57 protein-coding genes and 2 pseudogenes (2 of these 59 running past the window's edge) are annotated in these 54436 nt (G+C 71.5%); 28 read left to right on the top strand and 31 right to left on the bottom strand.

The window, feature by feature from the left end; translation table 11 throughout:
* Positions 1–634: the 5' portion of an alkaline phosphatase family protein gene (locus ACLHRZ_RS01040; RefSeq protein WP_490416237.1), read on the bottom strand. Its footprint begins 851 nt before the window's first position; 634 of the gene's 1485 nt are visible here — the first part of the coding sequence; its start codon is at positions 632–634; the stop codon falls past the left edge of the window.
* 86 nt (positions 635–720) lie between these two features.
* A pseudogene (locus tag ACLHRZ_RS01035) lies at positions 721–1059 on the bottom strand (alkaline phosphatase family protein); the annotation flags it as partial.
* A gap of 231 nt (positions 1060–1290) precedes the next feature.
* Here ACLHRZ_RS01035 and ACLHRZ_RS01030 point away from each other — a divergent pair.
* Positions 1291–2046 carry an alpha/beta fold hydrolase gene (locus tag ACLHRZ_RS01030; RefSeq protein WP_490416236.1) on the top strand — a complete coding sequence of 252 codons (756 nt, stop codon included), beginning with the start codon at positions 1291–1293 and terminating at the stop codon, positions 2044–2046.
* Positions 2047–2395: 349 nt separating this feature from the next.
* Entirely contained in the window at positions 2396–3364 is a 969-nt protein-coding gene (locus tag ACLHRZ_RS01025) for a DUF3443 family protein (RefSeq protein ID WP_490416235.1), read from the top strand.
* Positions 3365–3384: 20 nt separating this feature from the next.
* On the opposite strand, the gene ACLHRZ_RS01020 is transcribed toward ACLHRZ_RS01025, so the two are convergent.
* The 9 genes from ACLHRZ_RS01020 to ACLHRZ_RS00980 all read right to left on the bottom strand — a co-directional run bounded on the left by ACLHRZ_RS01020 (position 3385) and on the right by ACLHRZ_RS00980 (position 12654).
* On the bottom strand, positions 3385–3978 hold the full coding sequence (locus ACLHRZ_RS01020) for a hypothetical protein (RefSeq protein WP_490416234.1): 594 nt from the start codon (positions 3976–3978) through the stop codon (positions 3385–3387).
* A gap of 6 nt (positions 3979–3984) precedes the next feature.
* Positions 3985–5571: a GMC oxidoreductase gene (locus ACLHRZ_RS01015; protein ID WP_490416233.1), complete on the bottom strand. Its 1587-nt coding sequence runs from the start codon at positions 5569–5571 to the stop codon at positions 3985–3987.
* Between the two features lie 96 nt (positions 5572–5667).
* On the bottom strand, positions 5668–6873 hold the full coding sequence (locus ACLHRZ_RS01010) for a cytochrome P450 (protein WP_490416232.1): 1206 nt from the start codon (positions 6871–6873) through the stop codon (positions 5668–5670).
* A gap of 37 nt (positions 6874–6910) precedes the next feature.
* A complete protein-coding gene (locus ACLHRZ_RS01005) occupies positions 6911–8278 on the bottom strand; it encodes an NAD(P)/FAD-dependent oxidoreductase (RefSeq protein WP_490416231.1) in 1368 nt (455 codons plus the stop codon).
* The gene (locus ACLHRZ_RS01000) at positions 8268–8477 is read right to left on the bottom strand and encodes a ferredoxin (RefSeq protein WP_490416230.1); all 210 of its coding nucleotides are present in this window, start codon (positions 8475–8477) and stop codon (positions 8268–8270) included. The genes ACLHRZ_RS01005 and ACLHRZ_RS01000 overlap by 11 nt, the downstream gene beginning before the upstream one ends.
* A gap of 68 nt (positions 8478–8545) precedes the next feature.
* A complete protein-coding gene (locus ACLHRZ_RS00995) occupies positions 8546–9853 on the bottom strand; it encodes a sensor histidine kinase (RefSeq protein ID WP_490416229.1) in 1308 nt (435 codons plus the stop codon).
* A gap of 1 nt (position 9854) precedes the next feature.
* Positions 9855–10595, bottom strand: coding sequence for a two-component system response regulator CseB (gene cseB / locus ACLHRZ_RS00990; protein WP_490416228.1), 741 nt, complete (start codon positions 10593–10595; stop codon positions 9855–9857).
* Positions 10596–10714: 119 nt separating this feature from the next.
* Positions 10715–11698, bottom strand: coding sequence for an endonuclease/exonuclease/phosphatase family protein (locus ACLHRZ_RS00985; RefSeq protein WP_490416227.1), 984 nt, complete (start codon positions 11696–11698; stop codon positions 10715–10717).
* Complete coding sequence (locus ACLHRZ_RS00980; RefSeq protein WP_490416226.1) at positions 11695–12654, bottom strand: D-alanyl-D-alanine carboxypeptidase family protein; 960 nt, start codon at positions 12652–12654, stop codon at positions 11695–11697. Before ACLHRZ_RS00980 ends, ACLHRZ_RS00985 begins: the two co-directional genes overlap by 4 nt.
* A gap of 470 nt (positions 12655–13124) precedes the next feature.
* Here ACLHRZ_RS00980 and ACLHRZ_RS00975 point away from each other — a divergent pair, with 470 nt between their 5' ends.
* The 5 genes from ACLHRZ_RS00975 to ACLHRZ_RS00955 all read left to right on the top strand — a co-directional run bounded on the left by ACLHRZ_RS00975 (position 13125) and on the right by ACLHRZ_RS00955 (position 15207).
* A complete protein-coding gene (locus tag ACLHRZ_RS00975) occupies positions 13125–13283 on the top strand; it encodes a hypothetical protein (RefSeq protein ID WP_490416225.1) in 159 nt (52 codons plus the stop codon).
* Between the two features lie 142 nt (positions 13284–13425).
* Complete coding sequence (locus ACLHRZ_RS00970; protein ID WP_490416224.1) at positions 13426–13563, top strand: hypothetical protein; 138 nt, start codon at positions 13426–13428, stop codon at positions 13561–13563.
* Between the two features lie 209 nt (positions 13564–13772).
* The gene (locus ACLHRZ_RS00965; RefSeq protein WP_490416223.1) at positions 13773–14372 is read left to right on the top strand and encodes a DUF6230 family protein; all 600 of its coding nucleotides are present in this window, start codon (positions 13773–13775) and stop codon (positions 14370–14372) included.
* A gap of 5 nt (positions 14373–14377) precedes the next feature.
* Positions 14378–14731 carry a DUF6114 domain-containing protein gene (locus tag ACLHRZ_RS00960; RefSeq protein WP_490416222.1) on the top strand — a complete coding sequence of 118 codons (354 nt, stop codon included), beginning with the start codon at positions 14378–14380 and terminating at the stop codon, positions 14729–14731.
* Positions 14728–15207 (top strand): hypothetical protein, encoded by a 480-nt coding sequence (locus ACLHRZ_RS00955; RefSeq protein ID WP_490416221.1) that lies wholly within the window; start codon positions 14728–14730, stop codon positions 15205–15207. Before ACLHRZ_RS00960 ends, ACLHRZ_RS00955 begins: the two co-directional genes overlap by 4 nt.
* On the opposite strand, the gene uppS is transcribed toward ACLHRZ_RS00955, so the two are convergent.
* Positions 15164–16015 (bottom strand): polyprenyl diphosphate synthase, encoded by an 852-nt coding sequence (gene uppS, locus ACLHRZ_RS00950; protein WP_490416220.1) that lies wholly within the window; start codon positions 16013–16015, stop codon positions 15164–15166. The genes ACLHRZ_RS00955 and uppS overlap by 44 nt on opposite strands.
* 173 nt (positions 16016–16188) lie before the next feature.
* Here uppS and ACLHRZ_RS00945 point away from each other — a divergent pair, with 173 nt between their 5' ends.
* Positions 16189–16713 (top strand): hypothetical protein, encoded by a 525-nt coding sequence (locus ACLHRZ_RS00945; protein WP_490416219.1) that lies wholly within the window; start codon positions 16189–16191, stop codon positions 16711–16713.
* Here ACLHRZ_RS00945 and ACLHRZ_RS00940 read toward each other — a convergent pair.
* Entirely contained in the window at positions 16682–18058 is a 1377-nt protein-coding gene (locus ACLHRZ_RS00940) for a cytochrome P450 (protein WP_490416218.1), read from the bottom strand. The two genes, ACLHRZ_RS00945 and ACLHRZ_RS00940, sit on opposite strands and share 32 nt — an antisense overlap.
* Positions 18059–18120: 62 nt before the next feature.
* Between ACLHRZ_RS00940 and ACLHRZ_RS00935 the strand changes: the two genes are divergently transcribed.
* Positions 18121–19608 carry a GMC family oxidoreductase gene (locus ACLHRZ_RS00935; protein ID WP_490416217.1) on the top strand — a complete coding sequence of 496 codons (1488 nt, stop codon included), beginning with the start codon at positions 18121–18123 and terminating at the stop codon, positions 19606–19608.
* A gap of 121 nt (positions 19609–19729) precedes the next feature.
* Here ACLHRZ_RS00935 and ACLHRZ_RS00930 read toward each other — a convergent pair whose 3' ends face one another.
* The 4 genes from ACLHRZ_RS00930 to ACLHRZ_RS00915 all read right to left on the bottom strand — a co-directional run bounded on the left by ACLHRZ_RS00930 (position 19730) and on the right by ACLHRZ_RS00915 (position 22812).
* Positions 19730–20359, bottom strand: a complete 630-nt coding sequence (locus ACLHRZ_RS00930; RefSeq protein ID WP_490416216.1) for a DUF3887 domain-containing protein — start codon at positions 20357–20359, stop codon at positions 19730–19732.
* Positions 20360–20471: 112 nt separating this feature from the next.
* Positions 20472–21236, bottom strand: coding sequence for an alpha/beta hydrolase family protein (locus ACLHRZ_RS00925; RefSeq protein WP_490416215.1), 765 nt, complete (start codon positions 21234–21236; stop codon positions 20472–20474).
* A gap of 165 nt (positions 21237–21401) precedes the next feature.
* On the bottom strand, positions 21402–22409 hold the full coding sequence (locus ACLHRZ_RS00920) for a M56 family metallopeptidase (protein WP_490416214.1): 1008 nt from the start codon (positions 22407–22409) through the stop codon (positions 21402–21404).
* Between the two features lie 4 nt (positions 22410–22413).
* On the bottom strand, positions 22414–22812 hold the full coding sequence (locus ACLHRZ_RS00915; protein WP_490416213.1) for a BlaI/MecI/CopY family transcriptional regulator: 399 nt from the start codon (positions 22810–22812) through the stop codon (positions 22414–22416).
* 168 nt (positions 22813–22980) lie between these two features.
* On the opposite strand from ACLHRZ_RS00915, the gene ACLHRZ_RS00910 reads away from it, so the two are divergent.
* Both ACLHRZ_RS00910 and ACLHRZ_RS00905 read left to right on the top strand, forming a co-directional pair.
* A complete protein-coding gene (locus tag ACLHRZ_RS00910) occupies positions 22981–24354 on the top strand; it encodes an MGDG synthase family glycosyltransferase (protein WP_490416212.1) in 1374 nt (457 codons plus the stop codon).
* A complete protein-coding gene (locus tag ACLHRZ_RS00905) occupies positions 24351–25085 on the top strand; it encodes a polysaccharide deacetylase family protein (protein WP_490416211.1) in 735 nt (244 codons plus the stop codon). Before ACLHRZ_RS00910 ends, ACLHRZ_RS00905 begins: the two co-directional genes overlap by 4 nt.
* Positions 25086–25115: 30 nt before the next feature.
* Here ACLHRZ_RS00905 and ACLHRZ_RS00900 read toward each other — a convergent pair whose 3' ends face one another.
* Positions 25116–26054, bottom strand: coding sequence for an acetamidase/formamidase family protein (locus tag ACLHRZ_RS00900; protein ID WP_490416210.1), 939 nt, complete (start codon positions 26052–26054; stop codon positions 25116–25118).
* Between the two features lie 278 nt (positions 26055–26332).
* Between ACLHRZ_RS00900 and ACLHRZ_RS00895 the strand changes: the two genes are divergently transcribed.
* The 5 genes from ACLHRZ_RS00895 to ACLHRZ_RS00875 all read left to right on the top strand — a co-directional run bounded on the left by ACLHRZ_RS00895 (position 26333) and on the right by ACLHRZ_RS00875 (position 32383).
* Positions 26333–27058, top strand: a complete 726-nt coding sequence (locus tag ACLHRZ_RS00895) for a metal-dependent hydrolase (protein ID WP_490416209.1) — start codon at positions 26333–26335, stop codon at positions 27056–27058.
* Between the two features lie 132 nt (positions 27059–27190).
* The gene (locus tag ACLHRZ_RS00890) at positions 27191–28276 is read left to right on the top strand and encodes a DegT/DnrJ/EryC1/StrS family aminotransferase (RefSeq protein WP_490416208.1); all 1086 of its coding nucleotides are present in this window, start codon (positions 27191–27193) and stop codon (positions 28274–28276) included.
* A gap of 126 nt (positions 28277–28402) precedes the next feature.
* Positions 28403–29845 carry an MFS transporter gene (locus ACLHRZ_RS00885; protein ID WP_490416207.1) on the top strand — a complete coding sequence of 481 codons (1443 nt, stop codon included), beginning with the start codon at positions 28403–28405 and terminating at the stop codon, positions 29843–29845.
* Between the two features lie 25 nt (positions 29846–29870).
* Positions 29871–30089, top strand: coding sequence for a hypothetical protein (locus ACLHRZ_RS00880; RefSeq protein WP_490416206.1), 219 nt, complete (start codon positions 29871–29873; stop codon positions 30087–30089).
* Positions 30090–30256: 167 nt separating this feature from the next.
* Positions 30257–32383 (top strand): FUSC family protein, encoded by a 2127-nt coding sequence (locus ACLHRZ_RS00875; protein WP_490416205.1) that lies wholly within the window; start codon positions 30257–30259, stop codon positions 32381–32383.
* Here ACLHRZ_RS00875 and ACLHRZ_RS00870 read toward each other — a convergent pair.
* The gene (locus ACLHRZ_RS00870; RefSeq protein WP_490416204.1) at positions 32356–32856 is read right to left on the bottom strand and encodes a GNAT family N-acetyltransferase; all 501 of its coding nucleotides are present in this window, start codon (positions 32854–32856) and stop codon (positions 32356–32358) included. The genes ACLHRZ_RS00875 and ACLHRZ_RS00870 overlap by 28 nt on opposite strands.
* 123 nt (positions 32857–32979) lie before the next feature.
* Complete coding sequence (locus tag ACLHRZ_RS00865; RefSeq protein WP_490416203.1) at positions 32980–33957, bottom strand: hypothetical protein; 978 nt, start codon at positions 33955–33957, stop codon at positions 32980–32982.
* A 179-nt stretch (positions 33958–34136) separates the two neighbouring features.
* On the opposite strand from ACLHRZ_RS00865, the gene ACLHRZ_RS00860 reads away from it, so the two are divergent.
* Positions 34137–34937, top strand: coding sequence for an SDR family NAD(P)-dependent oxidoreductase (locus ACLHRZ_RS00860; RefSeq protein ID WP_490416202.1), 801 nt, complete (start codon positions 34137–34139; stop codon positions 34935–34937).
* An 18-nt stretch (positions 34938–34955) separates the two neighbouring features.
* On the opposite strand, the gene ACLHRZ_RS00855 is transcribed toward ACLHRZ_RS00860, so the two are convergent.
* The 5 genes from ACLHRZ_RS00855 to ACLHRZ_RS00835 all read right to left on the bottom strand — a co-directional run bounded on the left by ACLHRZ_RS00855 (position 34956) and on the right by ACLHRZ_RS00835 (position 41207).
* On the bottom strand, positions 34956–35561 hold the full coding sequence (locus ACLHRZ_RS00855) for a TetR/AcrR family transcriptional regulator (RefSeq protein WP_490416201.1): 606 nt from the start codon (positions 35559–35561) through the stop codon (positions 34956–34958).
* A gap of 161 nt (positions 35562–35722) precedes the next feature.
* Positions 35723–38095, bottom strand: coding sequence for an FtsX-like permease family protein (locus ACLHRZ_RS00850; protein WP_490416200.1), 2373 nt, complete (start codon positions 38093–38095; stop codon positions 35723–35725).
* Positions 38092–38778, bottom strand: a complete 687-nt coding sequence (locus ACLHRZ_RS00845; protein ID WP_490416199.1) for an ABC transporter ATP-binding protein — start codon at positions 38776–38778, stop codon at positions 38092–38094. Before ACLHRZ_RS00845 ends, ACLHRZ_RS00850 begins: the two co-directional genes overlap by 4 nt.
* Positions 38775–39299 carry a PadR family transcriptional regulator gene (locus ACLHRZ_RS00840; protein ID WP_490416198.1) on the bottom strand — a complete coding sequence of 175 codons (525 nt, stop codon included), beginning with the start codon at positions 39297–39299 and terminating at the stop codon, positions 38775–38777. The genes ACLHRZ_RS00845 and ACLHRZ_RS00840 overlap by 4 nt, the downstream gene beginning before the upstream one ends.
* A gap of 405 nt (positions 39300–39704) precedes the next feature.
* Positions 39705–41207, bottom strand: a complete 1503-nt coding sequence (locus ACLHRZ_RS00835; protein WP_490416197.1) for a M20/M25/M40 family metallo-hydrolase — start codon at positions 41205–41207, stop codon at positions 39705–39707.
* A gap of 239 nt (positions 41208–41446) precedes the next feature.
* Here ACLHRZ_RS00835 and ACLHRZ_RS00830 point away from each other — a divergent pair, with 239 nt between their 5' ends.
* Both ACLHRZ_RS00830 and ACLHRZ_RS00825 read left to right on the top strand, forming a co-directional pair.
* Positions 41447–41953 (top strand): MarR family winged helix-turn-helix transcriptional regulator, encoded by a 507-nt coding sequence (locus ACLHRZ_RS00830; protein ID WP_490416196.1) that lies wholly within the window; start codon positions 41447–41449, stop codon positions 41951–41953.
* Positions 41954–42115: 162 nt separating this feature from the next.
* On the top strand, positions 42116–43024 hold the full coding sequence (locus ACLHRZ_RS00825) for a sterol desaturase family protein (RefSeq protein ID WP_490416195.1): 909 nt from the start codon (positions 42116–42118) through the stop codon (positions 43022–43024).
* 251 nt (positions 43025–43275) lie between these two features.
* On the opposite strand, the gene ACLHRZ_RS00820 is transcribed toward ACLHRZ_RS00825, so the two are convergent.
* Both ACLHRZ_RS00820 and ACLHRZ_RS00815 read right to left on the bottom strand, forming a co-directional pair.
* Positions 43276–43926, bottom strand: a complete 651-nt coding sequence (locus tag ACLHRZ_RS00820) for a DUF1707 SHOCT-like domain-containing protein (protein WP_490416194.1) — start codon at positions 43924–43926, stop codon at positions 43276–43278.
* A 345-nt stretch (positions 43927–44271) separates the two neighbouring features.
* A complete protein-coding gene (locus tag ACLHRZ_RS00815) occupies positions 44272–45240 on the bottom strand; it encodes a helix-turn-helix transcriptional regulator (protein WP_490416193.1) in 969 nt (322 codons plus the stop codon).
* 73 nt (positions 45241–45313) lie between these two features.
* On the opposite strand from ACLHRZ_RS00815, the gene ACLHRZ_RS00810 reads away from it, so the two are divergent.
* The 4 genes from ACLHRZ_RS00810 (at position 45314) to ACLHRZ_RS00795 (ending at position 48157) form a co-directional block, all read left to right on the top strand.
* Positions 45314–45592 carry a hypothetical protein gene (locus ACLHRZ_RS00810; RefSeq protein ID WP_490416192.1) on the top strand — a complete coding sequence of 93 codons (279 nt, stop codon included), beginning with the start codon at positions 45314–45316 and terminating at the stop codon, positions 45590–45592.
* Between the two features lie 50 nt (positions 45593–45642).
* Positions 45643–46278 (top strand): MBL fold metallo-hydrolase, encoded by a 636-nt coding sequence (locus ACLHRZ_RS00805; protein ID WP_490416191.1) that lies wholly within the window; start codon positions 45643–45645, stop codon positions 46276–46278.
* Positions 46279–46636: 358 nt separating this feature from the next.
* The gene (locus ACLHRZ_RS00800; RefSeq protein ID WP_490416190.1) at positions 46637–47419 is read left to right on the top strand and encodes a GPP34 family phosphoprotein; all 783 of its coding nucleotides are present in this window, start codon (positions 46637–46639) and stop codon (positions 47417–47419) included.
* A 363-nt stretch (positions 47420–47782) separates the two neighbouring features.
* Positions 47783–48157, top strand: coding sequence for a hypothetical protein (locus ACLHRZ_RS00795; protein ID WP_490416189.1), 375 nt, complete (start codon positions 47783–47785; stop codon positions 48155–48157).
* A gap of 180 nt (positions 48158–48337) precedes the next feature.
* Here the strand turns inward: ACLHRZ_RS00795 and ACLHRZ_RS00790 are convergent, their stop codons facing one another.
* Positions 48338–48670, bottom strand: coding sequence for a hypothetical protein (locus tag ACLHRZ_RS00790; RefSeq protein WP_490416188.1), 333 nt, complete (start codon positions 48668–48670; stop codon positions 48338–48340).
* Positions 48671–48734: 64 nt separating this feature from the next.
* Here ACLHRZ_RS00790 and ACLHRZ_RS00785 point away from each other — a divergent pair, with 64 nt between their 5' ends.
* Both ACLHRZ_RS00785 and ACLHRZ_RS00780 read left to right on the top strand, forming a co-directional pair.
* Positions 48735–49940 (top strand): macrolide family glycosyltransferase, encoded by a 1206-nt coding sequence (locus tag ACLHRZ_RS00785; RefSeq protein WP_490416187.1) that lies wholly within the window; start codon positions 48735–48737, stop codon positions 49938–49940.
* Positions 49941–50210: 270 nt separating this feature from the next.
* Complete coding sequence (locus ACLHRZ_RS00780) at positions 50211–50861, top strand: hypothetical protein (protein ID WP_490416186.1); 651 nt, start codon at positions 50211–50213, stop codon at positions 50859–50861.
* Between the two features lie 23 nt (positions 50862–50884).
* Here ACLHRZ_RS00780 and ACLHRZ_RS00775 read toward each other — a convergent pair.
* Both ACLHRZ_RS00775 and ACLHRZ_RS00770 read right to left on the bottom strand, forming a co-directional pair.
* Positions 50885–51144 (bottom strand): annotated as a pseudogene (locus tag ACLHRZ_RS00775) (IS630 family transposase); the annotation flags it as partial.
* Between the two features lie 100 nt (positions 51145–51244).
* Entirely contained in the window at positions 51245–51532 is a 288-nt protein-coding gene (locus tag ACLHRZ_RS00770; RefSeq protein WP_490416185.1) for a hypothetical protein, read from the bottom strand.
* Positions 51533–51793: 261 nt separating this feature from the next.
* Between ACLHRZ_RS00770 and ACLHRZ_RS00765 the strand changes: the two genes are divergently transcribed.
* From ACLHRZ_RS00765 to ACLHRZ_RS00755, 3 genes are all read left to right on the top strand, one after another.
* Complete coding sequence (locus ACLHRZ_RS00765) at positions 51794–52249, top strand: hypothetical protein (RefSeq protein WP_490416184.1); 456 nt, start codon at positions 51794–51796, stop codon at positions 52247–52249.
* Positions 52250–52496: 247 nt separating this feature from the next.
* Positions 52497–53360: a TauD/TfdA family dioxygenase gene (locus tag ACLHRZ_RS00760; RefSeq protein WP_490416183.1), complete on the top strand. Its 864-nt coding sequence runs from the start codon at positions 52497–52499 to the stop codon at positions 53358–53360.
* 213 nt (positions 53361–53573) lie between these two features.
* Entirely contained in the window at positions 53574–53930 is a 357-nt protein-coding gene (locus ACLHRZ_RS00755) for a DUF6355 family natural product biosynthesis protein (protein WP_490416182.1), read from the top strand.
* Between the two features lie 141 nt (positions 53931–54071).
* Here the strand turns inward: ACLHRZ_RS00755 and ACLHRZ_RS00750 are convergent, their stop codons facing one another.
* On the bottom strand, positions 54072–54436 hold the 3' portion of the coding sequence (locus tag ACLHRZ_RS00750) for an RICIN domain-containing protein (RefSeq protein ID WP_490416181.1). Its footprint extends 193 nt past the window's final position; 365 of the gene's 558 nt are visible here — the last part of the coding sequence; its start codon lies off the right edge, out of view; the stop codon is at positions 54072–54074.

Below are 54436 nucleotides of genomic sequence, written 5' to 3'. Positions count from 1 at the left end.
GGCCGATCGGAGCACCGCCGATGAACTCGTCCGGGGTGCCGGACGGCGGCACCGGCGGGGCGACGTGGTCGAAGAAGCCGTCGTTCTCGTCGAAGTTCAGGAAGACCACGGTCTTCGCCCAGACCTCGGGGTGTGCGGCCAGCGACTCCAGGACGTACTTCGCGGTGTAGTCGGCGCCGTACGCGGGCGGGTAGGCCGGGTGCTCGGACTGCTGCGTGGGGGCCACGACCCAGCTCACGGCCGGGAGCGTGCCGTTCGCGACGTCCTGGTTGAAGGCGTCGGCGGAGCGCCGCTGCATGCCGTTCACAAACAGCGGGGAGTCGGGCTTGGCGTTCTTGAACCGGGTGAACCAGGCGAGCGGGTTGTCGTCGTAGTTGTCCTGCTGCTGGTACACCCGCCAGGAGATCCCGGCGGCCTGGAGCCGCTCGGGGTAGGTGGTCCAGCTGTAGCCCTTCTCGGAGTTGTCGGTGACCGGGCCGCCGTGCGTGCCGCCCGGGTCGACCGTGCCGGTCCACTGGTAGAGCCGGTTGGGGTTGGTCGGTCCCTGCACGGAGCAGAAGTACTGGTCGCAGAGGGTGAACGCCTCGGCGAGCGCGAACTGGAACGGGATGTCGGAACGCTCGTAATACCCCATGGTCCAGGCGCTCTTGGCGGAAACCCGTTGTCGTACCTGCCGCCGTTCCAGGCGCGGTGCGTGCCCGACCAGCCGTGGTCGAGATCGCGGACGCGCTGGGCGTCCGTGGCCGCCGTGTCCAGGTGCCAGGGCGTCACGACACGCCCGCCGAGCGGGCCGAGCGCGGTCTGGTGCAGGACGTCGGAGCCGTTGGGGAAGCGCACCAGAGAACGGTCCCCGAAACCGCGGACGCCTCTGAGCGTTCCGAAGTAGTGATCGAAGGATCGGTTCTCCTGCATAAAGATCACGACGTGCTCGATGTCGTCGAGCGTGCCGCTGCGCGGGCCGGCGGCCATGGCCTGCTGGATCGACGAGGGGAGCGTCGTCGCGGCGGCGCCGAGGGCCGCGGCCGCACCGAGGAAGCCGCGGCGGGACAGGGGAGTCACGGAAGTCTCCTGGGGGTCAGGGACGGGGCACGGAAACGGACCCAAGTGAAAGGGGCCGCCATGTCCGTTCACTGCACCGGAGATGTCCGGTGCCTCAACGGCGGATGTCCCCTCACGGCCGGACAGCCGATGGCCCGGCCACAGGGCCGTGCCCCGTACCGGTCAACAGCGGAGTAGCGCGGCGCCGGTGGGGAAGGTAACGGCAGTCACTCCACCCGACGGGAGCTCCGTATGGCGATCAGTCACCGCACTATCGGCACCGGCGCGCACAAGGTCGTGGTCCTGCACGACTGGTTCGGCACCAGCGCCGCCTGGGGCCCGTTCCTGGATCACCTGGACCCGGAGGCCTTCGGCTACGCCTTCCTCGACTACCGCGGCTACGGCGACCGGCAGGACGTGGACGGTGAGTTCACGCTCGCCGAGATCGCCGCGGACGCGCTCGCCCTCGCCGACCAGCTGGGCTGGGAGACGTTCTCCGTGGCCGGGCACTCGATGGGCGGCAAGGCGGCACAGCGCATCCTGGCCGAGGCGCCGCGCCGGGTGCGCAAGCTGGTGGGGATCGCGCCGGTCCCGGCGAGTGCCTACCTGCTGGAGGGCGACGCGTACGACCTCTTCCACGGCGCGGCGCAGAGCCCGGCCAATCGGCGGGCCATCCTCGACCTCGTCACCGGTCACCGGGCGTGCGACCGGTGGCTGGACGCGATGACGGCCCGCTCGGTGGCCGGCTCCCGCCCGGAGGCCTTCGCCGCCTACCTGACCGACTGGACCACCCAGGACTTCGCCGCCAAGGTGACCGGCAGCACCCTCCCGGTGAAGGTCTTCGTCGGCGAGCACGACCTCGCCCTGACCGCCGAGGCGATGCGCGGCACCTGGCTGGCCCACCACCCGCAGGCCGAGCTGGAGATCCTGGCCAACTCCGGCCACTACCCGATGTACGAAATCCCCGTGGCCTTCGCCACTGCCCTGGAAGCCTTCCTGCGGGCTTGACCGCCGTGCGCCCGGCCGCGGCGAACGCGTGGCCGGGTCCTCGCCACCGGCGGCTGCACGACGGATGCGGTGGGCGAGGCGAGGGGCCGGGCCGTCCGCTCCCTCCCGCACCCGTTCGGCCTCGGCCGGAAAGCGGTGCGGCCGGGCGGCGATGATGCTGGCGCCGAAGGACTCACCGCTGCCGAGCCCGGAGACGCCCGTGCCCCCTGCGCCTTCCTCACCGCACACACCATCGTCACACCGCCGTCTGCGCCGCGTCGCCGCCGCGGGGGCGGCGTTGCTCGCACTGGTGCTGCCCACGGGGTGCGGCGGAGGCTCCGGAGCGGGCAAGGGAACCACGGGCGGAGGCGTGGCCGTACCCCTCACGTACCTGCCCGCCGGCAGCGAGGACGGCAGGCTCGGCGAGCCGAGGCTGCAGGCCGCTGTCCGTATCGGCTCCAAGCAGCTGAACCTGCTGGTGGACACCGGCTCCACCGGCCTGAAGGTCCTCGCCTCGGCCGTCGGCGACGGCAACGCCACCCCCACCGGCGCGACCGGCAGCAGCGCCTACCTCAGCGGCCTGCAGATCAGCGGCCGCGAGGCACAGGCCACCATCACCCTGGGCAGTGCCACGGCCCAGGACCAGACCGTCATGCTCGTCGACACCCTCGGCTGCACGGACGAGGTCCCCGACTGCGAGGCGGCACACGGCAAGACGCCCGAGGAGTTCGGCGGCGTCTTCGACGGCATCCTCGGCATCGGCATGGCCGAACGTGCCCAGGGCGTCAGGGGATGCTGCGCCAACCCCATGCTGGGGCTCACCAACAACGGCTCCTTTGTCCTCCACTTCGACGAGCGCAAACCCGAACTGGTCCTCAATCCCGACCAGAAGACCCTCGGCCGGTTCACGACCGTCGACCTCAAGCAGTCGGCCACCCCCGCCGCCTGGAACCCGGCACCCATGCAGGCGTGCCTGACCGTCACCACCGTCCTCGGCACCCGCTGCGCCCCGGTGGTCTTCGACACCGGCACACCGACCCTCGCGCTGGAAGCGCCGCGCATCGCCGGGCCGGCGCCGGGCGCGCTGATCGACAAGGGCATCGTCGACACGTACGGCCAGGAGGTCACCCTCGACGTCCCCAGTGCCAAGTGGAAATGGAGCTACCGGATGCCGCAGCCGGACGCGCAGGCGCAGCAGCAGCTGAACGCCCTGACCACCCCGCTGCTGAGCTACGGAGCCCAGCAGCAGTCGGTGATCCTCGCCGGCCTGCCCGCCTTCACACAGGTCGACGTGCTCTACGACCTGCGCGGTGGCCGCATCGGCCTGGCGCCCCGGTAACCGGTCGACCGACCCGCGCCCTACGCGGACTGGGGAAGCAGCAGTTTGGGATGGATCCTGGGTCCCAGCACGGCCACGGTCGCGACGATGGCGGCGGCGATCAGCAGCTGGGCGTTGGGCACGTAGGGGTCCAGGAGCATCTCGGCCACCAGCGCGGCGCCGACGAGGCTCAGCTTCGCGCAGATCAGCCGGGGCGCCGAGAGGGCGACGCGGGCCGAGGGGACACCCCGGGCCCGTGCCCGGCGGTCGAGACGGATCTGCAGCGGGACGGTGAGCAGGACGAGCAGCAGGCGGGCGGCGAGCGACCTCGGGTCGCCCGCGTCCTGCGGGTCGATCAGGTGGCTGAAGAGGAAGCTCGCGACGAAGGCCGCCCAGACGATGAGCACGCGTGCCGCGATCAGCCGGGCGAGCGCCCGGCCGGGGTGGGCGGACTCGCAGTACGCAACGGTGAGACGGCGGTTGGCCGGCAGGAGCGCGGTCGGGAGGATCAGCAGCAGGAATGCGGTCCGCAGAGCGTGGACCCAGGCGGGCTCGTTGCTCTCGCCCACCCAGATGATCGCGAGGACCACGCCGGCCAGCGCATAGCCCCTGCGCAGGGATCGATCCGGGGCCACGGCGCGTCAGCCGCTGTCGGCGACGATGTGCGCCATGGCGCGTTCGGCGACGGCGGTGATCGTCAGGGAGGGGTTGGCTCCGCCGACGTTGCCGGGGAGCAGGGAGCCGTCGAGCACGTAGAGGCCGGGGCAGCCCCGGACGCGTCCTTCGAGGTCGGTGACGCGGCCGAGTTGGCAGCCGCCGACGGGATGGGCGGTGAACGGGCGGGAGTTGTAGGGCGAGATGATCTCGATGTCGGGATTGGCGTCGACGACGCGGGAGTTGTATTCGAGGGTGGCCTGCGCGGCCGGGGCCGACTTCTCCTCGGTCCAGTCGTCGAGGCGGACTTGGCCGGTGGCGCGGTCGTAGCGGAAGGTGCCGCGGTTGTCGGTGTCGACGGTGATGGTCAGGGTGTTGGTCTCCGGGCGGGCGTCGCGGCCGGCCGCGTACCAGTTCTCCACCAGGAGCGGCTGGGCGAAGCCGGTGGGGAAGAACGCCGCCGACGCGCTGGGCGAACCCTGCGGTCCGCCGGTGAAGGACGGCGGCTGGGTGCGCGTGCTCGTCTCGTCGCCGTTGGTGCCGAAGCCGGTTCCCAGCTCGGCGGGCAGGTCGGGGAGGGTACCGCGCTCCCGGGCGGCGACCAGCAGCCGGTTGGTGTTCAGGGTGCCGGCGGAGACGAAGAGCATGCGGCAGGTGAACTCCTCCGTCCCCAGGTTCTCGCCGGTCGGGCCGAGCCGGCGGACCTCCACGCTGTAGCGGCCGTCCCGGAGCCGGTGGAGGGAGCGGACCTCGTGCAGCGGGCGCAGCTGTACGTGGCCGGTGGCCAGGGCGTCGGGCAGATAGCTGCGGGTGAGGGAGCGCTTGGCGCCGTTGCCGCAGCCGAAGTTGGACCGGCCGATGGTGGCCGACGGTTTTGCTCTGCCCTCCAGTTCGGCCCGTACGACGTCCCAGTCGAAGGTGGAGGACAGCGGGAAGGTGGCCATGTCGGCGTTGGCGAGCTCGCGGTCCCAGAGCCGGGAGTGGGCGAACGGGGCCGATGCGTAGATGTGTTCCGGCATCGTCCTCGCGCCGAGCATCGCGTACGCCTTGGGGAACCAGCGCTCCTCGAACTCCCGGTAGGACAGGCCGGAAGGGTAGAGCTGCTCGAACCAGCGGCGCTGCGGGGCGATCGTCACGCAGGTGTACACCAACGAGCCGCCGCCCACACCGGCGCCGCAGAGGATCTTGAGGTTGGTCTCCTCGACGGCCTCCAGTACTCCTGGGGCGGGCTTGAGAGCCGTGTCGGGAGGTGACTCCGACAGGGCGTCGGCGGTGGAGTCGCGGAACCAGTACATGGTGTCCGTGACGTCGTCGACCGACCCGAAGATCGGCCTCTCCGGGGCCACCGGCCACTCCCGGCCGCGCTCCAGCACCAGGGTGTCCACGCCCGCGCGGCCCAGGCGCAGCGCCGCGACGCTGCCGCCGAAGCCGGAGCCGATGACCACGGCGGTGAAGTCCGTCCGGGTCGCGGCCGCCGCACGGTTGCGCGGGCTGCCGAGCACGGTCGCGCCCAGCGCGGCCAGACCGCCCTTGGCGGTCAGTCCCAGAACGGCACGACGGTCGACGGGCGGCACGACGGCTCCTTGCTGAAGGCGGTGACGACACCCCAGCAACGACACCGTGGCCGCACTCGCCACGGCCATTCCCACAACCGGCCTACAACCTGTGCCTCAGCCCGTTCCCTGCTTGATGAGCAAATGCCTGGGGCCGCGCAGGATAGGGCTGTGGCGGTATTCGGGCGGGTCCTGGAGCAACCGGGGGTTGTCGAGGTGCGAGAGGAGCGTGGTGAAGGCCGCGGCGATCTCGAGGCGGGCCAGCGGGGCGCCGAAGCAGTTGTGGATGCCACTGCCGAAGCCGAGGTGCTGGTTGTCCTGACGTGCGGGGTCGAAGCGGTCGGGGTCGGGGAAGCGCAGCGGGTCGCGGTTGCCGGAGGCGAGGGCGAGGAACAAGGGCGCGCCCTTGGGGATGGTGACGCCCGCGACCTCGATGTCGGCGAGCACGGTGCGCTGGGGCAGGATCTGGAAGGGCGCTTCGTAACGCAGCAGCTCCTCGACGGCGCTCGGCATCAGCTCCGGTTCGCGGCGCAGCCGTTCGAGCACCTCCGGGTTGCGCAGGAGCGTGAGCATGCCGTTGGCGATGAGGTTGACGGTGGTCTCGTGCCCGGCGACGAGCAGGAGGACCATGGCGGCCGTCAGTTCCTCCTGGGTCAGATGTCCTTCCGGCCCGTGCTCGTTGGCGAGTGCGGAGAGCAGGTCGTCCGACGGATTCCGCCGCCGCTCGTCGGCGAGTTCGCCCAGGTACCGCTCCATGGCCGTACGGGCCTCCCCGGCGGCGTGGCGCGCGGGCACCGGGTCCTCGCCGGGGGTGAAGTCCGCACCGGCGACGAAGGTGTCGGCCCAGAGATGGATCTGGTTCCGGTCCTGCTCGGGCACCCCGTACAGGTCGCAGATGACGGTGACGGGAAGCGGAAAGGCGAAGTCCTCGACCAGGTCGATGCGGTCCTTGTCCCGGAATCCGTCGGCGAGTTCCCCGGCGATGCGGACGATGTCGCCGTTCAGGCCGGAGATGCGGTGCGGGGAGTGGGGCGGGCCGAAGTGGCGCATGGTCAGCCGGCGGATCCGGTCGTGTTCGGGGTCGTCGAGCCCGATGAAGGAGAGCGGCGAGTGGAACTCCGCCGGGATCTCGGCGTGTTTGCGGAAGTCCGAGCTGGTGCGGGGGTCATGGAGCAACTCGGTGATCTCGTCGTAGGTGCCCACCAGGTATTTCCCGTCCTCCTGCCGCGCGACCTTGTGCTCGCGCAACTCGGCGTAGAGGGGGTGGGGGTCGGCGCGGTTGGCATAGTCGGTGATGCGCTGGAAGAGCGTCTCTGCTGACATGCGCGGATTCCTGGATTCCTTGGGGGAGCGGGTGGGGTCAGCCGCCGGGCCGGAGCACGGTCAGGCGCCGGTCCGGCAGGTGGCCCGTGAGGGCGACGGTCGGGCCGTGCGAGAGCACACGGGGATCCGGCACGTCGGATGGGACGGGTTCGTTGCCTTCGACGTGGTCGGAGGCGCCGGGACCGGGCGGGAAGGGGGCCGCGGTCTCGATCAGGCGTTGGTAGTGCTGCAGCGACTTGGCCCGGTTGACGGTCACTGCGGCGGTGATGCGGCCCCGGTAGCCGTAGACCGCCACCAGACGCCGTTCCTCCGGCGTCCCCTGGGCGATGACCACCTGGTCGGAGAAGGACGGGACACCCACCGACTTGATGTTGAGCCCGAACTGGCTGGACCAGAAGGACGGTACGGCGAGGTGGGGCCGTCGCTCCGCGGCGGGGCTCGCCATGTTGTGGGCGGCCACTTCGGCCTGGGCGACGGCGTTGCCCCAGTGCTCCAGGGCGAGCAACTGGTACTCGAACAGCGGGTGCGGGAAGCGGGCGACATCACCCGCCACGAAGACGTCGTCGGTCACGATCCCGTACCGGTCGAACACGCGGCACCCCGCGTCGCAGGCCACGCCACGGGGTCCGGCCGCGAGCCCGGAGTCCAGCAGCCATTCGGTGTTGCGGACCGCGCCCATGCACACCACGGCGATGCCGGCCTCGATCCGGCTGCCGTCGGAGAACTCCGCACCGGTGAGCCGGCCGTCCTTGCCGGTCAGCGCGGTGACCGTCACTCCGCAGCGCAGATCGACCCCGTGCGCCCGCTGCAGCTTCGCGGCGAACTCGGCAGCCGCCCCGCCCAGCGCGCCGATCAGGGGCGCCCGGCCCCGCTCGGCGACCGTCACCTCCAGCCCGCGTTCCCGGCAGGCCGAGGCGATCTCCGAACCGGTGAACCCTCCGCCGATGACCAGCACCCGGCGCGGACCGGCGTCCAGCCGCTCGGCGAGCCGGCCTGCGTCGTCGGTGGTGCGCACCGTGAACACCCCGTCCAGGGCTGCCTGTTCGGGGTCGGTCCAGGGGCGGGCGCGGGTGCCGGTGGCGATCAGCACCCTGTCGTAGGGGAGCTGCTCGCCGTCGGCCAGCAGTACGCGCTTGGCGGCGGGGTCGAGTCCGGTGGCACGCACCCCGAGCCGCCATCGCGCGTCCAGGCGCCGGCGGACCGGCAGCGCGCAGTCCTCGGGGCGCGCCAGGCCGAGGAGCACCTGCTTGGACAACGGCGGCCGGTCATACGGGAGTTCGGGCTCGTCGCCGACCAGGGTCAGTTCGCCCGCGAAGCCCCGTTCCCGCAGAACTTCCGCGGCCCGCAGCCCGGCCAGCGAGGCACCGACGATGACGATCCGCCCGTCGCGCGGCTCACCCGCCATCGGGGAGGGCCCGTTCTCCGAGGGTGATGGCCTGCACGGGACAGGCCGCCGCCGCGTGCCGCACCTGCTCGTCCTGGCCGGCGGGGACGGCCGGGGCGTACATCAACGACTCCTCGCCGTGCAGCGCGAACACCTCCGGGGCGAGAAAGACGCACTGCGCGTAGCTCTGACACCGGTTGAGGTCGACCACGATCTGCATCCCACCGGCCTTCCGTCAGCCCGCACGCCTCGTCAAAGACGTAACACCCGCTGGGGCTCCGTGCCGCGTCAGGTTGCTCCGTGCGGGGCAGCGGCTGTCGGCGGCAGCCGCAGCGTGACCCGGGCGCCGCCCTCCGGTGCATTGGCGAATTCCAGCTCGGCGCCGATGACGCGGGCCTGGCCGAGGGCGATGGTCAGGCCCAGGCCGTGGCCGGCGCCGCGCTCCTGCGCCCCGGTGCGGAAGCGCTGCGGGCCGGTGGCGAGGAGTTCGTCCGGGAAGCCGCTTCCGTGGTCCCGGACCACGACTTCGCTGCCGGTCACCGTGACGGTGACGGGCGGGAGTCCGTGGCGGTGGGCGTTGGCGACGAGGTTGGCCAGGATGCGGTCGAGGCGGCGCGGGTCGGTCTCGACGGTCGCGTCGTCGGCGACGGCGACCTCGGCGGTCAGCCCGGTGCGTGCGACCGCCTCCTCGACGACCGCGCCGAGAGGGACCGGGACCGTCTGGGCGCGTTCGGCGCCGGCGTCGAGGCGGGAGATCTCCAGCAGGTCCTCGACCAGGTCCCGCAGGACCTGCACCCGGTCGCGCACGAGGTCGGTGGCCTCGCTCTCGGGGAGCAGGGCGGCCGCGATGACCAGGCCCGTCAGCGGAGTGCGCAGTTCGTGCGCGACGTCGGCGGTGAAGCGCTGCTCGCTGTGCAGCCGTTCCTTGAGGGCGTCTGCCATGTGGTCGACGGCGGCCGAGATGTCGCCGATCTCGTCGCGGCTGCGGCTCCGGGTTCTGGCGTCGAGATCGCCGTGCCTGATGCGGCGGGCGGTGCCGGCGACCCGGCTCAGGCGGCGCAGGGCGAGTTCGGCGGCGAGGAGGGTGAGGGGGACGATGACGGCAAGTGTGGCGAGCGCTGCGTATTTCATGTGCCGGTCGAGTGCCTGGAGGCTGAACATCTCACTCGCCCTGTTCACGGAGACGGCCAGCGCTTCGCCGTCGACGCGGCCGGCTGCCCACATGGAGGGCCCCCGGGCCGGGTTGCGGGTATCCCACCAGGTGACCGGGCCGGCTCCGGAGCCGAGCCGGTCCCTCAGCTGATCCGGCAGCTCGTTGCCGACCCGGTAGGTGCGGGATCCCGGCGGGGAGGAGTGCGCGGACCGTGCTGCCCGGAACTCGGCCTCGGCCGAGTCCAGTTCGCGGATCGCCATGGTACGGCTGATACTCAGGGAGCGGTCCTCGGTGGTCCGGTGGACCAGGATCCCGATGCCGAGCGCCATCGCGCAGGCGGCCGCTGCGACCCCGGCGGCGATCTTCCAGCGCAGGGAGCGCGGATTGCCCAGGCTCCGTGGCGTGGGGCCGAGTACTGTGCCCGGTTTCGGTGTGCGCCGCATGTCAGCGCCGGAACTTGTAGCCGAAGCCGCGGATGGTCTCGACGTGCCCGGGACCGATCTTCTTGCGCAGCCGCTGTACCGCCAGGTCCACCACCCGGCTGTCTCCGTCCCAGCCGTAATCCCACACGTTGCGCAGCAGTGTCTGCCGCTGCAACGCGATGCCCGGTGCGGCCACGAATTCGAGCAGCAGGCGCAGCTCGGTCGGGGTGAGTGCGAGCGTGCGGCCGTCGAGGCGCACTTCGAGGGCGCGGGTGTCGATGCTGAGGTTGCGGAAGGTCAACAGGCCGCTGTCGGCAGCCGGGCCGGTTGCGGTGGGCGCGGTGAAGGTGGCCCGGCGCAGCAGGGCACGGATCCGCGCCACCAGAATGGTGGTGTCGACGGGTTTGACGATGTAGTCGTCGGCTCCCGCTTCCAGGCCCGCCACGACGTCGAGTGCGTCGCCGCGGGCGGACATCATCAGGATGGGTGCCTGGCTCGTCTCGCGGATCTTGTGGCACAGCCCGATGCCGTCGAGGTGCGGCAGCATGATGTCGAGCAGCAGCAGGTCGGGGCGGTTGTCCCGGAACATCTCCAGGCCTGTCAGGCCGTCGGGGGCAGCCGATACGCTGTAGCCGTAGCGGTCCAGGGCCATTTCGACGGACCGGCGGATCGCCTCGTCGTCCTCGACCACCAGGATGCGGACGGGGGCGGTCGGGCTGCTGCCCTGTTGTCCCGCCGTGTCGTTGCTACCGTGCTTGTGCATCACAACACCCGAGGCCGAACGGAAGACCGGCTGGTAGAGGGGTATCCGGAGGATTGGAGAACGCTGCTGTGACGACAGTAACCGCCGACGGGGCCCTGCGGTCCGGCGGTACGCCTGTCTCACGTTGAGAGACGGAGGGTGGCCGCGACCGGCAGGTGGTCGCTTCCCGTGGCCGGCAGGGTCCAGGACGAGGTGGCGATGACCCCCTTCATGAGGATCTGGTCGATGCGGACCATCGGGAAGGCGGCCGGCCAGCTGAAGCCGAAACCGTCACCGGCCTGCTCCTGGGCCGACTGCAGCTGGGCGGTCACCGGCTGCAGCGCGCGGTCACGCGTCGTGCCGTTGAAGTCACCCACCACCACGATGCGGTGCAGAGGCTCGGCCCGTATGGCATCGGCGAGCTTCACGGCCGCCTCGTTGCGCTTCGTGGTGGTGAACCCGGCACCGGGGAGCACACGGACGGACGCGAGGTGGGCGACATACATGGCGACCGGCCCCTTGGGGGTGTCGGCCGTGGCCCGCAGGGCACGGGCCCACGGCATGATCGCGACCGGCTCCACGTCCCGCAGCGGATAGCGGCTCCACAGGCCGACCGTGCCCTGAACCGAGTGGTACGGGTAGGCAGCGGCCAGTGCCTTCTCATACACCGGCGCCGCCCGGTAGGACAGCTCCTCCAGGGCGAGCAGCCCGGCGCCCGAGGCCGCGAGGGCACGTGCGGTGCCCACCGGGTCGGGGTTCGCGTCGTCGACGTTGTGGCTGACCACGGTCAAATCCCCGCCCCGGGACCCCTTGTCCACCAGCACGCCCCCGAACAGGGAGCACCAGACGACGGCCGGAAGCAGCACGGCAACCCCGGCGGTGGCGGACCGCCGCGCCGCTGCCAGTGCCAGCAGCACGGGCACGCTCACACCGAGCCAGGGCAGGAAGGTTTCCAGGAGACTGCCCAGGTTGCCGAGCCTGTTCGGGACTGCGGAGTGCCCCGCCATGACCAGCGCGGACACCACCGCCGCCGCGGCGATCAGGCGCCCGCGCCGCCATGTCCCCTTGCCGCGTGCGGAAGCTGCCGCACGCGGTGCGCCGGTGCGGTCGGACAGCACGGTCATGACGGCCCCGCCTTGCCGCTGCGGCCGCCCAGGACCTCGGGCAGCCGGCGCTGCACGGCGTCGATCAGCCGGCCGCTGCTGTCGAACGCGGCCTGTATTCCCTCGGTCGGCGTGGTGCCTGCACGCTGCCCGAGTACGGTGCCGAGCACCAGATGCCGGGCGGAGCCGTGGCGGACTTCGGTGGCCCACATGAGATTGCCGCCCGCAGGGGTGCTCGAGCCGGTCTTGAGCCCGACCACCCCGGGCCTGTCGAGCAGCCGGTTGGTGTTGGCGATGGGGTCGGGCATCTGGGGGACTGCCGTCTCGCGCATCGCGACCACGGCTCGCAGCACCGGCTCCTTCATGGCTTGACGGGCCAGCTTGAGCTGGTCACCGGCAGTGCTCTTGGTACTGGACTCGGCACCGCTGGCACCGGTGTACGTGGTCCGGGACATCCCCAGCTTCTCGGCGGCGCGGTTCATCTTCACAACGAATGCCTCCTGGCTTCCGGCGTCCCAACGGGCCAGCAGCCGGGCGACGTTGTTCCCGGAGGGCAGCAGCATCAGCTCGAGGAGCTTGCGCTGGGTCAGCCGCCACCCCGCGCGGACCGGGACGGTGGACTCGCTGAGCGAGTGGGCCTCCTGAGCGGCGGCTTCGTCGACCGTGATCTGCGGCCCTTCCTCCCCGTCCTTGAGCGGATGCTCCATGAGGATCACGTACGCGGTCATGACTTTGGTGACGCTCGCGATCGGCACCGGCTCCTGGCCACCCCTGCTGCCAAGGCTGCCGATGCCCTCGACCTCGACGCTCGCCTGGCCCTCGGACGGCCACGGCAGATCCATCCGCGCCGCCACCTCCGCCGCCCCCAGCCCCTGCAGGGCAGCGGCCCCGGATCCGGCACTGCGGTCGCCCTCACCCCACAGCCCGGCCCAGCTCCCGACCCCGGCCACCGCGATCACCAGGGCCGAAGCCCACACTGTCCCAGCAGCACGTATCCGACCAACACTCACCGACAATCACCTCTCACCGCCCGGCGCACAGCAACCCCGTACACCTCCGAGCCTGCGAGGCGACTGCATCCAGCAGGTCAGGACAGCGTCTCCAGCGACGCACGGATATGTGTCAGCCAGGTATCAAGGGAGGGCACTCACTGCGCCGGAAGGGCTGCTGCGGCCCTTGGACGACGTTGCCGCCGCGCTGCACGAGCCGGCCACGTCGCACCGCCGCCGGGGACGGCTGGATGCCGCCGCGGTGATGCTGCTGCGGTGCGCGGAGACCGGCCGCTCCCACTGGATCTGGAGCGACGAGGAGTGGGCCCACCTGCTCGGCAAGAATCTGCAGAATTTCCGCGCGAGCGTTCCCGTCTGGGCCGAGGAGGCGGGGCGTCCCCAACTGGCCGCGCACGCTTTCCTGCTCGGCGGCTGTCGGCGAGAAGATGCCCTACAACATGGATTCTGGAGGACCCGCCCTCACCAAGAAGGACGACGGAACATGGCAGGTGACCGGCGTCACCAGCGGCCCGAGCTGGGGTGACAGAGCAGTCGGCTACACCGGAGTCCCGGCGTTCAGCACGTGGATCAAGGAGACCATGGAGTCCGACGAGTAAACGCTCCCGGTCGACGTCGGACCCTGCTTCAGCAGGCATCGCGGGCTTCCTGCACGCCCGGCGTACTCTGCCCGGCCTCGTCACCGCCACGGCCGAGGCCGTCGAACACACCCTGGACGGACACGACGACGCCCCCGCGACCGTGGCCGCCGCGCGCGAGGACCTCGCCGCCTACATCCGCACCAGCGCCCGGCCCGTCGAGGTCGCCCTGCGCCGCCCTTTGCAGCAGATCCTCGACGAACTGGCGGACGGCGGCCGCTCGTTGCCTGTTCCGGCCTGACCCGCCCGCCGATGTCGCTGACAGGATGCGCCCGGATCCTCCCTCGGCAGTGGGCGCACCCCCATGTCACGGCACGGTCCGAAGGAGCGTGAAATCGGCCCGGCGGCAGAGGCGTTCGGCACAGTGTGCGCGCCCCCGCGCACGCCGTGCAGCTCCGCCGGGCCTCAGGGCGCCGTGCCGGGCCCGGCACGGGGCAGGCGTGACGGGGCATGGAAGAGATCATGGGGCGGAGCGGGAACGGGCCGGGGGCGGTGGCAGGTCCGACGGTCAGCCGGCGGCGGTTGACGGCAGGGGCGGCCGTCGCGCTGGGCGGGGCGGCCGCGCTTCTGGCCGGTATGGCCCACGGCGTGGTGGCGATGTCGTTGGCGGGGTCCGGTGGGGCCTTCAAGGTGGCCGGTGAGCAGTTGGAGGGGGACGGGTTCAGGGAAGTGACGCAGACCGTGGCGGAGGGGGACGGGGCGCGGCATCCGGTGGCGGTGGTCAGCGCCGAGCGGGCGTCGGTCGGCGGGTTGTGCGCGAGCCTGGTGGTGCCGACACCGCTGGGGCCCGTCACGTTGCGGGGGACGGCCGGGCGGACGGCGCCCGTTCGGGCCACGGGGCTCGTGGTCGACACCGACCAGGTCAGCGGTGCGGAGGCGGAGTTCAGCGGACTGCGGGTCGGGCTGCTGCCGCAGGGCGGGGTCGGGGCCGAGGCCGGGCGGGCGACTGTGGCGCGGCCGCGGTTCACGTCATGGGTGGTGACGGCCGGCACGTTCCGCACGCGGGATGTGGACGTGACGGTCAAGGCCGGTCGGGCGGAGTGCCGTTGAAGCGGATGCGCAGCAGGGCCTGGCGGCGTGCCCGGCCGTTGGGCGCCGCGGTGCTGGCGGTGCTGGGGGCGGCGGAGATGCTGGCGCTGCCCTTCATCGGAGGCCCGGCAGTGGTGACCGTGGCGGGGACCGTCGGTGGGGCCGGGCTGTCCACCAGTGTGCCCTTGCTCGCGGCCTCTCTGCTGCTGGCCACGCATCCGCAATTCCACACCGCTCTCGGTCTGGTGGTCATGGCGCTGGCGCTGGTCGCCCTGGCCACCTGCAATGTGGGTGGCATGCTGATCGGCAGTGCGCTCGCCGGGGCGGGCGGGGTGTGGGCGTTCGCCTGGCTGCCGCCCCTGGAGCCGCAGCACCCGTGAGCCGAGTCGCCCGCGCCGTAACGGTCCTGCTGGTGACCGCCGTTGCAGGCGCCGTCCCCTCGGCCCCGGCGGAGGTCACCGTACAAGGGCCGCCGCCCATGGCCGTACGAGCCGCAACGGCCACCAGCGGCCCCGTGCACTGCGCCGGAGGGGCCGGCGCCGGACGTGCCGGTGCGCAACGCCCCCTGCTGCACTGCCGTTTCGTCCACCTCGTGCTCACCCGTGTCGTACTCACCGCCGACGCCCCGGACGGTCCGGTAACCGTGCACTGTGCCCGTGCCGATCTGCCCGGAGTCGTGGACGTGGACCTCAGGAGCGTCACAGGGCGGCTCGCGGGGCTCCTCCCCGTCCGGTGGGATGCCGCACTCCCCTTGCCCGGGTTCTCGATCCCGCCCATGACCCTGACCGACGTGACGGCCACCGCCGATTCCTTCACTGCTCCGGGCGGACGGCTCCTGGATGTCGTGCAGCAGTGACGCCGGCCGACGCTGCGCCGAAGCGGCGCCTGCGCGCGGGAAAGGCATGGATGAGGGCACGGAGCTGATCGCCGGTGAAGTCGGGCCAGAGCGTCTTGACGAAGAAGAGCTCCGAGTAGGCCGACTGCCAGAGCAGGAAGTTGGAGATCCGCTGCTCTCCGGAGGTGCGGATGAGCATGTCGACGTCCGGCAGTGCGGGCAGCAGCAGATGGCGGGCGAAGACGTGTTCGTCGATGGCGTCCGGGTGCAGCCCGCCGGCCACCGCGGCGCGAGCCAGCTCGGCGGCCGCCCGGGTGATCTCGGCGCGGCCGCCGTAGTTGAAGCAGAGGGCGACGGTCGTCGCCCGGCCCTGCCGGGTGCGGTGCTCGGCCTCGCGCAGTGCCTGCACCACGTCCGGGGCCAGCCCCGCCTCCGAGCCGCACCACAGCATCCGCACGCCGCGCTCGATGAAGTCGTTGAAGCCCTGCGCGCTCTCCCTGGCCAGCCGCATCAGCGCCACGATCTCGGCGCGCGGACGGCTCCAGTTCTCGGTGGAGAAGGAGAACAGCGAGAGGTACTCGACACCCTCGTCGAGTGCCGCGTCCAGCACGGACCACAGGGCCCGCATACCGGCCTCGTGGCCGTGGATCCGGGAGCGGCCCCGGGCGGTGGCCCAGCGTCCGTTGCCGTCCATGATGATGGCGATGTGCCGCGGACGGCCGCCGGAAGCCGTGGGCGGCGTCTGCGGACGGAAACCGACGGAGCCGCCTTTGGTGCCGCGGAGCATCCGCGTGGCGGCGCGTATCCGCCATTTCGCGATTCGGGTCACTGGATGTCCCCCTGCCCACGCATGCGGCCTACAGCAGAGTCTTTCCGGGAAGTCCGGTCACGCATGCCCCAAACCCGGTGGACGGGTGGTTCGTTGGGCGGGTTGTGGCAGAGAAGCGCACTGGCGGCGGCGGCCGCGCCGACCGGCTGGCGCGTTGGACGGCGCGGTTGTTCATGCCTCCCGTGTTCCCGGTGACCGCCGGGTGCGCGCTCAGCCGGCAGGCGGCCCGGCCGGTGTGGGGGATCGTCGCCGCGGGGTGCGCGGTGCTGGCGGTGGCGGTGATGGCCGTGGGGGCGCGCCGGGGCTGGTGGTCGGATGCGGAGCTGAGCCGCCGGGCCGAGCGCCCGCTGCCGCTCGCCTGCGCGAGCGGGGGCGCACTGGTGGTGTGGCTGGTGTGCTGGCGGATCGGCGCGCCGGGCGTGTTGCTGGCGCCCGCGGCGCTCGCGCCGCTGGGGGGCGTGGCGTTCCTGGTGTGCACCCGCTGGGGCAAGATCTCGCTGCATACGAGCGCGGCGGCGGGCGGGCTCGCGCTGCTCGGGCTCCGGGTGTCGCCGTGGTGGGCGGTGGCGGGCGGCCCGCTGCTGTGGCTCGTCGGATGGTCGCGCGTACGGCTTCGGGCGCATTCCGTGCGCCAGGTGTGGGCGGGCGGTGTGCTCGGCGCGGGGCTCACCGCCCTGGTGCTGTGGCTGGCGGGCTGATCCGGGGGCGGGGCTCGGCGACCATGGGCATGGCGCGGGGGTGGAGGAAGATCCGTGCGGACGGCCGGACTTCGGGACCGGGCGCGCGGCGCAGCCGCCACCGGGCTGCGATGGTGGCCACCGCGGTGAGCATCTGGTTCATCGACAAGCGGTCGCCGATGCACCGGCGGGGGCCCGTGCCGAACGGCAGATAGGCGCAGGGCGCAAGGCTCCTGGCCCGCTCGGGGAGCCAGCGGCCGGGGTCGAAGCGCAGCGGGTCGGCGTGGTGCGCCGGGTGGTGGTGTGCCGCGTACGGGGCCCAGGCGAGATCCGTGCCCGCCGGGAGGCGGATGCCACCGAGTTCCACCTCCGTGAGGGTGCGCCGCCCCAGCAGCCACACCGGCGGATAGCGGCGCAGGGCCTCCAGGACGATGCGGCGGGTGTGCGCGAGCTCCGGCAGGTCGGCGGCCGTCACCCGGCGCCCGGCGAGCACCGCGTCGAGCTCGCGGTGGAGGCGGCGCTCCTCCTCGGGGTGGGTGGCCAACTCGTGGAAGACCCAGGGCAGTACGTCGCCGACGCCGTGGGCGCCTGCGATCATGTAGAAGAACATTTCGCGGAGGATCTGCGCATCGCCCAGCCCCTCGCCGTCCGCGTAGCGGCAGTGCACGAGGGCGGAGAGGATATCGCCGTCGTCGTGCCCGGGCGAGCGGCGGCGCGCTCGCAGCGCCGCCGCGAGCGCGGTGCGCAGCCGGGTACGGGCACGTACGAAGCCGCCGGTACCGGGCACCGGCACGTGCCGGGTCCAGAGCGGGGCCACCGCCCGCCAGTACAGCCCGGGCACGAGCTGGGCCTGTACGTCGGCGACGGCGGCCGCCACCTCCTCGACGGGCTCGCCGCAGAAGGCGTGCGCGGTGATGCGGCCGGCGAGCCCGGACAGCTCCCGGTCCAGGCGCAGCCGGGTGCCCGGCCGCCAGCCGGCCAGCCACTCCTCGGTGGCGTGGGCCGCGAACCGGACCTGTCCGGCGAGCCGGTGGGGGTGGAAGGCCGGCTGGACCGCCCGCCGGTGGCGCCGGTGGGAGGCGAAGGGGGACAGTCCGGGGAAGTCCATGTCGAGCACGAGGCTGATCCCGATCTGCGGCCCCGCCGTGTCGGTGAACCGGCCCTTGACGAAGTCGCGGCTGCCGGTGACCAGCAGTCGCTGCAGCAGATCAGGCGCAGTGATCATGTACCAGGGGCGGATTCCGGTGCGGAAGCGCACGACGGGGCCGAGGTGGTTCAGCCCGGTGAAGAACTCCAGGGGAGTGAACCACAGTTGTGCTCCGTGTCCGATCAGCGGTACGCCCCGAGGGGCGTTCGGGACATCCAACAGGCCACCTCCTGGGAGGAGTTGTCGTACATCACCCTTTCATTTCCTATACGATGCCGAATATGCCGAGGTCTACGGTTCTGGTCGTGGGGTCCGGTTTCGGCGGTGGGGTGGCCGCACTGCGGCTCGCCGAGAAGGGCTACGACGTGACGGTCGTCGAGGCGGGCCGCTGCTGGGCCGACGAGGACTTCGCCCGCTCGCCCTGGCAGGTGCACCGGTTGCTGTGGGCGCCACGGCTGGGTCTGTCCGGCATCGTCCGGCTCCATGTGCGCCGTCGTCTGCTGACGCTCACGGGCGTGGGCGTCGGCGGCGGCTCCCTGGCGTACGCCGGGGTCCACCACCGCCCCGGAACCGTGGTCCTCCGCGCGCCGGGGTGGGACCCCGCCGTCGACTGGGCCGGCGAACTCGCGCCCTGCTACGACCTCGCGGACCGCATGCTCGGCACCGCAACCGCACCGCCCCGGGCCGGCCCGGACACCGGTGGCGACGGCGTGCTGCGGCACGTGGCGCAGGAGCTCGGCGTGGCCGCCACCGTTCGCCCCACGCGCGTGGGCGTCCATTTCGGGACGCCGGGGGTGCGCACCGACGACCCGTACTTCGGCGGCGCGGGCCCTCCGCGCACCGGCTGCACCGGGTGCGCGCGCTGCCTCACGGGCTGCCGGGTGGGCGCCAAGAACACCCTGGTGAAGAACTACCTCCACCTCGCCCGGAAGCTGGGCGCGCGCATCGTGCCCCTGACCACCGTGACGCTGCTGCGACCCCGCCCCGGCGGCGGCTGGCGGCTGCACACGGTGCGGTCGGACGAGCCGTTCCGCCGTCACGGCGACGTGCTCGACGCCGACCAGGTGGTGCTCGCCGCCGGCGCCTGGGGCACAGTGGAACTCCTGTACCGCTGCCGGGCCGCCGGCACCCTGCCGGACCTCTCGCCCGCTCTCGGCACGGGCACCCGCACCAACCGCGAAGTGCTGGTCGCCGTCTCCGCCCCGGGCGCGGACGTGGGCCCCGGCACGGCCATCAGTGCGGAACTGCGCCCCGACGACCGCGCCCTCGTGCAGCTGTGCCGCCTGGGCCCGGGGCTCCACCCGCTGGCCGCCGCGCTCCTCCCGCTCGCTCTGCGGCCGCCGCCTGTACGGCGGTTCGGGCAGCGCACCGCCCTGCTCCTCGCCATGGAACAGGGTGACTCCGCCCTCACCAGCCGCTGGCGGTACGGTCGGATGACCTTCGGAAGCGGTGGCGGCCCGGCCGATCCCGTCCGCCTGCCGGCAGCCGACACGGTGGCCGGGCATTACGCCGGGCACGTCGGCGGCCACTGTCTCGCCCTGTGGACGAACCAGATGCTCCGCATCCCCTTCACCGCCCATCTGCTGGGCGGCTGTCGCCTCGGCCGGGACCCGCGCACCAGCGTCGCCGACCTCCGCCACCGGGTGCACGGCCATCCGGGCCTGCACGTCGCCGATGCCTCCGTGGTCCCCGCCAACCTCGGCGGCAACCCGGCCCTCACCGTCACCGCCATGGCCGAACGCGCCTTCGCCCAGTGGCCGGCCGCATGAGCGGCCGCGCGAGCGGCCACGGCCTGGTGGGGCGGGGTGCGCCGGCGGATGCGAGGGCGGCCTTGTCTCCTGAACCTCCTGATGTTCTGACGTTCGATCAGCCGGCTTGCGGAGCGGCGGTTCAGGGGGTCTCGGGGGCGAGGACGAAGATTCCGGCGACCTTCTCGTCCGTGTCGAAGGCGACCCGGGCCTTCATGTCGCCGGCCTCGTAGCGCAGCGGGATGTCGACGACCGTGTGGTCGCCGATGCGGCGGACGAACGGCTCGCCCTCGCCGAAGCCTTCGAACGCGCCGACGAGACCGGTGACCGTGGCCAGGCCGTCGGCCCGGACCTTGTCGGTGAAGGCCTCCAGGACCTGTGTGTTGAAGGACTGCCGGGCTTCGTCCATGCGGCCTTCGAGGACGGCCGTGACGATCGTGATCGCGCGTTCTGCGGCGTCGGTCATGCGCACTGTCTTGTCCATGGGGTCTCCCGTCCGGGGATCGATGGGCTTGCCGAACCGCTGGAAGGCGGCCTGGCGGGTGACGCCGAGCAGGTCCCCGATCTCCTGCCAGGTGTGGCCGGCGTCCCGGCACTGCTGGGTGCACAGCTTGAGCACCTGCTCGGCCAGGTCGTCGATGTGCTGAGCGCGCCGGACCAGGTCGAGGTAGGCGGGTGACGCCAGTGGGTCGTCCGTCGCCCGGGCCAGGGCAGCGGTCTGCTCGGCCAGCAAGCTGCTCAGGGCGGCGAGAGTCTGAGGGGAATCGGCCATGCGTAAAGGATCCCTTTACAGCCTGAGGCTTGTCAAGGGATCCTTTACGGCCCGGCGGCTCCCGGGCCACGGTAGCGGCGCCCCATGGGCGGGGCGCCGCTACCGCTCATCGTCAGGCCGGTGAAGTGACCGTCCGGCCGAGATGCCGGGCGAAGAACTGGACTGCGCTGTCGGCCTCGAACCTGGGCATTTCCATGTGCTTGCCCGCGTTGGCGTGCAACGTCTTCTCCTTCGAGGCGAAGGCGTCGAACAGCGCGAGGCCGGCCTCGCGCGGGATGCGCTCGTCGTCCCACTGCAGGTCGAACTCGATCGGGACGGTGATCTGCTCCGCCGTCTCGAGCAGGGCATCGGGATAGGTGCAGACGAAGACCGCGGCCGTGATCCTGGGCTCGATCGCCACCAGCGGTATCCCGATCGCGGTGCCCAGGCCGATGCCGACGTAGCCCACCGGCCTGTCGGCGCCGATCTCGGGAAGCTGTTGGAGAGCGTCCAGGGTCGCCTGGTACTCGGGTACGGCGAGCGCTGCCAGGCGGGTGTTGTAACGGACGATGACCGGGCCTTCCGGTTCGCCCGCCGCCTGCGCGTTGCGCAGCTCGGCGACGTCCTGCTCGTCCTGCGTGGTGCGCGGCCGGTCGCCGTGGCCGGGCGCGTCGACGACGGCGACATGGAAGCCGCAGCCGGTCACGAGGCGGTGGGCGCGGCCGGGCATCGCCGGGTGCTTCTTGTGGAGGCCGCCGCCGTGGCCCATCAGGACCAGGGGCGCGCGATCGGCGCCGGCGGCCGGCGACCAGAGAACGCCGGGGACGTCGCCCAGGGTGAAGTCGCGCTCGACCACGCCGTTCGACGACGACTCGGCGGTGAACTGCAGTGAATGCATGAGGTGTTGCCCTTCGGGAGTGCCTTGTGGTGGAGGCGCTCCCGGCGACACCTACGTCAATCGCCGGCCGTGACGGGAAGGGGGAGCACCCACGTCGATACAGCGTTCATGGGTCTCACCTCCTCGGGCGGTGTCACGGTCGACTGCAAGCTACAAGCCGGCGCATCATCCCGTCCAATCCTTTTCCTCGTGATGGCGGCAGCAGGTTTCGGGCCTGTGCCGGTGGTCGCCGTCCAACGGTCCGCCCATGGCCGGGACCTGCATCGCGCACTGCGCCCGTTGTGCGTTGTCGACCATCTGGTCGCTGTCGGATGCGGCGTTGGCCACGCTTGCGCAGCACAGGGTCAGCAACACGGCGCCCGCCATGAAGGGCAGGTTCCGGCGTGCGGGCGGCGGGGCCAGCAGGGCCCGTACCCGTTGGGGCACAGCCCCGCCGGTCGCGGCGAGTGCGGTGGGGCGGTGTGAGCCGGCGGATGCGAGGGCGGCCTTTCCGACCGCGCGGGCGACGACGGTGCGGCTGCCGACGTGGGCTGCGGCCTCCTCGTCGGCCCAGCGCTCCAGGACGAATGCGCCGGTGTCGGCCAGCGGCCGCAGCAGGGGGTTGAGGGCTGCCGTGAGCCGCCAGAGGGTCAGGAAGTGGTGGTGCCGGCCGCGCAGATGGGCGCGTTCGTGTGCGAGCAGGGCTTCGCGCTCGTCGCTGCCGAGGCAGCGCAGCATGCTCCGGGAGACCACGATGCGTCCGGGTGCGCCGGGCAGTGCGAAGGCCAGCGGGGCGTCGTCGTCGAGGACGGCCAGTTCCGTGTCACCCGGCAGCCGGGCGCACTCCTTCCGGGCCCGGAGGACGGACCGGACCTGCCGTGCGGCGGCCACCCCGAGCGAGACGACTCCCACGGCCAGGACCAGGGCCCCGGCGACCGCGACGGTGAGGTACACCGGGTCCTCGGCGCGCAGTGCGGCCACCGACCACTGCCCCTCCGCGGCGACCTGCGGGATCTGGGCGATCCCGGTGAACGCCAGCAGGGCCAGCGACCCCGCCCAGCCGGCGGCCGTGATCAGCGCCGCACAGGCCAGGGCCCACGCCGCGGGGCGCGGGGCCAGGCGGCGGGCCAGACGCGGCGCGGCCACCGTGAGCAGGGCGGTGACGACGAACGGGACGTAGACGCTGATCAGCACCTGGTCATGGCCTCTCGCCGTGCCCGGACAGCAGCTGGTGCAGCAACTGCTCGTCCTGCTCGGACAGTTCGGAGACGAAGCGGGTCAGTACCGCCTCGCGGTCGGAGCCGCCCTCCAGCAGCGACCGCATGCGCTGGGCGGTGTGGGAGGCCTCGTCGCGGGCCGGTTCGTAGGCGTATCCGCGGCCCTCGCGGTGCCGGACGAGCATGCCTTTGTCGTACAGCCGGGACAGGATCGTCAGGACGGTCGTGTACGCCAGGTCGCCCGGCAGCCGTTCCCTGACCTGGCGCGCGGTCAGTGGCGCGTCGGCGGCCCAGAGGGCGGCGAGCACGTTGCTCTCCAGTTCGCCGCGGGCCCGCCTGCCGGGTGCGCCGTGGACGTCCTCGCCTCTTCGTTCGTGCACCGTTCGCCTTCCGTCATCTTTCCGGCTCCACAGGCTACCCGGCGAGCTACTACGAGATGTAGGAAGTATGCTCCGGGCTTTGTAACGCGAGCTACTACATCTTGTAGAGTCCCGCCGCTGCCCTACGTGCGGAGGAAAGCCATGCCCCCTGCCGGAACCACGGCCCCCATGCCCACACGCCCGGGCGGCGTTCCGCGCCCCCGCGCCGCGAGGCCCGACACGGGGGGCCGGATCGCCGTCGTCTCCGCCAGTGTCGGAGCCGGACACGACGGCGCCGCCACCGAGCTCGCCCGCCGGCTGGTGGCGGACGGCCTCGCCGTCGACCGCTACGACCTGCTGGATCTGCTGCCGGCCCGGCTCGGCCGGGCCGTCCAGGAGGGCTATCACCGGATGCTCGTCCGGGCACCCTGGGCCTACCAGCGGATCTATGCCGGCACCGAGCGTGCCGGGGGCGGCGGTCCGGCGGCGCGGGCGCTGCTGCGCACCGCCGAGGACCGCGTCCTGCGCGCCCTGCACCCGGACGTCGGCGCGGTCGTCTCCACCTACCCGGGGGCCAGCCGGGTGCTGGGCAGCCTGCGCCTCGACGGTCGGCTGACCGTGCCCGTCCTCACCTATCTGACCGACTTCTCGGTGCATCCCCTGTGGGTGGCCCGCGGTGTGGACGTCCACCTCGCGGCCCATGCCGTGCCCGCCGCCCAGGCGCGGGCCGTCGGGGCCCGGGACGTGCGGGTGTGCGGACCGGCCACCGATCCGCGGTTCACGCCCTGCAGCGCACGGGAGCGCGAGGAGGCGCGGGCCAGGTTCGGCCTGCCGGCGGATGCGCCGCTGGCGCTGCTGGTCGCCGGGTCCTGGGGCGTGGGCCCGGTCCGGCGGGTGGCCCTGGAGGTGCGCGACAGCGGCGCCGCCGTCCCGGTCGTGGTCTGCGGTCGCAACGAGGCGCTGGCCGAGCGGCTGCGCGCGGACGGCATCGAGCACGCTTACGGCTGGGTGGACGACATGCCCGGCCTGATGCACGCCGCCGACGTCCTCGTCCAGAACGCCGGCGGGCTCACTTCGCTGGAGGCGTTCGCGGCGGGCCTGCCCGTCGCCAGTTACCGCTGCATACCGGGCCATGGGCTGACCAACGCCGCGGCCCTGGACGAGGCCGGGGTGGCCGTGTGGGTCCGCGAGGCGGCCGACCTCGGGGGAGTGCTGCGCGACTTGATCGACGGCCCGCTCGGACGGCGGCAACAGGCGGCGGCCCTCGCTCTGTTCGCCGAGGCGCAAGGCGGCGGCCCGGCGGCCGAGATCGCGCGCGTCCACCGCTCCGCGCCCTGGTACCGGGTCTCGCAACCCAGGTCACGTCCCGCTGTGCGGCGGCGTTCCGCCCCGCGCCGGCTCGCCGCCACCGCCGCCGCGGCGTGCGCCCTGTCGGTGTGCGCCGTCGGCATGGGCGTCGCCGCGGACGACCGCCCGGGCCTGATGCACGCCATCGGCCACGGCCTCGACCTGGACGACCTCGCTCCGGGCCACGGCCCCCGACCGGGAGGCCACCACTCGTGACCACCGCCCGACTGCTGCGCACGGCCGCCCTCGTCGCCCTGCCCGCGCTCGCCGCGGTGCACGCCGCGCCCGTCGTCTCGACCTTCGGGCCGCTGCGCAACCGTGCCATGCCCCGTCTCTCCGGCCGGGGCCGGCCGGACCACGTCGCCCTGACCTTCGACGACGGACCCGACCCGCTCTCCACGCCGCACTTCCTGCGGCTGCTCGCCGAACGCCGGGTGCACGCCACGTTCTTCCTGCTGGGCAGCGAGGCGCACCGCTCCCCCGGCCTCGTCCGCGAGATCGCCGCGGCGGGCCACGAGATCGGCGTCCACGGCTGGCTGCACCGGCCGCTGCTGCTGCGCGGCCCGCGCGCCACGTACGACGACTTCGCCCGCGCCCGCGACACCGTCGCCGTGATCACGGGACGGCAGCCCACGCTCTTCCGGCCCCCGTACGGCGTCATGTCGGCCGCCGCCCACCTGGCGGCGCGCCGCCTCGGCCTCACCCCGGTGCTGTGGACCTGCTGGGGAGAGGACTGGACGGCCCGGGCCACCCCCGAGTCCGTCCACCGCACCGTCACCGCCGACCTCGACGACGGCGGCACCGTCCTGCTCCACGACTCCGACTGCACCTCCGCCCCCGGCGCCTGGCGCTCGGCCCTGGGTGCCCTGCCCCGCATCCTCGACACCTGCGACCGACGCGGCTACGCCGTGGGCCCGTTGCGCGATCACGGGTGGCCCCGCCCGTGAGGTGACGCACCACCCTGCCCGCCTCGGCAGTCAGCCGAGGTGGGCCAGGATGTCCGGGGCGATCAACGCATGAGCGCCGACCGTGCCGTTGGCGACCTGGGTGACCCGGAGCTGGACGGCGAGGCCGGCGACCACGATCGCCTCCGGGGTGCCGATGCCGAGCCGCCGGGCCAGAAAGTCCACCGCCTGGTCGGCGGCGTCCTGGACGGCTTCGTTCAGCTCCTGGCCCAGGCCGAGGAAGATCTCGCCCGCCGGGGTGCTGGCCTGCGGGCGGGCCGGGGCCGGGCCGGGGAGCAGCCGGAAGGTCAGCGAGACCTCCTCCATCGGGCATTCCAGCCCGGTGGAGGCCAACTCGCCGTCGCCCTGCGCCGCGTGGCCGTCGCCGACCGAGAAGAGCGCTCCGTCCACCTCGACCGGCAGCCGCAGCCGGGAGCCGGGGACCAGTTCCCGGCAGTCCAGGTTGCCGCCCACCCGCCGCGGGTGGCGGGTCTCGTGCGGGCCGGGCGCGGCCGGGGCGTTGCCCAGCACTCCCATGAACGGGCGCAGCGGGAGGGCGATTCCCAGCCCGTGCGCGTCGCGGGCCAGGCCGGCGCAGGTGTCGAGCCGCCAGCCGATCAGCACCTCGCGCCCGGCGTCGAGCCCGCGGCGCAGCCGCTGCTCGCGCGGGCCGGCCGCGGTCCACCCCCAACCGCCCGGCCGGACGGTGTTGATCTCGACCTCCAGGATGCTCCCCGGGCGCGCCCCGCGGACGCGCACCGGGCCGCACAGGGCGTGCCCGATCCAGGTCTTCGGCCGGGGCGTGAACCCCGGGAAGCCGAACAGGCGCTCTCCGTTCTCTCCCCAACTGCCGTCCAACGTGCGAAAGATGACGGTGTCTCCGGGATCGATCGACAACACCGGCGGGATGGAATGGTCGAACTGTCCGTGCACAGTGCCGGGTTCGGGGGAGAGATGGTGGACCGCGGGCATACGAGACCTTTCGCCGGGTCAAGGGTTCAACAGCTTGTTGAACGTGCGCGGATTGCAACGTAGGCAGCAGCGCGAGAGGTGTCAACGGCCGTGCCGCGGCGGCCGATCCGTCGACTTCACGCCAGACCTGAACCGGGGCTGGCTATTCCTTTGCTGTTCGTTGACGCACCGTGCGACGGATGCGAAGGTGGGTCCCGCACCCGAGATCAACAGTTTGTTGAAAGAAGCGATCCCGCGGTCCGGGTGCGCTTCCTACGAGCCGGAGGCGTACAGACACGTTGGACACCACACCGACACCGCAATACCGGATCAACGACCAACTCGCCTTCACCTGGATCGGGCACGGAACCTGGCTGATCCGCACCGCCACCGGAAAGCGGCTGCTGATCGACCCCTGGGTGGCCGCGAATCCGGCCGCGCCCGAGCACGTCAAGACCATCGACCGGATCGACCTGATGGCCATCACCCACGGCCACGTGGACCACGTCAGCGACGCCGTGGACCTCGCCACCGCGCACCGGCCCACCGTCCTCTGCCCGATGGAGCTGGGCAAGTGGCTGGTGAAACAGGGCGTGGACGAGGACTCCGTGGTCGGGTTCAACAAGGGCGGCACCGTGCAGCGGCACGGGATCACCTTCACCATGGTCCACGCCGAGCACTCCTCCTCGACCCCCGACGGGACCTACACCGGCAACCCCGTCGGGTATGTGATCACCTTCGAGAACGGCTTCCGCGCCTACTTCTCCGGCGACACCGACGTCTTCGGCGACATGGCGCTGATCCGCGAACTGGAAGCGCCCGACGTGGCGTTCATCCCGATCGGCGACTTCTACACCATGGGCCCGCGGCGCGCCGCGAAGGCCGTGGAGCTGCTCGGGGTGAAGACCGTGGTGCCGCAGCACTACGGCACCCGGGAGATGCACACCGGCCGCCCGCACCAGCTGCGCGCGCTGGTGGCCGAGGACGTCACCGTCGTCGAGGCGCGCCCCGGGCAGACCATCTGACGGCCGGCCGTCCGGCAGTCCGTGAACGACATGCCGTCAACCACGGTCCGATTCCCGCGACTCCAGTGCACACCACCGACCCATCGCTCCCCCTACCTCGATCCGAGAACGAGAACGAGAAAGAGGAACACCATGGGAACCTTCGCCGTTGACCAGGCGGAGCGCGAGCTCTACGCGATTCGCCGCGGAGGCGAGGACGTCCTCAAGCACGCCAACTACGTGCTCGGCCCCGAGGTCGAGCTGCTCGAAGGCCACCTGGCCAGGGACTTCGGTATCCGGCACGCCGTGGGCTGCAACTCCGGCTTCGGCGCACATCTGCTGTCCCTGCTGGCCCTCGGCATAGGACCGCTGGCCGGTGACACGGTGCTGGTCAGCGCCTTCTCCCCGGCCAGCTTCGCCGGCGCGGTGCTGCGCCGCGCCGCCACCGTCAAGCTCGCCGACGTCGCTCCGGGCGATGTGCACCTGGCCGCGGAGGGGGTGCACGGCGCGGCCCGCGAGGTCCAGGCCATCGTCGTGCACCACCTGTTCGGCGCCGCCGCCGACATGCCGGCGATCCTGAAGGCCGCCGAAGGCACGCCGATCATGGAGGTGGCCAGCTACTCGCTGGGCGCCACCATCGACGGCAGGCGCGTCGGCACCTTCGGCACGATCGGCACCGCCGACCTGCGGGAGAAGACCTCGCTCGGGGCGTACGGCGACGCCGGCCTGATCCTCACCGACGACGACGTCACCGCGAGCCGGCTGCGCGAGATCCGCCGCGAGACCGGCTGCTCGGAGGTCTTCACCGGGATCACCGCGGGCAACTTCCACATGGACACGCTGCACGCCGCGATCCTGCTGCACAAGCTGGAGTTCCGGGCCGCCGAGGCCCGGCAGCGGGCCCTGGCCGGCAAGGCCTTCCTCGACGCGCTGGCCTCGGCGGGCGTCACCGAGCTGACCGTCCCGCCCGGCCGGCAGGAGACCACCCGCCTGGTGGTGCTGGCCGAGCAGCGGGACGAACTGGCCCGCCAGCTGAACAGCCGCACCGTCAAGGCCCGGCCCTGGTGGCCGGTGCCGATCCACCTCCAGCCGGGCTTCCGTGAACTCGGCTACGCCCGGGGCGACTTCCCGAACGCCGAGAACGTGGCCGCGCGCAGCCTGGAGATCCCGCTTCCGCAGAGCGCTGCCGAGGCGGAGCACGTCGCCGGACTGGTCGCGGAGTTCTACGGCCACCGGTAGCCGACCGGGGGCGGCGGACGCCGGGCCGCCGCCCCCGGCCTCCCCACCGGACCGAACGCACCGGAAGGAGACCAGAAGGAGCCCCGCCCGCCCGGCCTGCCCGAACCGCGCCCCGGAGGCCGCTGCGTGCCCACCCCCACCCCGACCCCGTCCGCCCCTCCCGCTCCCCAGCGCCGCTATCTGATCCTGGGCATCTGCTGCTGCAGCCTGCTGATGGTCAGCCTGGACAACACCGTCCTCAACGTCGCCCTGCCGGACATGAAACGGGACCTGCACGCCTCCGTGCCGTCCCTGCAGTGGACCATCGACGCCTATCTGATCGTCCTGGCCGCGCTGTTGATGCTGTCCGGCTCGCTGGCCGACCGGTTCGGCCGCCGCCGGGTCTTCCGGATCGGCCTCGGCGTGTTCACCGCCGGTTCGCTGCTCTGCGCCGCCGCTCCGGACCAGGACTGGCTGGTGGCCTTCCGCATCGTGCAGGCGGTCGGCGGCTCGATGCTCAACCCGGTGGCGATGTCCATCATCACCAACGTCTTCACCCAACAGCGGGAGCGAGCCCGGGCGATCGGGGTGTGGAGCACGGTACAGGGAGTGAGCATGGCGGCCGGGCCGGCGATCGGCGGGCTGCTGGTGGACACCGCGGGCTGGCGGTCGATCTTCTACATCAACGTGCCGATCGGCATCGCCGCACTGCTGCTGGCCGCGCGGTTCGTTCCGGAGTCCCGGGCGGAACGCCCGCGCCGGGTGGACCCGGTGGGCCAACTGCTGGTGATCGCGCTGCTCGGCACGCTGATCTACGCCATCATCGAGGCCCCGACCGCCGGGGCGACCTCGCCGGGGATCCTGGGCTGCACGACGGTGGCGGCCGCCGCACTGGTGCTGCTGGTCTGGTACGAGGCCCGGCACCAGGAGCCGCTGATCGACCCGCGGCTGTTCCGCCAGCCTCAGTTCGCCGGGGCCGTGGTCGCGGCGATCGGCGCCTTCGCAGCGCTCGGCGGCTTCCTCTTCCTCACCGCGCTCTACCTCCAGGACGCGCGCGGCTTCTCCGCCCTGCGCACCGGCGTGTACCTGCTGCCGATGGCAGTGATGACGATCGTCTGCCCGCCGATATCGGGTCGGCTGGTGGGCAGCCGGGGGCCCCGCATTCCGCTGCTGCTCTCCGGCGCGGCGGTACTGGCCTGCGGGCTGCTCTCGGCACTGCGGCAGGCGCATGCGGGGACGGCCTCGCTGTTCGCCGGATTCGTCCTGTTCGGGATCGGCTTCGGGCTGGTCAACGTGCCGGTGACGAACGCGGCGGTGTCCGGGATGCCGCGCGCCCAGGCGGGCGTGGCGGCGGCGGTGGCCTCGACCAGCCGGCAGATCGGGCAGGCGCTCGGGGTGGCGGTCATCGGCGCGGTCTACGCCCAGGCGCTGCGCTCGGGAGCGGACCAGGCGGCGGCCTTCCGGCCGGGCTGGTGGGTGGTGGCGGTCTGCGGGGCGGTGGTCCTGCTGGTGGGAGCGGTGGCCGCAGGCCGTCCGCCCCGGCCGGAGCCCGCGGCCGAGGTCAACCTGACCACCGGGGCGCGGGGTTGAGGTCGGGCGCGGTCCGCTCTTGTCGATGAGGTGCAGCACGTCCCGGCCGACGGCGAGCGCGCCGATGGGCCGGGGGAGCGCCGGGTACGCGGCCGCGGCAGCGGTGGGTACGGACCGGGGTGCGGCGGACGCCGCCCCGGCGACCGGCAGCGGCAGCGGTAGGGCGAGCGCGAGCACGGCGGTGCCCCCGGCCGTGGCCACCGCGCGCGAGGGCTTTGCCGCCTGCATCCGTCCGTCCTCGTAGCCACCGGCATTCGGCCGAAGAGGTGAACGCCACTCCGGGCCCGCCCGTGCGCGGCCCGGTACCGCCGCGCGGTGTTCCCGCTGATGACGGAGCATCGAGGAGGAGCCCATCGCCCGGACGGCGGGAACACCGCGGCGGGCCGGTCACGTGTCCGCGCGGGAGGAGCCATGCCAGACGCCGAGCCCTCGGCGCGTTCCGGCTGGTGGGCCGTGCTGGCGGGGGCAGTGCGCGAGGCGAGCCCGCTCCGGCCCGGGACGCCCGACCCCGGGGCCGTCCTGCGGGGCGTGCTCGGCGTCCTGCTCGCGGTCACCGTCGGCATGCTCCTCGGCACACCGGCGGACGCCGCGCTGACGACCATCGGCGCACTCCTGACCGGCATCCCGTCGCTGATGCGCCCGCTGCACCATCCGGCCGCGGTCGCGCTCGTCCACACCGCCTTCCTCACCGTCTCCGTCTTCCTCGGCGGACTGACGGGGACCCGGCTTCCGCTGTACCTGGTGCTGCTGGCGGTCCTCGGGTGCCTCATCGGGCTGACCCCGGCGGCCGGCAGCCGGGCCGTCGGCATCATCGCCAACCAGACGGGCATCGTCTTCCTCATCGGCGGCGCGCTGGCGCAGGGTCCGTCCGAGGCACTGCAACTGGCCGCCCACTTCGCGTTCGGTGGCCTGATGCAGGTCCTCACCCACCTCGTCCCGCCCGGCCGGCCCCGCCTCGCCGCACCACGCGCCAGGGTGGGCACCGCATACACCGTCCTCGCCGATCACGCCGCCGCGCTCGTCGACCGCCCGGACCGCCGCCTGCCGGCCACCACGCTGCTCAACGCGCGCCGGGCCCTGGACGGACCGCGGGGCACGTCCGCGCGGCGGCTCGCCCCCTTGTACGCGCTGCTCGCCCACGCCGACGCGTTCAGCGCCGACCTGCCCGCCCTGGCACAGGCCCGGCCCGCCGACGACCTGCCACGCGTCGCCGCCCTGCGGTCCGCGGAGGACGGACTGCGGGCCCTCGCCCAGGCCATCCGGCAGGACACCCCCTGCGCGCTGCCGCCCTCCATTCCCCGCACCTTGCTGACCGCCGCCGAGACCAGCCCCGCGCTCGCCCCGGCCCGGCCCATGGCGGACCGGCTGCGCGCGGCCGAGCAGCTCACCGGTCCCGGAGCCGGCGCCGCGGCCGACCGTGACACGGTCCCGGCGGCCCGCGCCCGCCGCCCGTCGGCCTGGCACGAACTGCCGGACCAACTCCGCACCGGACACTCACCGTTGCTCCGCCACATGGTGCGGCTGCCCATCGCCCTGGTCCTCGCCGACCTGCTGGGCCACACCATCGGAACCTGGGGCGGACACGGCCTGACCCGCCACGGCTTCTGGATCCCCCTGACCGTCCTGCTGGTGCTGCGCCCGGAACTCACCGCCACCCTCCGCAACGGCTGGGCCCGCGGCGTGGGCGCGGTGGTCGCCGTCCTGGCCGTCAGCGCCCTGCACCGCGCCGCCTCCCCGACGCCCGAGACGGCCCTGCTGGTCGTGGTGGTGTGCGCTGCGTTCGCCTACCTCACCTTCAACAGCGAGATCCTGAAAGCCTTCTGGATCACGGCGTGGGTCGTCCTCGTGCTCTCCGCGGCAGGCGAGCTGGAGGCGAAGGTGGCCTGGGGCCGGGCCGCCGCCGCTGTGACCGGCTGTGGCATCGCCCTGCTCGCCTACCTGCTCTGGCCCACCTGGCACAAGGACGCCTACCCGGCCCGACTCCGCACCTGGGCCACCGCCCAGCAGACCGAATTCGCCCTGCTCTGCCACGCCTGGGCCCACCCCGGCACCCTCGACCGCGCCGAACTGGACCGCGCCCGCCGGCGCCGCCGCTCCGCCCTCGCCCTGCTGTGCACCGCCACCGACAACATCGCCGCCGAACCCGCCCGGCACGGCCCGTGGACCGCCGGGACGGCACGGACCGCGACCGGCTGCGCGACCCGCATCGCCCAGCGGACGAGGGCGCTCGAAGGTCTGCTCCCGGGTACGGACGATCCCGGGCTGCCCGAAGCGGCGGAGCTCGGCACAGCGCTCAGGACAGTCCTGCGGATGCCGCCCACCGCCCCATGGACACCCGCCGACGGCGAGGACCTGCGCCGGGCCGCCGGACGCGCCACCGACCCGGCCCTGACGGACACCCCGGCCGCCGCCGAACGGGCCCGGATCGCCGACGACATCCTCACGGACGCGCTCGCCCTGCGGGCCCTCGTCGTCCACTCGGCGCTGGGAGCGGCAGCCGGTGCCGACGCCTACTGCGGGAGCGCCAAATCACGCTGATACCAGCTGCCTTGCTTACCGCCGAGGTCGGCCGGGTCAGCCGGGCCGACCAGGAAGAACCCGGTTTTGACCAGTACTTTCCGGGACGCGGCATTCTCGTGGGCGGCGGCCGCCCGCAGTGTGCGCAGCCCGTGCCGCGAGACCGCCAGTCGGCACAGTTCCCGAACGGTCGCGGTCGCCACGCCGCGGCCGGCGACGTGCTGCGCGACCCGGTAGCCGAGGTCCGCGGTGCGGTCTTCGATGTCGACCAGGTTGAACCTGCCGAGTACCGCGCCGTCTTCGGTGACGAGCACGTAGAACGCGCAGATGCCGGCTTCCTGCTCAGCCAGCAAGGCGTTGTACCGGTCGGTGAACCGGTCGAAGAAGTCGTCGCCACGGTCGGAGATCGAGGCGGCGAAGTAGGCGCGGTTCGCCAGTTCGAAGGCCAGGACCGCCGGGGCATGGTCGGCATGCAGGCGCGTCAACTCGGGCACTGCCAGACTGTACGCCTCCCACGCCCCGAAGGGGCGCGGGACGGTTCCTATGCGGCTCCGCCGCGTGGGCGCGACCAGCCACAAAGAGCCCGCAGTTGACGCACTGCGCTCCCCGCGGAGCGCCTAGCCTCCGGCGGCGACGAGTGCTTCGCGGTGGGCGCGGAGCCAGTCCAGGGAGTGCTCCGCGTACTCCGTCAGGCCGACCGGGCACAGCAGGACGTCCAGTGGGACGTCCGGGCCGCCCTGCCCGCGTCGCTGTTCGTAGAGCGCGCGGCCGCCGGGGGAGGTGACCGTGATGCCGAGGTCCGCGACATCCGGGCCGGAGCTGTAGGGGAGTTGGTGCTCGCCATGCGTGCAGGACGCGTCCGCGTAGTGCGGCAGCGCCTTCTCCAGCGCCGTGATGACTTCCCCGACCAGTTCCAGGTCCGGCTCGTGGGCGACGTACCAGCTCAGCGCCACGACGACCAGCAGGTGCCCGGGGCGGGCCCCCTCGTCCGCCCACCCCAGCTGCCCCGCCTGGAAGGAGATCTCCTCGTGGACGTCCGTCCCCGGACTCGGGTAGCCGTGCAGCAGCGCGTCCAGAGTGTTGATGGTGGTCATGGCCCCCGCCGGCAGGCGGGGCGGGATGTCCGTGGCCGAGCCCGGCTCGACGACGTCCATGGCGATCCGCGCCAGACCGGCCACGTTGCGCGGGCAGCGCCACGCCTCCCGCGGAAAGTCCTCTTCCCAGTCGAGGCTCTCGTCGGCGAGCCCGCGCAACTGCTCGGCGAGGTACTCGTCGTACTCGTCCTCGTGCTCCTGATACGGGTGCGCCTCGTGCGCACAACTGTGGTCGCGCAAAGCGTCGTCCGTGGCCTTCAGCGCGGCCATGAGCTTCGGTGCGACGTCGTCGCCGAGGCTCCATGCGACATAGGGGGCCATGAGCAGCAGACCTATCGTCCAGACGTGGGCCGACTCCCCGCCGGGGTCGGCGGCGAGCCGCGCCGCGCAATCCAGTGCGGCCTGGTCGTACTCGTCGTTGTAGGCGGTCTCGTAGTCCTCGCGTATCGCGTTCCAGGTGGCGGAGAGCTCGTCGACGGACAGGTCGTCATTCATGTGCATCGGGCGAGCCTAAGGCGTCTGTCCGACAGATCGGGGGGCGGGCTCCCTTGCCTGCGTCCCGAAGCGCCCTGCAGCGGCCACCGCTCAAGAAGTCTACAGCTGTATACTTTTGTGAAAGATACTTCGCATCACCACAGAGTGCAGGCGTGCGAAGCGGGTCCACGAGAGGGAAACGCGATATGAACCTCAACCTGACCGGCAAGCGTGCGTTCGTTACCGGTTCGAGCGCGGGGCTCGGTGAGGCCACTGCGAAGTTACTGGCGGCCGAGGGGGCCGCGGTCGTGGTCCACGGCCGGGACAAGGGCCGTGCGGAGAAGGTCGCGTGGGAGATCCGCGAGGCCGGCGGGACGGCCGGCGCGGTCGTCGGTGACCTCGCCGACGACCGCGCCGCCGCCGACGTCGCCCGCGCCGCCACGGCGGACGGCCCCGTCGACATCCTCGTCAACAACGCCGGTTTCTACCGGCACTTGTCCTGGGTCGAAGCCACCCCCGACGACTGGCGCGACACTTACAACGTCAACGTCGTCTCGGGTGTCCGCATGATCCAGCACCTGGTCCCCGCCATGCGCGAACGCGGCTGGGGCCGTGTCGTCACCATCGGCGGCGGACTCGCCTCCCAGCCGATGGACGCCCACCCCCAGTACAACGCCACCCTGGCCGCCCGGCACAACCTCGCCGTCTCCCTCGCCCGCGACCTCAAGGGCACCGGCGTCACGTCCAACATCGTCTCGCCCGGAGCGATCCTCGTCGACGCCACCAAGGACCTCATCACCGGCATCGGGCCCGCCCGCGGCTGGGGCCGGACCTGGGAGGAGATCGAGCCCCACGCCGTCCAGGCCTTCATCCCCAACGACCAGGAACGCTTCGGTGAACCCGAGGAGATCGCGGCAGCCGTCGCCTACCTCTGCAGCGACTACGCCCAGTACATCAGCGGAGCCACCATCCGGGTCGACGGCGGACTCATCCGCTCCGCCTTCTGAGCACACGAGCCCGTGTGGCTACCCGTCGGTTCCGGGCACGGACGTGCCGCCCGCCTCGCGGACGACCGGTTCGAGCATGTCGGCGAGGAGAGCGGCGAGGCGGCCGTCGTCGGCCGTGACGAGCGCGGTGGTGCCGACGACGCTGCGCAGCAGCCACGTTCCGGCGACCAGCGCGAGGGCGAGCTGCGCGCGGACGTCGGCGTCCGATCCGTCGAGCAACCCCGCGAGGCGGGCGCCCACATGGCGTTCCACGCCCTGCCGGACGATGTCCGCCGCCTCCGGATCCGGTGCCGAGCGCAGCAACAGGAGGAACGGGTCGAGCTGTTCGGCACCCGATGCGGTGCGCTCGGCGAGCGTGCAGGCGATGGTGCCCGCCAGACCGGTGCGTTCGTCGCCGACGACGGTCGGCGGTGCGAAGGCACGATCGACGGCCTGCGCGAACAGGCCTTCCTTCGAGCCGAAGTAGCGGTTGATCATCATCGCCGTCACGCCCGCCCGCTCGGCGATCCGGCGCACCCCGGCCCCGGCGTATCCGTGCTCGGTGAACTCCACGACCGCGGCGGCGAGAATCGCCTCGCGTGTCGCGACGCCGTCGCGCTTGCGGGCAGGTGGTGCAGTGTTCATGGCCAGGAGCATACGGGGCGCCGATGCAGCTGCCTCGGCATACCGTCAGGGGCGTCGGGCGAGGGCCTGCTCCGCGGACTTCGCTGCACTTCGCCGAAGGGCCCGCGGAGTCCGTACGACTCCGCGGACCCGGACCACAACAGGCAGGTCTGCCCCGGTTGTTACTCGGTGCGCAGGCCGTCCGGGCGCATCAGCCGCAGCAGCGGGGGCAGGCTGAGCACGGTCACGAGCAGCACGATGCCGGCGCTGATGCCGGTCATGGCGGCGACCGAGGTCCAGTCGATGACGACGGGAACCTTGCTCATCGCCGCCAGGACGGCGCCCAGTGCCAGGCCGATGGCGGTGGCGAGCAGGAGTCCGAGGGCGATCGGGATCGCCGTCTGCCACAGGACGGACAGGCTGAGCGTCCCGCGCCGGGTGCCGATGGCGACCAGTGCCGACAGCAGTTTCTTGCGCTCGCGCAGCTGCTCGAGCTGGGATACCAGCATGCTGGCGCCGATGAGGACCAGGACGCAGGTCGCGCCGATGTACAGGCCGGTGCGGATGGTCGCGTACTGGTTGTCGGTCTTGGTGGCGCGCAGGGGCAGGAAGGCGAGCGTCGGGTCCTCCCGGAAGGCGAGGGTGCGTATGCGTTCCATGCCGTCGGGGTCGTCCTTGTCGAGCTGCACGTACACCTGGCTGTCCAGGCGTTGGCCCAGGGCCTTGGGCGCGGCCTTGGGGGTGGTCAGCACGCCGGACTCGCGGGAGCCGGAGGGGCTGGGGCGGGACGGCACGGTGCGGGCGTCCTTGGGGAGGGTCCACTTCACCGGCTTGTCGGAGTCCGGACCGTCGCTGAAGGCGGGCCCGGCGTAGAGGGTCTTGCCCGGCACGGTGACGGCCCTCTCCCCGGGGCGCTCGTGGTCGCCGCCGGTGAGGACGAAGGTGTCGCCGTCCTTGCAGGAGGGCAGGGTCGCCAACTCGCGCAGTGCCGCGCAGCTGCCGATGGTCATGCTCCCGATGGAGTCGAAGGGCGGGTCCTTGGGCTCGGCGGCCAGGCCGATCCTGTCCAGCCTGGTCGTCCTGGCGATCCCGGGCGTCTTCGCCAGGCGCTCGGCGAAGGCGTCGAAGCGGTCTGCCGCAGGGGTGCCGGGCGGGGCCGAGACGGCGGCGGCCGCGCGGCCCGGGTCCTCGCCGGTCTTCTCGGTGTAGTCGCCCGCGACGCCGGTGAACAGCATCTGGAGGGCGATGGCTCCGGCCACGGCCACGGCGATGCCGTTGACCAGGCGGGCTGCGGTGCCGCTGCTGATCTGCAGGCGGCGCACGGCCAGTTGCCAGGCCACCGGGCCGCGGCCGCCGAGGCGGGCGACACAGGTCTCGACCAGCCAGGGCAGCAGGGCGGTGATGCCGACCAGCAGCAGCGCCACGCCGCCGATGACCTGCCACTGGTTGAACTGCCCGCTGTCGTTGCCGTGGCCGCGCAGCGGGAGCAGCAGGGCGAGGCCGCCGAGCGGCGGCAGCAGGCGCCACCAGATGCGGCGCCTGGCCGGCTTGGAGGTGCGGACCACTCCGAGCGGTTCGATCACCACGCCGCGCAGGGCGAACAGGGTGACCGCGAAGGCCGCGGCGGGCACGGCGACGGCGACGAGGGCCGCGAGCCACGGGCTCGGGTCGAGGTCGGCGGGGAAGACGCTGCGCTGTTCGAGGACGATCCGGTCGGCGAAGTGCCGTACGAGAAGGAAGAATCCGGCCCCCAGGCCCAGTCCGGCCAGGGCGCCGGCGAGGGCCTCGCCGGCCGCGATGCGCCGGGTCATGCGGCTGTCGGTGCCGATCAGCCGGAGGGCGGCCAGGCGGCGGTCGCGGCGCTCGCCGCCGAAGCGGACGGCGGCGGCGATGAAGACGGCGACCGGCGTCAGGAGTGCGACGAAGACCGTGATCATCAGGAGGACCAGAACGGGATCGAGGCGCTTGGCCACGACGTGGCTCCCGAAGCCGGTGATCCGCTGGATCATGACGCCGTACGGCTGGATCGTTTCACTGCCCTGGTAGAAGGCGAGTTCGCCCGGGCCGGACAGGCCCTCGTCACCGATGATCGCGGTGATCCTGCCGCCGAGCCGTTCGCGCAGCAGGGCGCCCTCGCCGGACTTCAGCAGCTTGTCGAGGGCGGGGGAGACCGCCAGTTCGCCGGGGGCCGGGAATTTCTGCAGGCCCGGCGGTAGCGGGGCATCGGGGCCCTCGGGCCGCAACTGGCGGCCGTAGACCTGGTATTGGCGGAAGGGGGTGTTGGCGTCCGCGATGAGGAGGGTGTCGCGGCCGGGCCGTTCGGCGGTGGGGGCGCCCATGGTGCTGCGGGCGTCGCCCCGGGTGTCGCGGGCGGCGAGCGCGCCGGGCAGGGCCGTCGTGAGCAGCAGCAGGGCCACGCCCAGGCCGACGCCGATGCCGGTCAGCAGCGTGCGCGTCCAGCCCTCGCGGCCGCCGCTCACGGCGAACCGGGCACCCATGCGGAGGTCACGGGCCCATGTCCGCAAGGAGTTTCGGGAAGTGCTGCGGGAACTCATGCGGTGCGCTCCATGCTGCGCGCGCGGCCGTCCCGCACGACGATCTCGCGGTCGGAGTAGGCGGCCACGCGGGCCTCGTGGGTGACGAGCACGACGGCGGCGTCGGTGGACCGGGCCGCCTCGGTGAGCAGTTGCATCACGCGCTCGCCGTTGAGGGAGTCGAGCGCACCGGTGGGCTCGTCGGCGAAGATCACGCGCGGGCCGGTGACGAGGGCACGGGCGACGGCGACGCGCTGGCCCTGTCCGCCGGAGACCTGGCCGGGGCGCTTGTCCTTGAGGTCGTCGACCTCGAGCTTGTGCATCCACTCCAGGGCGACGGCCTCGGCCTGCTTGCGTTTGGTTCCATTCAGGCGCAGCGGCAGGGCGGCGTTCTCCAGGCAGGTGAGCTCGGGGACGAGCTGGCCGAACTGGAAGACGAAGCCGAACTCGCCGCGGCGCAGGGCGCTGCGCTCGGCGTCGGACATGGCGGTGAGCTCGCGTCCCGCGTAGGTGACGGTGCCGGAGTCCGGAGTGACGATGCCGGCCAGGCAGTGCAGAAGCGTGGACTTGCCGGAGCCGGAGGGACCCATGACGGCGACGACCTCGCCGGCGTGGATGGAGAAGTCGGCGCCGTCCAGGGCGTCGGTGGGCCCGTAGGCCTTGCGCAGGCCGGTGGCGGCGAGCAGGCGGTCGGCGGGTGTCATCGGCGTATCTCCTGGGCGAGGCGGTCGAGGCGGGCGGCGGTGAGTTCGAGCCAGCGCAGGTCCGCTTCGAGGTGGAACAGGGCGTGGTCGCAGACGAGCTGGTCGACGAGGTCGCCCTTGCTCTTGCGGAGGGTGAGGGTGCGCATGAGGCGCAGGTGCTCGGCGCGCTGGGCGTCGAGCAGGTCGGCCGCGTCGCGGCCGGTCAGCAGCGCGAGGGCGACCTTGGTGTAGAGGGTCGACTGCAGGTACGGCTCGGGCTTCTCGGGCCGGGCGAGCCAGGCCTCGACATCGGTGACGCCGGCGTCGGTGATGGCGTACCGCTTGCGCTCGGGACCGCCGCCGCTCTCCACCCCCTCGACTTCGACGAGGCCGTTCTTCAGCAGGCGGGACATGGTCGAGTAGACCTGGCCGTAGTGGAGCGGCCGTTGGTGCCCGAACTTCTCGTCGAATGCGCGCTTGAGGTCGTAACCGTGACGTGGCCCGGCTTCGAGGAGGCCGAGGAGGGTGTGGCCGATGGACATGCCGTCGACAGTACATGCGGTGTATACCCCCTCTGTATACACAGGGCGTATAGCGGGCGAACGTGATCGTGTTATCGCAGGTCAGCGGCGTTTGTCACGGTTCGGATAAGGACTTTGGTCCCGGGGATCGGCGGCCGACGACACTACCGATGGGCGTTCTGCTGGATGCCCTTCTGCTGGAAGGTGACGCCGCGGGCGGTGACCGGGCCGACAGGTCCGCCAGCGCCAAATGGCCTGGTCACGGGCCCGGAGATGACCACGCAGGCTGTGTACGCGTACTCAGCGCACCCTGGCTACCGGCCCGGCTACTCGCCCTGTTGCAGCGGCAGCGGGAGGTGTTACTGAGCCGCCGACCTCGCGGGAGCCGGGAGCCGGGAGGCAGGGATAGCCCCGGCCCCCGGCGCCTCACGGCTGGGGTGTGCAGAAGGCGACCGGGCTGCGCAGGCCGGCGCGATTGAGGGCGCGGATGCCGAAGAACACGTTGTCCTTGGACAAGTCGACGACGTGCCGGGTCACGTTCCCGGCCGGGATGACATGGGTCCACTCCGATTCGGTGGTCTCCCGCCACACCACCTCGTACCCGGCGAGGTCCGGCTCCGGGCCGCGTTCCCACGCCATCTCGGTGGAGTTGCCGAGTGCGGCGGTGCTGATCCGCGCGCCGCGCGGGGTGCCGGGGGCCTGGGCGAGCGACCACAGGGCGGCCGCGTTCACCCGGGCCACCCGGGTGATGAAGCCGAAGTCGCAGAACTCGGGAAGGTCCCCGTACTGCTTGCCGTCCACCACCCGCACGTCCTGGTGCTGGTGCGCGTAGTTCTCGGCGGGCTCGGTGAACCGCGCCGCCGGATAGGCCTGCTGGAGAAACGGGACGTGGTCGCCGCTGCGCAGATAGCGGTCGCGGCGGTACACCACCCGCACCCGCATCCCCGTCGCATCGTTCTCGGCGGTGTCCCGGACGAACCGGGCCAGCTGGCGCGCGGGAGAGTCGTTCTCGCCGCCCACCGAGCGCCGCACCTCGGCCTGCTCCGGCGTCTCCGAGGTCGGCACCCCCTCGGCGAACAGCCGGATCGTGTGCGGGTCGCACGAACCGTCCTCGGCGGTCGGGCTCCCCACGATGTCGTTGGTGAACATGCCCTGCACGTCGGCCTGCCGGCCCCGGTACGTCTGCGCCATGTGCCCGGCCCCGTAGAGCCCCTGCTCCTCGCCCGCCACCGCCGCGAACACCACGGTCGCGGCCGGCCGCCGGGTCGCGAAGACCCGGGCCAGCTCCAGGGCGACGGCCACCCCGGAGGCGTCGTCGTCGGCACCGGGTGCGTCGCCGGTCGAGTTCATCGGGTCGCTGTTCCGCGAGTCGTAGTGCCCCGAGACCACATAGATCCGGTCGGGCGTCACCGAACCCCGCAGCGTGGCAACGACGTTGGTGATCCTGGTCGCCACCGGGACCCGGGGCGCGGGCTGCTGTACGAACGACTGGAGCTCCACGGTCATCCGGCCACCGGAGGCCCGTGCGCTGCGGCGCAGCTCGGCCAGGAGCCAGTCGCGGGCCGCGCCGACGCCGCGTACGGGATCGTCCTGGGCGGACAGGGTGTGCCGGGTGCCGAAGGACGCCAGTTTGCGGACGGTCGCCTCGATGCGGTGCGGATCGATCTCCCGCAGCAGAGCGCGGAGTTCGCGCGAAGGGGGCTGTGCGGTGGGCCGGTGGCGGGCGGGCCCTCCGGGCCGCGCCGGCCCGGACGGTGCGGGTGCGGTCGCCGCCGCTGACGCCGTCGCTGCCGGCTGCAGCCCGAGGGCCGCCGCACCGACCGTGGCCGCGCCGAGCACCGTACGCCGCGCCGTACCCCGTCCGCTGTGCCCGCTGTTCCCGTCGTGACCGCTGTGTCTGCTGCCCGCGTCCTCACCCGGCTGCGTCATGCCGCCATCGTCACGTCCGCCTCAGCACCCTCGCAAGGTCCGGTTTCGGCCCGCACCCGGCTGTACTCGGCACGGCCCGCGGCGAAGGCCGTGCATCGCCGGTGCCCGGCCGAGGCCGCGGTCGTCGTGGCAGGCGGGCCGGGGCCGGAGCAGGCGGGTGCGGCGGGCAGGCCGCGGCTGCTCCGGGAGATTGTCACCCACGGTTGCGCATTCCGGGTCGGCTGCCTACATTGGCAACCATGGTTGCGGATTTTTCCGGAGAGAACCCAGGATCACCGCTGGGCCCGATGCTGCTGCGCGCCTGGAACGGCTACCGCCGTCGGATCGAGCAGAAGCTGACCGCTGCGGGATTCGCCGACGAGCCCCTGCCCAACGCGCTGGTCCTGCGGCTGTGCGCCACGGACGAGAAGATGACCGTGTCGCGTATCGGCCGCGAACTGGAGATCAGCCGCCAGGGCGCGAGCAAGCAGGTGGCCGCTCTTTGCGAGCGCGGCTACGTCACGACGGAGAAATCGCCAGGTGACTCCCGTGAGAAGACCGTGTGCCTCACCCCACGCGCCCAGGAATTCCTCAAGGCGGTCGATGAAGCCCGCCGCGAGGTCGACGCGGAGATCCGTGCCGAGCTCGGTGACGAGCCCCTGCTGGCGCTGTCGGCCCTGCTCACCCTGCTCGACGAACCGGGTGAAACACCTCTGTGGCGCGAGATCCGTACCCGCGCCGCCGCCTTCAGCCTCACCGTCCGGTGACCGGCGGGGCGGCCGTGCGGCTCCGGCCCCACGGCTGCTCCTCCCGCCGACCGGTGAGAGCCGTGAGGGCAGACCTCCGGCGGCCACGCGGCCCGGCTCCCGGGCCGACGGCGTGGCGCGCCGACACGGCATCCCAGGAAGACAGGAAGAAAGGTTGACCTGATGGGAGACACCCTCTGGATCGGCTTGTACGCGATCCCGGCGTTCCTGCTGCTGATGGCCGTCGAGTTCATCGGCTACCACCGCGAGAAGGAACCCGTCCCCGACCGCCAGGGCGTTTCCCTGCGCGATACCGGCACGAGCCTGTCCATCTACGCGATCGGACGAATAACCAAGTCCCTCAACCAGTTCATCCAGTTCCCGATCGTGGTGGTCGCCGCCTCACTCGCGCCGCACACTCTGTCGGCATCGAGCTGGTGGGTGTGGGTGGCGGCCATCGTCCTGACCGACCTCTCCTACTACGCCCAGCACCGGATGAACCACCGCGTCCGCCTGCTCTGGGCCGGCCACAGCGTCCACCACTCCAGCCAGCACTTCAACCTCTCCACCGCGATGCGCCTGCCCTGGCTGATTCCCGGAGCGTTCCTCGCCGGCATCACGGACATCCCGCTGGCCCTGCTCGGCTTCCCCGCCTGGATGATCTTCCTTTCCCACAGCATCGTGCTGCTCTACCAGTTCCCGATCCACACCGAGCGCGTCGACCGCCTCCCGCGAGCCGTCGAGTACGTCTTCAACACGCCCTCGCACCACCGGGTCCACCACGGGGCCAACAACCCGTACCTGGACAAGAACTACGGCGGCATCCTCATCATCTGGGACCGGATCTTCGGCAGTTACACCGAGGAAACCGAACCCGTCCGGTACGGATTGACCAAGAACATCAACACCTTCAATCCGCTCAAGGCCAACTACCACGAATTCGCGGCCATGCTCAGCGACATCCGCCACGCCCGTACCTGGCGCGGCCGCATCGGCCACCTCCTCCGGCCTCCGGGCTGGCGCGAATCCGCACCCGAATCCGTACCCGAAATCACCGGGCAGCAGACGGACAAGGCCTCCGTCGCCGTCTGACACCTCGCCACTTCGCCGACCGCTCCGATGTGAGCAGGGCGAACGAAGAGTGCATCGCCCCGGACGAACCGTGCCTGCCGGCGCGTGTACGGCTCTGCCGAAACCGGTGCCCGCGCACTGTCGTTGACGTCGCGCGTCGAGATTTCGTACGTCGGGCCCGGCAGGATCCGGGCCCGGCCCCTTCCCGCACCCGCAACGAGGCCGATCCCTGGACGGAGTCGCCGTTCGGGGAACATGGCCCGGGGTATCGCTCAGTCCGTGGATGGGGGTCTGCGCAGCAGCCGCTGCCCGAAGCCCCGACGCGAGGGCCGCACCACCAAGTGGCCGTAGGTCTTCTGGCCGACCAGCTCCACTCGCAGAGTGACCGGCGCGTCAGAGTCCGTCGGACTCTGACGGTACTTGACCTTGCAATGTGCCAGCCGCAGTCCATCAAGATCGACCACGACGCCCGGCCTCGTGACCAGTATCAGGGTCTTCCCCGCCATGTCCACGTCGATCTGCAAGGTGTCGTGCGTGATCACGGCCTCGGTGAAGTCGAGCGTCACCTTGCACCAGGACACCGCGAGCTCCAGCCTCCGCGGTACCACCCAGCGCCCCACGCGCTCGACCGCGCCGCTGTGGACCTGCTCGATCCGCACCACGTCCTTGGCCTCTGCGCCAGTTGTGCCGGTCGCAGCCAATGCGGCCGGTAAATCGGCGGTGAGCACAGCCAGTTCGCCCATGGTCCGCGCCGACAGGGCAGCCTCCAGGCGACCGTCCAGTTCGTCCGCGGTCAGCAGCCCGTCACCGGCCGCGATGCGCAGCACATCCACCACCCGGTCCCGGTCCGCATGAGAGGCCCGAACCTCGGGCGACGAACTGGCGTCAGGGTGCTTCCCGGTGGGCGAAATCTCTCCCGACATGCTTCCGTCCCGGTCCTGTCGAACGTCTCCTTGCGACGCAGGCAGCGGCGCAAGGAGAAGACTAGTCTCGCCGTTTCGCTCGGGTTTGGCGGCTGGCGAGGCGGAAACGCGAAAGTGCCTTCCTGGCCTGGGACGATGAACCTTGCTGAGGGGTTCTGTCGGTCCAGGCGGAGGGCACTTTCTACGTGCAGGGTATCGGGCTGCGTCCCAGGGTCCATGTCAGTGCCGATGGTTCGTGGGTCGTCGGGCATGCCGGTGCACGGTTGCTGGCGGATCTTGCCGACGCCACAGGTGTGTCCGGCGCGGGCTCTGATTCTGAGCGCCCCCACTAACGTCCCTGACTGACTACTGCCAGGCACGGACTGCTGCAAGTTCGCCGCGCGTGCGGTGTCGGTGGCGTAGCGGTGACTCGCCCACCTCGCGTTTGAACGCGTTGCTGAATGCGCTCTCCGAGGTGTAGCCCAGTTCGGCGGCCAGTGACCGGACGGGGACGTCGCTGTCGCGCAGGGCCCGCCGGGCGAGCAGCATTCGCCAGCGGTTGAGGTAGGCAAGCGGCGGCATGCCCGCGACGGTGCGGAAGCGTTCGGCGAACGTCGTGCGTGACATGGCCGCCTCGCGTGCCAGTTCCTCCAGGCCCCAGCGCCTTCCGGGTTCGGCGTGCATGCGGCGCAGCGCGGGCCGCAGCCGCTGGTCGGTGAGCACCCGCAGCCAGCCCGGGGGCAACTCGGCCTGGCCGACATACGCGCGCAGCATCTCCAGCAGCAGGAGTTGCGCGTGCTGCTGGACCGCGAACGTCGAGCCCATCCGGCTCCCGGTCACCTCGTCGAACAGCTGGTGCAGCCTGGCATGCAGGGCGCCTGCGGCGTCGGCCGCCGCCCGGATGTGCCCGAGCGGCGGAAGCGTCTCCAACAGCAGTGCGTCACCGGCCGGGTTGAGCTCGACACGACCACCGATGAGCAGGTCGTCCACACCACTGTCGTCGCCTGCGAGGCGGGCGGAGGGCACACCGACCTCGGGCAGGATCTCGCGGCGTGGCCCGTCGCCGGCGCCGCCCTCGACCTGCAGCCACGTCCGGCGGTTGAGGACCGCGACGTCGCCCGGCTCGAGCTCGATCGGCTCGTCGACGCCGTCGGTGGACAGCCGGGCCCGGCCCCGCACCATGATGAGGAACTTCAGCGGGTGCTCGGCGGACGGCTGCAGCGGGTAGACCGCGGGCACACGGGTCATCCAGAGGCCCCGCTCCGCGATACAGCTGGACAGCACCCCGCGGACCTCGACGAGGTCCAGCGCCTCGGACAGTTGGTCATCGGCCATATCCGAACTCTCGCGCAAGAAACACGGACCATCAATCATTCACAGTACGAACGTCCGTGCATAGCGTGATGGCATGGCTCGCGAGCAGCACCTGTCGGCTTGGTCTTCCCTGTGGCGTCCACGGCCGACGACGTCCGGGAGGGCGTCGGCCTGCCCGGCGTTGGCGACGTCGTCGACCTGCGGCCTCACGGCTGGGATGGAGGACCGCGTCCACTTGGACAGCCGGCAGGATCCGGTTGCTGACCTGATGTGGCTGGCCGACCTGTGTCTGGGTGAGCCGGTCAACGATGAGCCGATTGACGGCGCCGACGTGACCGGGGTGGCATCGACGACCTTGTCCAGACCGGCGTGACGTGCCCAGTCAAGCGAAGCTGCTCACCTTCAACTCGTCAGGATGTCCACGTGGAACTCACGAAACACACGCACTCCACCGTCGTTCTCGCCAAGGACGGCTCCACCCTCGTGATCGACCCGGGGGCGTACACGCCCAACTCGGCAGAGCTCGTCGCCGGCACGACTGCCGTGCTCATCACGCACGACCACCCTGACCACTTCGACGTCGGCATCCTGAAAGCAGCTCTCGATGCTCAGCCGTCGCTACACGTGTGGGCACCCTCAAACGTCGCGACCGAACTCGGCGTGCACGACGGTCGTGTCGTGGCGGTTTCCGCCGACGACAGCTTCGAAGCCGCAGGATTCCACGTGGCCGTCTTCGGCGAGCACCACGCGGCCGTCCACGCCGACCTCCCGCTCATGACCAACGTCGCCTACCTGATCGACGGCACTGTCTACCACCCCGGCGACTCCTACTTCGTGCCTGACGTCGCGGTCCAGACGCTGCTCGTGCCGGCGAGCGGCCCGTGGACCAGTCTCGGCGAGGGTATCGACTTCGTCCGAGCCGCGAAGCCGTCGCGTTCTCTCCGGATCCACGACCTCACGTTGAGCGAAGGTGAGGGTGCCTCGTTCGCGCGGTTCATCGGCGACCTGACCGGTGTGCCGCTGATGTCCCTTGAGATCGGCGAGAGCGTCACGGTCTGAGATCCGGGCTCAGCCCGCCGCGCGTCCAGGGCCGGTGTGACGGCGGACCTCGGTTTGTCGTCCGCGGTATGTGACCCAGTCAGTCCAGCCGCCAGGCTGGTTGCCCACGAGTACGGACTGCTGTACCTGAACTGTCGCGTTCGCGGGATCGCAGGCGAGCACACCGCGTTCGTAGTGCCGGCTCATGACAGGAAGCCCCTTCGAACAGGAAGCAGAGCACGTCGTGCGGCCATGACAATCGCGGCATCCCAGTTCACTTCCCTCTCGACGCGTTTGACGAAGCAACTGTCCACATTGCCGCGATCAACGAACGGCTCTCCACCTTCGATACAGGCCCAAGTCCGGGAAGGATGAACACATGGTTGGTCCGCTGACGCTGCCCGAGGAATTCGCGCTGCTCTCGCTCGCCGACACCGGCAAGATGATCGACTCCGGCCAGGCCAAGGGCGGCTGCGCCGTGGCCGAACTCGGTGAACTTGCGCTGCGCGGCAAACTGCTGCTCCGGCAGCGCGTGCACAAGGTGTTCGGCTGGAACGCGATTCGCCAGATCACACACGTGATTGAGCTGGTCGACCCCACTCCTGTGGGTCTGGCCTGGGCCGACGAGCTGCTGGCCGAGTTGGCCAACGAGCCCGAGGCGGTGTCACCGGCCAAGTTGTTGTGGCGTCGGTATCGGCGGGGCAACGCGTTCCACCGGCATCGTGATGCGCTCGTCGCGTACGGTCTGGTCCAGTACGTGCCGAGCCGCGGGCTGTTCCGGCGGGCGCGGTATCTCCCGGACCCGACCACGCGGAACAGGTTGGTCGACGAGGTCCGCCTGGCCACCGAGATTCTCCAGGACACCAGTGGGGGACGTCCGCTGGACGTGCACAAGAAGTTCCTGTCCGACATGGTGCTCCGCGGTGAGTTGGCCAAGGACCTGGGGGTTGTCAAGGACCGTGGTTGGCACGTGAACGTGACGTTCCTGAACGGCTTGCTGAACAGGGAGCTGTGGTCCGAACACCGGCGCGCGCGGAACCGGGCTCCCGGGATCAGGGCACTGGACTCCATACCCGGGCCGCTGCGGGACACCAGCGAGGCGCTCGCCGACCTTGTGCCCAAGCGATCTCGCCACCAAGGGGATGCTACCGGCGGTGACTAGTCATACGCCCGGTCGGTGTCCACCGTGCTCGGCGACCGGCTGGCCGCTATCGCGTGCGGAAACGAGCCGGATCGCTTCCGGATAAGGCTTGGGCAAGCGACATCTCTCCCACCCGCCCTGCAGGGCAAGCCAGTTCAGATGTCCCCGATCGTGCAGCAGGCTCAATCGTCGTCCGGGGTCACGCTCAAGCAGCGAGGCCGGCCGAGCCCCTGGGGCCCCGGCTTTGCCCCATAACCTCCAGCACCCGCCTCTCCCAGGCCACCTGCACTCTCATCCTTGTGGGCGACAGCACCATTGCCGCTCGAAGACCCCCGCCGCTACGGTGACGCGACCATCATGGCGGCGTTGAAGGGACGGCAGGGCATGAACGTATTCCGCTCGGGAGGCCGGTTCGCTGACAGCGGTGGGTCCTGCACCCTGCCCGACCAAGTCCCAGCCGGCCAGCGCCTCACGCTGGAGACCGTCACCGGCTTCTACTACGGCGACAACGCAGTCCTGGGATCCGCATACCTGACCGTCGCCAACAGATACAACTACGCGTTCCCGTGGGTGCAGTGCGGCAGCCTCAGCAGCAACCCCTCCGACCGGCACTTCTACGGCTTCAACCACTCTGTCCGCATCTACATCGACGGACCAGCCGCACTGAGCTTCGCCATCGACGGCGGCTCCAGCATCGGTGGCAGCAGTGACACCAGCGGCGAGTACGCCGTCTCCGGCTTCCTGGAGCCATTGGCCTGATCGGCCGACAGCCGCGTGGGCGGCGCGGTGACCGGGCACGCCATCACCGTCCAGTAACAGCTGTAAAACTGCATCCGGCACGATGATGGCGCTCGTCGGAATCGGCCGCCTGGCGATCTGAGGTGACCTCAGACTTGCTTGCATTCATTCCCCGGGACAGCGGCACGTCGGCCTCTGAAATCATCGTGTCAGGCCGAGCAGCGGGTCTCCCTGCCCGTCGCGGTGGTACATCCAGAGGTCCGTGAACAGCTCGTCAGGATCGAGGGCGATGGGGTCCTTGGTGCGGTACTTCTCAAACCAACTGCCGTTTCCACCACCGGCCTTCGCCCACTTGACATAGGCGTCCCGGGTGACTTGATGCCCGCCATGGGAGTACAACTGGCAGAGGCGCGCGACCAGCACCTTCGGGTATTCCTGGAGTTCGGGGCGCCTGTCACCGAGGTCAGATGCGAAGAGCTTCTTCGGGATGCCAGCGGAACTCCCGTACCGCTCGGTGAGTTTCGCCAGGGCCACCAAGTCCCCTCGCCAGTGTGCTCATGCTATGTCGCACCGAGGTTGCCGAAGTCCGGAGTCGTTCATGCTCGACCTTCCCGCACCCCGCCAGGGTGGCCGCCCGCGGCGCGGTCATATCGCCGTCTTCAACGTCCCGATGCAAGGACACGTCTTTCCCACACTGGCAGTGGTGGAGCAACTGGTCGCTCGGGGCTGGCGAGTCAGCTACGCGGTCAGCGAGCAGTTCGTGGTGCAGGTGACCGCAGCAGGCGCCCAACCGGTCGTGTACGAAGACGTCGCACCTGGCGTGGAAGCCCCGGAGGATCTGGCAGCCGGTGCCGCCATCGCGGCGCGGCAGAGTGTGAGCGCGCTGCCGTCCCTGGCCATGGCCTTCGCGGGCCACCGTCCCGACCTGGTGCTGTACGACGCGTATGCCTGGGCCGGCCCACTTCTCGCCGCTGGCTGGGGTGTCCCGGCGGTGATGCTGGCGCCAACCCACCTGCCGTACCAGGGCATGGTCAAGGAGCTGTTCGGGGTGGAGGACATCGACCGCATCCCCGGCTATGAACAGTTACAGGACGCGCTCCACGCCTATGGGGTCACGCGTAGCGTGCACGAACTCACCCTCGCCCCTCACCGGGCCGTCGCCTTCTTCCCCGAATGCTTCCAGCGACATCGCGAGTCGGTCACGGTCCGGCATGTCACCTATGTCGGTCCTGCCCTGGGCGACCGCTCCCACCAGGGCGTCTGGATTCCGCCCGCATCAGGGCGGCCCGTGGTGCTGGTGGCACTGGGTTCCCAGTACCACCGCCGCCCGAAAATCTACCGAGCGTGCGTGCAAGCCTTCGCCAACACGCCTTGGCACGTCGTCATGTCCGTCGGCGACGCTGTCGACATCGGCAGCCTCGGTGATCTGCCGGACTCGATCGAGATCCATCCGACCGTCCCGCAACTCGCCGTACTCGCCCACGCCCGGGCGTTCGTGACCCATGCCGGCATGGGAAGCACCATGGAGGCTCTCGCGCACGGCGTGCCCTTGGTCGCCGTGCCGCAGATGGCCGAGCAGCGGGCCAACGCCGAGCAGATCGAACGGCTTTCCCTCGGCCTGTGCCTGCCTCGTGAACGCGTCACCGCCGAAGCTCTGCGCCAGACAGTTGATCATGTCTCGGCCTCCTCGGTGATCGCCCAGAGCCTGGCTGCCATGCAGCAACACATCCAGGAGGCCGGGGGCGCCGTAGCCGCTGCTGACATGATCGAGCAGACGGCAGCCTGCGCAGCGACGGAAAACTGAGCGGATTCGGCAGCGTACAACCACCCCAGCCGTCAGTCCTTGCGTGACCGCGTTCGCCTTGGCCCCGGCCGCCTCCCGGCGTCGGCCGAGACCAGGGGGCCGGCGGCGCACAGGGCGTGTCCGGCGGGTTGCGCGTGCGGCTTGAGGGGTGACGACTCGTCTTACCGTTTCCGGACGAGCGAGTAGGGGGCCACCGGGTCGGGGCGGCCGTTTCGGCAGGGATTGCTGGGGACGATCGGCTTGACACAGGGGTGGGCTACGGTGTGCGTCATGGCGAGAGAGACTGATCGTGCCGTCTTGGCTGCCGAGGTGTGCATCGCGCTGAAGAGGTGTTGCCCCGGCTCAAGCGCGGTGCTGATCGGCTCGCTGGGATCGGGCACGGCGGACGCCTTCAGCGATATCGACGTCGCATGGGTTGTGCCGGACGCGCAGTTCCCGGCCTGCCTGGCTCGCACGGTGCAGGCGCTGGGAGAGGTCCGGCCGGTCGACAGTGTCCGTATCGACCCGGACTTCTACCGTTCCGACCGCCGCCGCCTGCTGTTCGTCCGCTTCATGGGACTGCCGCTGTTCTGGCGGCTTGATCTGGACGTCCGCACCGCGTCGGTCGCGGATGACCTGTACTACGACGTGCGGAACCCGGCGGCGCGCGCCCGCGAAGGCGAGTGGTCACGGCCGGCCAGTGCCCTGGCCAATGCCGTCGGCACGGTCAAAGCGGTGGCCAGGAAGCGGGAGGACGAGGCCCGTGGGCTGCTGGAACGAGGGTTCGCCCGGATCGGCGAGGACGACCGGGCCACCGGCGCCTGGGCGGACGACGTGGTCCGGCTCGCGCACGCCGCTGCACTGCGCGATTCCTCCTTGACGGACCTGGCCGCCCAGGTCACCGCGCTCGCGGCCCGGCATCTCGGCGGCAGCGGCACCTGAGGCACGCAATCCCCCGGCACTGGCCATTCCTTGGTGCGCCAGCGCAGGCAGGAGACCGGGACACCGTCCGGGCGGGCCGCGCGGATCGACCGCAGAGCCGCCCAGGTGTGGCCGATGCCATTGCGGCGCCGGTTGACGCCTCAGAGCCGGTTGTCGCCGACGGAGCAGCAGCCGTGGCAGCAGGTAATACCGTGGGTGCGGCGGTAGGTGGCGAGCAGCCGGTCCGACGGCCGGCCGGTGCCCAGCACGAGCCGGCGGTCGGGCGGATGTCGAGTGGTCCGAACCCGAGGAACCCTGACGGGTGACGCCCTACCCGCCCCTCGCCGGCCGTTGCTTCCCACCAGCACAACGAGTAAACCGGTGAACCCATGCGGCCACGGCACTTAGATGCTGACGCTGCGTCCGCGAGGGACGACGACGGACTGCCTGGGCGGAACCATCTGGGACGGGCCCGTGCAGTCCGACGAGGTGAAGACACGTGCCCCTGTGCTGGTCTTGTTCTGGACCGACAGAGGGGCGTTCAGGTTACGGAAGCAGCCTGTGGGGTTGTCGAAGATGCGGCCGTTGAGGACGAGCCGGCCCGGCGCGGCGTACGACGAGCCGGGCAGGGCCAGGCACAGGGCACCCGCTGTCGCCAGTACGCCAAGTGCCTTGGTGATGCGACCTCGCATGAACCACTCCTGTCGCGGTAGCTGGAAACGACCTTCGACAACTGCCCCCAGATCTTCCGTCTCATGCGCACAGGAGCTCGCCCGAGGCAGCGCCGAGATGCATTCGGAGGCGCTGTCCCGGCGGTCGACATCTCGGTTCCGGGCATCCGCCGCACCACTCCCCGGTGCGGGTGATTTGGCCTGGAATCGGGTAACTGGCTGAGCGCATGGATGGTCTAGTGGGACAGAGCCACACCGACCCTGCTCGAAGGGACACCGCTCATGTCCTTCAGCCGCCAACTGCTCAGCGGCCTCGTATCCGCTGCCGCTCTCGTCGCCACCGCGGCAGCACCCGCCTCCGCTTCCGGCGTCGCCCCTTCACACACCGCCGAGGATCGCGCCCCGCACAAGACCCCGGTCCTGATCGACTGCATGCGCCACGACCAGGTCGCACCGGGCGAGTACATGCTGGCGTGCGGGGACGGCAACAACGACCTGCGCGGGCTGCGTTGGGCGGACTGGACCGACCGAGCCGCGCACGGCGTGGGCAAACAGGTCGCCAACGACTGCGTACCGGACTGCGCCCAGGGACGCTTCCATACGTTCCGGGTGAACGTGAAGGTGTACCGGCCGGTGCACCGGGCCGGGAAAGCGCCGTACTTCTCCCGGCTGACGGTCGTCTACGTCGACGAACGCCCGGCAGGCTCCGGACCGTCGCAGACCTACTCGCTGAGCTAGTGCTGCCTCACCCCATGGCGCCGTGGCCCTGTTCGTCGAAGCGGCCCCGCGCGGCCTCGGTCCCGTCCAGGTAGCGGCGGGTCCCACACGGTGCCACGGGCCTCCCGCTCACCGGGACCCGCACGGCCATCCACCGCGCTCCGAAGCCGACCCGAACGGGGCGTACCGGCACTGCACTTGGCCTCCACCGTCAGGTACGTTCCTGGGCGGAGCTGCCGGCAGACAGCCGCTGCGGAGAGGTGAGCAGATGACCCAGCCCGCCCCGGTGGAAGGACTCACGGCGTGGAACGGCCACACCCTCGGCGAGGCGGACTGGCTGCTCCGGCTGCCGCCCGCCTGCTCGCGCGAGCTGGACGGCCGGAGAGAAGGTACGGGAACCGCTGGAGCCCCTCTGGGGGCAGCGCTGGCGGACCTGGCGACGCGTGTCATCCAGCGCCTGCGCAATGGCCGCGGATTCGTCGTGATCCGCGGCCTTCCGGTAGGCGGCCGCGCCGATGAGGAGTGCGCCGCAATGTGCCGGCAACTCGCCGCCTCGCTGGGCACTCCGCGGCCCGCGGACCCCGGTGACCTCGTCACCGTGGCCGACAACGCCGGACTGGGCAAGACCGACCTCGCATTGGGCCTGCACACGGACCGGACGCCGGCACCCCATCCGCCAAGACTGCTGGGGCTGTTGTGCGTGCGACAGGCAGCACAAGGCGGGGAAACCCTGCTGGCCAGCGGCCACACCGTGCACAACAGGCTGCTCACCGACAACCCCTGGGCCCTGCCGCGCCTCCACCAGGACTTCCACTTCGGCCGGGGAACCGGTTTCGACCGGCACCGCCCCGTCTTCCGACGGCACGGCGCCGACCTGCGCGTGCACTACAACCGGCGCGGGATCGAACGCGCCCACCACGCAGCCGGCACGCCCCTGACCCCGGACGAGCAGGCGGCCCTCGACGCTGTCGACCAGGTCCTGTCCGATCCGCGCACTGTCTTGCGCATCCCCCTGTACCCGGGAGACCTGCTCTGGTTGGACAACACCGTCGTGCTGCACGGCCGCACCGCCTTCACCGACCTGCCCGACCCGTACGCCCGCAGATGCCTGGCCCGCGTCTGGGCGGACTGAAGTACCCCCGATCCGCCGACGGCCCCGCGGCCGGTGTCGATCAGTTTGCCGCGGCCGGGAAAGGGACGGGAATTCGATCCCGGCAAAGCCGTTCCATCCCCTTCGATCACCGTCGAAACGCCTGGTGACGCGGTTCTCACCAGGCCACTCTGGAGCCGTCAGCAGCGGTACCGGGCCCGTCCCGGTGCCACCCTCCGGTGAAGGAGACGACAGATGAAACTCCGCGGATCAATTGCCACCACAGCGATCCGGCGCGGGCCCCGGATCGGCCTCGCGGCCGTGGCCCTGGCCGGCGCCCTCGCCTGCTCCACGGTCACCCCGGCGGCGGCCGCCCCCCAGCAGATGCAGGGGTGCGGCTGGAACGAGAGCAGGAACGGCGAACGGGCCTACTACGAGCACTGCGCCACGAACACCAACGTCTGGATCCAGGTCAAGAGGTTTCCCCGGGGCGACTACCACCGCTGCGTGGGACCGGGGCGCACCAACCTGGACCTCGACGCCACCGGCGCCTGGTACGACAGCACCTACCGGGGCGGGCTCTGCTCCCACCCGGGGGACACCGGGCCCTGACCGGGGCGCGATCGTCGTGGCCCGCCACGCACCGCCCGGCCTGCGGAGGGGACGGGCGGTGCGGTGCTGCACCGCTTCAAGTGGTGAGAAGATGGCGGCGAGTTCGAGTCCGCAGATGCGCAGGGGCCGAGGAAATGCGCCCTAATAGGCGTTGTCGACCCACCAGGACTGGTAGCCGGTGTTCTTCGACGGATCGTTGCACGGGTATCCGCGAACGCCGTATTCGGACTCGTCGAGGCAGTTCCACGGGGCGTCGATGCCGTTGCGCAGTACCTGGATGTTGACGCCGGGACTGGTGGTGAAGAACTCCAGCGCCCACTTCTGGTAGCCGTTGGCGAAGCTGGGGTTGTTGCAGACATAGGTGCGCAGGCCGTAGTCGGCGGACCAGTCGAGGCAGCGGCCGGTGTTGACGTTCTGGAGCTGGCCGTAGCCGGACGACCAGTTGATGACGCGCCAGCGCTGCCAGCCGCCGTCGACGCTGTTCTGGTTGCACTCGTAGGTGCGCA

The sequence above is a fragment of the Streptomyces sp. AM25 genome, assembly GCF_058146165.1.
This window is presented reverse-complemented; position numbering and strand designations above follow the sequence as displayed.

Coding starts and splice junctions, on each gene's coding strand:
- ACLHRZ_RS00935 (WP_490416217.1), top strand. CDS start 18,121: ATGCCGAGGTCTACGGTTCTGGTCGTGGGGTCCGGTTTCGGCGGTGGG.
- ACLHRZ_RS00850 (WP_490416200.1), bottom strand. CDS start 38,095: ATGAGTTCCCGCAGCACTTCCCGAAACTCCTTGCGGACATGGGCCCGT.
- ACLHRZ_RS00845 (WP_490416199.1), bottom strand. CDS start 38,778: ATGACACCCGCCGACCGCCTGCTCGCCGCCACCGGCCTGCGCAAGGCC.
- ACLHRZ_RS00900 (WP_490416210.1), bottom strand. CDS start 26,054: ATGCCCGCGGTCCACCATCTCTCCCCCGAACCCGGCACTGTGCACGGA.
- ACLHRZ_RS00975 (WP_490416225.1), top strand. CDS start 13,125: ATGGATTCTGGAGGACCCGCCCTCACCAAGAAGGACGACGGAACATGG.
- ACLHRZ_RS00830 (WP_490416196.1), top strand. CDS start 41,447: ATGGTTGCGGATTTTTCCGGAGAGAACCCAGGATCACCGCTGGGCCCG.
- ACLHRZ_RS00770 (WP_490416185.1), bottom strand. CDS start 51,532: ATGCGAGGTCGCATCACCAAGGCACTTGGCGTACTGGCGACAGCGGGT.
- ACLHRZ_RS00800 (WP_490416190.1), top strand. CDS start 46,637: ATGGTTGGTCCGCTGACGCTGCCCGAGGAATTCGCGCTGCTCTCGCTC.
- ACLHRZ_RS00860 (WP_490416202.1), top strand. CDS start 34,137: ATGAACCTCAACCTGACCGGCAAGCGTGCGTTCGTTACCGGTTCGAGC.
- ACLHRZ_RS00835 (WP_490416197.1), bottom strand. CDS start 41,207: ATGACGCAGCCGGGTGAGGACGCGGGCAGCAGACACAGCGGTCACGAC.
- ACLHRZ_RS00755 (WP_490416182.1), top strand. CDS start 53,574: ATGAAACTCCGCGGATCAATTGCCACCACAGCGATCCGGCGCGGGCCC.
- ACLHRZ_RS01005 (WP_490416231.1), bottom strand. CDS start 8,278: ATGGCGGGTGAGCCGCGCGACGGGCGGATCGTCATCGTCGGTGCCTCG.
- ACLHRZ_RS00795 (WP_490416189.1), top strand. CDS start 47,783: ATGAACGTATTCCGCTCGGGAGGCCGGTTCGCTGACAGCGGTGGGTCC.
- ACLHRZ_RS00965 (WP_490416223.1), top strand. CDS start 13,773: ATGGAAGAGATCATGGGGCGGAGCGGGAACGGGCCGGGGGCGGTGGCA.
- ACLHRZ_RS01000 (WP_490416230.1), bottom strand. CDS start 8,477: ATGCAGATCGTGGTCGACCTCAACCGGTGTCAGAGCTACGCGCAGTGC.
- ACLHRZ_RS00890 (WP_490416208.1), top strand. CDS start 27,191: ATGGGAACCTTCGCCGTTGACCAGGCGGAGCGCGAGCTCTACGCGATT.
- ACLHRZ_RS00780 (WP_490416186.1), top strand. CDS start 50,211: ATGGCGAGAGAGACTGATCGTGCCGTCTTGGCTGCCGAGGTGTGCATC.
- ACLHRZ_RS00925 (WP_490416215.1), bottom strand. CDS start 21,236: ATGCATTCACTGCAGTTCACCGCCGAGTCGTCGTCGAACGGCGTGGTC.
- ACLHRZ_RS00995 (WP_490416229.1), bottom strand. CDS start 9,853: ATGCGGCGCACACCGAAACCGGGCACAGTACTCGGCCCCACGCCACGG.
- ACLHRZ_RS00825 (WP_490416195.1), top strand. CDS start 42,116: ATGGGAGACACCCTCTGGATCGGCTTGTACGCGATCCCGGCGTTCCTG.
- ACLHRZ_RS00810 (WP_490416192.1), top strand. CDS start 45,314: ATGGCTCGCGAGCAGCACCTGTCGGCTTGGTCTTCCCTGTGGCGTCCA.
- cseB (WP_490416228.1), bottom strand. CDS start 10,595: ATGCACAAGCACGGTAGCAACGACACGGCGGGACAACAGGGCAGCAGC.
- ACLHRZ_RS00865 (WP_490416203.1), bottom strand. CDS start 33,957: ATGCACATGAATGACGACCTGTCCGTCGACGAGCTCTCCGCCACCTGG.
- ACLHRZ_RS00910 (WP_490416212.1), top strand. CDS start 22,981: ATGCCCACACGCCCGGGCGGCGTTCCGCGCCCCCGCGCCGCGAGGCCC.
- ACLHRZ_RS00960 (WP_490416222.1), top strand. CDS start 14,378: ATGCGCAGCAGGGCCTGGCGGCGTGCCCGGCCGTTGGGCGCCGCGGTG.
- ACLHRZ_RS00815 (WP_490416193.1), bottom strand. CDS start 45,240: ATGGCCGATGACCAACTGTCCGAGGCGCTGGACCTCGTCGAGGTCCGC.
- ACLHRZ_RS00945 (WP_490416219.1), top strand. CDS start 16,189: ATGCCTCCCGTGTTCCCGGTGACCGCCGGGTGCGCGCTCAGCCGGCAG.
- ACLHRZ_RS00855 (WP_490416201.1), bottom strand. CDS start 35,561: ATGAACACTGCACCACCTGCCCGCAAGCGCGACGGCGTCGCGACACGC.
- ACLHRZ_RS01010 (WP_490416232.1), bottom strand. CDS start 6,873: ATGTCAGCAGAGACGCTCTTCCAGCGCATCACCGACTATGCCAACCGC.
- ACLHRZ_RS00820 (WP_490416194.1), bottom strand. CDS start 43,926: ATGTCGGGAGAGATTTCGCCCACCGGGAAGCACCCTGACGCCAGTTCG.
- ACLHRZ_RS00985 (WP_490416227.1), bottom strand. CDS start 11,698: ATGACCGTGCTGTCCGACCGCACCGGCGCACCGCGTGCGGCAGCTTCC.
- ACLHRZ_RS00840 (WP_490416198.1), bottom strand. CDS start 39,299: ATGTCCATCGGCCACACCCTCCTCGGCCTCCTCGAAGCCGGGCCACGT.
- ACLHRZ_RS00880 (WP_490416206.1), top strand. CDS start 29,871: ATGAGGTGCAGCACGTCCCGGCCGACGGCGAGCGCGCCGATGGGCCGG.
- ACLHRZ_RS00760 (WP_490416183.1), top strand. CDS start 52,497: ATGACCCAGCCCGCCCCGGTGGAAGGACTCACGGCGTGGAACGGCCAC.
- ACLHRZ_RS00785 (WP_490416187.1), top strand. CDS start 48,735: ATGCTCGACCTTCCCGCACCCCGCCAGGGTGGCCGCCCGCGGCGCGGT.
- ACLHRZ_RS01030 (WP_490416236.1), top strand. CDS start 1,291: ATGGCGATCAGTCACCGCACTATCGGCACCGGCGCGCACAAGGTCGTG.
- ACLHRZ_RS00930 (WP_490416216.1), bottom strand. CDS start 20,359: ATGGCCGATTCCCCTCAGACTCTCGCCGCCCTGAGCAGCTTGCTGGCC.
- ACLHRZ_RS00765 (WP_490416184.1), top strand. CDS start 51,794: ATGTCCTTCAGCCGCCAACTGCTCAGCGGCCTCGTATCCGCTGCCGCT.
- ACLHRZ_RS00875 (WP_490416205.1), top strand. CDS start 30,257: ATGCCAGACGCCGAGCCCTCGGCGCGTTCCGGCTGGTGGGCCGTGCTG.